General features: G+C 59.3%; 44 protein-coding genes and 2 tRNA genes (2 of these 46 cut by a window edge). 30 read left to right on the forward strand and 16 right to left on the reverse strand.

Features of this window, described 5'->3' with window-relative positions; all coding sequences use genetic code 11:
* The 5 genes in view from BJP07_RS06655 to crgA are tightly spaced (at most 52 nt apart) and all read left to right on the forward strand, a layout consistent with a single transcriptional unit that may run on beyond the window.
* Positions 1-1,308: the 3' portion of an FtsW/RodA/SpoVE family cell cycle protein gene (locus tag BJP07_RS06655; RefSeq protein ID WP_071566787.1), read on the forward strand. The gene continues 45 nt to the left of window position 1, outside the view; the window shows 1,308 of its 1,353 coding nt (coding positions 46-1,353); its start codon lies beyond the left edge, outside the window; the stop codon is at positions 1,306-1,308.
* A complete protein-coding gene (locus BJP07_RS06660; RefSeq protein WP_071566715.1) occupies positions 1,305-2,762 on the forward strand; it encodes a penicillin-binding transpeptidase domain-containing protein in 1,458 nt (485 codons plus the stop codon). The genes BJP07_RS06655 and BJP07_RS06660 overlap by 4 nt, the downstream gene beginning before the upstream one ends.
* A complete protein-coding gene (locus BJP07_RS06665) occupies positions 2,759-4,291 on the forward strand; it encodes a serine/threonine-protein kinase (RefSeq protein WP_071566716.1) in 1,533 nt (510 codons plus the stop codon). Before BJP07_RS06660 ends, BJP07_RS06665 begins: the two co-directional genes overlap by 4 nt.
* The gene (gene pknB, locus BJP07_RS06670; RefSeq protein WP_071566717.1) at positions 4,292-6,322 is read left to right on the forward strand and encodes a Stk1 family PASTA domain-containing Ser/Thr kinase; all 2,031 of its coding nucleotides are present in this window, start codon (positions 4,292-4,294) and stop codon (positions 6,320-6,322) included.
* A 52-nt stretch (positions 6,323-6,374) separates the two neighbouring features.
* Entirely contained in the window at positions 6,375-6,644 is a 270-nt protein-coding gene (crgA, locus tag BJP07_RS06675; RefSeq protein ID WP_070363346.1) for a cell division protein CrgA, read from the forward strand.
* Positions 6,645-7,094: 450 nt separating this feature from the next.
* On the opposite strand, the gene BJP07_RS11490 is transcribed toward crgA, so the two are convergent.
* The gene (locus tag BJP07_RS11490) at positions 7,095-7,223 is read right to left on the reverse strand and encodes a hypothetical protein (RefSeq protein WP_255365938.1); all 129 of its coding nucleotides are present in this window, start codon (positions 7,221-7,223) and stop codon (positions 7,095-7,097) included.
* Positions 7,224-7,890: 667 nt separating this feature from the next.
* Here BJP07_RS11490 and BJP07_RS11220 point away from each other — a divergent pair.
* The gene (locus BJP07_RS11220) at positions 7,891-8,064 is read left to right on the forward strand and encodes a hypothetical protein (protein WP_177222536.1); all 174 of its coding nucleotides are present in this window, start codon (positions 7,891-7,893) and stop codon (positions 8,062-8,064) included.
* Between the two features lie 40 nt (positions 8,065-8,104).
* Here BJP07_RS11220 and BJP07_RS11225 read toward each other — a convergent pair whose 3' ends face one another.
* Positions 8,105-8,500, reverse strand: a complete 396-nt coding sequence (locus BJP07_RS11225) for an endonuclease domain-containing protein (RefSeq protein WP_071566719.1) — start codon at positions 8,498-8,500, stop codon at positions 8,105-8,107.
* Between the two features lie 295 nt (positions 8,501-8,795).
* Here BJP07_RS11225 and BJP07_RS06690 point away from each other — a divergent pair, with 295 nt between their 5' ends.
* Entirely contained in the window at positions 8,796-10,199 is a 1,404-nt protein-coding gene (locus BJP07_RS06690) for a hypothetical protein (protein WP_071566720.1), read from the forward strand.
* Positions 10,200-10,487: 288 nt separating this feature from the next.
* On the opposite strand, the gene BJP07_RS06695 is transcribed toward BJP07_RS06690, so the two are convergent.
* Positions 10,488-11,144: a rhomboid family intramembrane serine protease gene (locus BJP07_RS06695; RefSeq protein ID WP_071566721.1), complete on the reverse strand. Its 657-nt coding sequence runs from the start codon at positions 11,142-11,144 to the stop codon at positions 10,488-10,490.
* 295 nt (positions 11,145-11,439) lie between these two features.
* Positions 11,440-12,672, reverse strand: coding sequence for an MFS transporter (locus tag BJP07_RS06700; protein WP_071566722.1), 1,233 nt, complete (start codon positions 12,670-12,672; stop codon positions 11,440-11,442).
* A gap of 515 nt (positions 12,673-13,187) precedes the next feature.
* Between BJP07_RS06700 and BJP07_RS06705 the strand changes: the two genes are divergently transcribed.
* From BJP07_RS06705 to BJP07_RS06770, 14 genes are all read left to right on the forward strand, one after another.
* Positions 13,188-13,484 carry a hypothetical protein gene (locus BJP07_RS06705; RefSeq protein ID WP_071566788.1) on the forward strand — a complete coding sequence of 99 codons (297 nt, stop codon included), beginning with the start codon at positions 13,188-13,190 and terminating at the stop codon, positions 13,482-13,484.
* A gap of 348 nt (positions 13,485-13,832) precedes the next feature.
* A complete protein-coding gene (locus BJP07_RS06710) occupies positions 13,833-14,192 on the forward strand; it encodes a helix-turn-helix domain-containing protein (protein WP_071566723.1) in 360 nt (119 codons plus the stop codon).
* Between the two features lie 430 nt (positions 14,193-14,622).
* Complete coding sequence (locus tag BJP07_RS06715; RefSeq protein ID WP_071566724.1) at positions 14,623-16,011, forward strand: ATP/GTP-binding protein; 1,389 nt, start codon at positions 14,623-14,625, stop codon at positions 16,009-16,011.
* Complete coding sequence (locus BJP07_RS06720) at positions 15,998-16,585, forward strand: RloB family protein (protein ID WP_177222537.1); 588 nt, start codon at positions 15,998-16,000, stop codon at positions 16,583-16,585. The genes BJP07_RS06715 and BJP07_RS06720 overlap by 14 nt, the downstream gene beginning before the upstream one ends.
* A 45-nt stretch (positions 16,586-16,630) precedes the next feature.
* Positions 16,631-18,145, forward strand: coding sequence for a class I SAM-dependent DNA methyltransferase (locus BJP07_RS06725; RefSeq protein WP_071566726.1), 1,515 nt, complete (start codon positions 16,631-16,633; stop codon positions 18,143-18,145).
* On the forward strand, positions 18,146-19,309 hold the full coding sequence (locus BJP07_RS06730) for a restriction endonuclease subunit S (protein ID WP_071566727.1): 1,164 nt from the start codon (positions 18,146-18,148) through the stop codon (positions 19,307-19,309). It abuts the gene before it with no gap.
* A gap of 962 nt (positions 19,310-20,271) precedes the next feature.
* The gene (locus BJP07_RS06735) at positions 20,272-22,005 is read left to right on the forward strand and encodes an RNA-binding domain-containing protein (RefSeq protein ID WP_071566728.1); all 1,734 of its coding nucleotides are present in this window, start codon (positions 20,272-20,274) and stop codon (positions 22,003-22,005) included.
* Positions 22,006-22,273: 268 nt separating this feature from the next.
* Positions 22,274-25,660: a DEAD/DEAH box helicase family protein gene (locus BJP07_RS06740; protein WP_083584139.1), complete on the forward strand. Its 3,387-nt coding sequence runs from the start codon at positions 22,274-22,276 to the stop codon at positions 25,658-25,660.
* Between the two features lie 171 nt (positions 25,661-25,831).
* Positions 25,832-27,109, forward strand: a complete 1,278-nt coding sequence (locus tag BJP07_RS06745; protein WP_071566729.1) for a citrate transporter — start codon at positions 25,832-25,834, stop codon at positions 27,107-27,109.
* A gap of 1 nt (position 27,110) precedes the next feature.
* Positions 27,111-28,130 (forward strand): asparaginase, encoded by a 1,020-nt coding sequence (locus tag BJP07_RS06750; protein WP_071566730.1) that lies wholly within the window; start codon positions 27,111-27,113, stop codon positions 28,128-28,130.
* 87 nt (positions 28,131-28,217) lie between these two features.
* A complete protein-coding gene (locus tag BJP07_RS06755; protein ID WP_071566731.1) occupies positions 28,218-28,877 on the forward strand; it encodes a GntR family transcriptional regulator in 660 nt (219 codons plus the stop codon).
* A gap of 33 nt (positions 28,878-28,910) precedes the next feature.
* Entirely contained in the window at positions 28,911-30,365 is a 1,455-nt protein-coding gene (locus BJP07_RS06760; protein WP_071566732.1) for a DUF5129 domain-containing protein, read from the forward strand.
* 387 nt (positions 30,366-30,752) lie between these two features.
* On the forward strand, positions 30,753-31,298 hold the full coding sequence (locus BJP07_RS06765) for a hypothetical protein (protein ID WP_143109693.1): 546 nt from the start codon (positions 30,753-30,755) through the stop codon (positions 31,296-31,298).
* Entirely contained in the window at positions 31,291-31,473 is a 183-nt protein-coding gene (locus tag BJP07_RS06770; protein ID WP_071566734.1) for a hypothetical protein, read from the forward strand. The genes BJP07_RS06765 and BJP07_RS06770 overlap by 8 nt, the downstream gene beginning before the upstream one ends.
* 445 nt (positions 31,474-31,918) lie before the next feature.
* Here BJP07_RS06770 and BJP07_RS06775 read toward each other — a convergent pair whose 3' ends face one another.
* Entirely contained in the window at positions 31,919-32,440 is a 522-nt protein-coding gene (locus BJP07_RS06775; protein ID WP_071566735.1) for a peptidylprolyl isomerase, read from the reverse strand.
* 124 nt (positions 32,441-32,564) lie between these two features.
* Between BJP07_RS06775 and BJP07_RS06780 the strand changes: the two genes are divergently transcribed.
* Positions 32,565-33,134: a hypothetical protein gene (locus BJP07_RS06780; RefSeq protein ID WP_071566736.1), complete on the forward strand. Its 570-nt coding sequence runs from the start codon at positions 32,565-32,567 to the stop codon at positions 33,132-33,134.
* 3 nt (positions 33,135-33,137) lie between these two features.
* On the opposite strand, the gene BJP07_RS06785 is transcribed toward BJP07_RS06780, so the two are convergent.
* Positions 33,138-33,704: a TetR/AcrR family transcriptional regulator gene (locus BJP07_RS06785; RefSeq protein WP_071566737.1), complete on the reverse strand. Its 567-nt coding sequence runs from the start codon at positions 33,702-33,704 to the stop codon at positions 33,138-33,140.
* 88 nt (positions 33,705-33,792) lie between these two features.
* Between BJP07_RS06785 and BJP07_RS06790 the strand changes: the two genes are divergently transcribed.
* From BJP07_RS06790 to BJP07_RS06800, 3 genes are all read left to right on the forward strand, one after another.
* The gene (locus tag BJP07_RS06790) at positions 33,793-34,404 is read left to right on the forward strand and encodes a hypothetical protein (protein ID WP_071566738.1); all 612 of its coding nucleotides are present in this window, start codon (positions 33,793-33,795) and stop codon (positions 34,402-34,404) included.
* Positions 34,401-36,494 (forward strand): YhgE/Pip domain-containing protein, encoded by a 2,094-nt coding sequence (locus tag BJP07_RS06795; RefSeq protein WP_071566739.1) that lies wholly within the window; start codon positions 34,401-34,403, stop codon positions 36,492-36,494. Before BJP07_RS06790 ends, BJP07_RS06795 begins: the two co-directional genes overlap by 4 nt.
* Positions 36,495-36,894: 400 nt before the next feature.
* A complete protein-coding gene (locus tag BJP07_RS06800; protein ID WP_071566740.1) occupies positions 36,895-37,317 on the forward strand; it encodes a hypothetical protein in 423 nt (140 codons plus the stop codon).
* 101 nt (positions 37,318-37,418) lie between these two features.
* Here the strand turns inward: BJP07_RS06800 and BJP07_RS06805 are convergent, their stop codons facing one another.
* The 7 genes from BJP07_RS06805 to gyrA form a co-directional block, all read right to left on the reverse strand.
* Entirely contained in the window at positions 37,419-41,987 is a 4,569-nt protein-coding gene (locus tag BJP07_RS06805; protein WP_143109694.1) for a hypothetical protein, read from the reverse strand.
* 86 nt (positions 41,988-42,073) lie between these two features.
* The gene (locus BJP07_RS11050) at positions 42,074-42,268 is read right to left on the reverse strand and encodes a hypothetical protein (protein WP_143109695.1); all 195 of its coding nucleotides are present in this window, start codon (positions 42,266-42,268) and stop codon (positions 42,074-42,076) included.
* Positions 42,269-42,363: 95 nt separating this feature from the next.
* Positions 42,364-46,761, reverse strand: a complete 4,398-nt coding sequence (locus BJP07_RS06810) for a hypothetical protein (RefSeq protein WP_071566742.1) — start codon at positions 46,759-46,761, stop codon at positions 42,364-42,366.
* Between the two features lie 364 nt (positions 46,762-47,125).
* Positions 47,126-47,198: transfer RNA gene (locus tag BJP07_RS06815), tRNA-Ala, on the reverse strand.
* Positions 47,199-47,209: 11 nt separating this feature from the next.
* A tRNA-Ile gene (locus BJP07_RS06820) sits at positions 47,210-47,283 on the reverse strand.
* Between the two features lie 97 nt (positions 47,284-47,380).
* Positions 47,381-47,725 (reverse strand): DUF3566 domain-containing protein, encoded by a 345-nt coding sequence (locus BJP07_RS06825; protein ID WP_071566743.1) that lies wholly within the window; start codon positions 47,723-47,725, stop codon positions 47,381-47,383.
* 3 nt (positions 47,726-47,728) lie between these two features.
* A complete protein-coding gene (gene gyrA / locus BJP07_RS06830) occupies positions 47,729-50,293 on the reverse strand; it encodes a DNA gyrase subunit A (RefSeq protein ID WP_071566744.1) in 2,565 nt (854 codons plus the stop codon).
* 96 nt (positions 50,294-50,389) lie between these two features.
* On the opposite strand from gyrA, the gene BJP07_RS06835 reads away from it, so the two are divergent.
* The 5 genes from BJP07_RS06835 (at position 50,390) to BJP07_RS06855 (ending at position 54,635) form a co-directional block, all read left to right on the forward strand.
* Entirely contained in the window at positions 50,390-50,605 is a 216-nt protein-coding gene (locus BJP07_RS06835) for a CopG family transcriptional regulator (protein ID WP_070363370.1), read from the forward strand.
* A complete protein-coding gene (locus BJP07_RS06840) occupies positions 50,598-50,867 on the forward strand; it encodes a TetR family transcriptional regulator (protein ID WP_071566745.1) in 270 nt (89 codons plus the stop codon). Before BJP07_RS06835 ends, BJP07_RS06840 begins: the two co-directional genes overlap by 8 nt.
* A gap of 67 nt (positions 50,868-50,934) precedes the next feature.
* Complete coding sequence (locus tag BJP07_RS06845; protein ID WP_071566746.1) at positions 50,935-53,607, forward strand: Rib/alpha-like domain-containing protein; 2,673 nt, start codon at positions 50,935-50,937, stop codon at positions 53,605-53,607.
* Positions 53,608-53,640: 33 nt separating this feature from the next.
* Complete coding sequence (locus tag BJP07_RS06850; protein ID WP_071566747.1) at positions 53,641-54,027, forward strand: hypothetical protein; 387 nt, start codon at positions 53,641-53,643, stop codon at positions 54,025-54,027.
* A 158-nt stretch (positions 54,028-54,185) separates the two neighbouring features.
* Positions 54,186-54,635 (forward strand): hypothetical protein, encoded by a 450-nt coding sequence (locus tag BJP07_RS06855; protein ID WP_071566748.1) that lies wholly within the window; start codon positions 54,186-54,188, stop codon positions 54,633-54,635.
* On the opposite strand, the gene gyrB is transcribed toward BJP07_RS06855, so the two are convergent.
* The 3 genes from gyrB to recF form a co-directional block, all read right to left on the reverse strand.
* Positions 54,632-56,677: a DNA topoisomerase (ATP-hydrolyzing) subunit B gene (gyrB, locus tag BJP07_RS06860; protein ID WP_071566749.1), complete on the reverse strand. Its 2,046-nt coding sequence runs from the start codon at positions 56,675-56,677 to the stop codon at positions 54,632-54,634. The genes BJP07_RS06855 and gyrB overlap by 4 nt on opposite strands.
* A 77-nt stretch (positions 56,678-56,754) precedes the next feature.
* Positions 56,755-57,354 (reverse strand): DciA family protein, encoded by a 600-nt coding sequence (locus BJP07_RS06865; RefSeq protein ID WP_070478308.1) that lies wholly within the window; start codon positions 57,352-57,354, stop codon positions 56,755-56,757.
* On the reverse strand, positions 57,341-57,671 hold the 3' portion of the coding sequence (gene recF / locus BJP07_RS06870) for a DNA replication/repair protein RecF (RefSeq protein ID WP_071566750.1). The gene runs 848 nt beyond the window's last position; 331 of the gene's 1,179 nt are visible here — the last part of the coding sequence; its start codon lies off the right edge, out of view — the gene reads right to left on this strand; its stop codon occupies positions 57,341-57,343. Before recF ends, BJP07_RS06865 begins: the two co-directional genes overlap by 14 nt.

The raw sequence follows: 57,671 nt of genomic DNA on the forward strand, positions 1-57,671 counted from the left end.
TGTTCGGCTGGGCTGCTGCTGTTGATGCTGTTCGGCCTGGAGCTGAGCCAGGGCCGCGCCATGTCGACGGAGATGTTCTACCTGGTTGGCGGTTTTGTGGGCGTGTACGCCATCGCCCACGTGGCGATTTCGCTTGCGGCCCCGCACGCGGACCAGCTGTTGCTGCCGGTGGTATCGCTGCTGAACGCGATTGGCCTGGTGGTGATTTACCGCCTGGACCTGGCGGAACGCGCCGGCTATGCGCCGTTGGCGGAGCGGCAGGTGATGTGGTCCCTGGTGGGTGTGGTGCTGATGGTGTGCACGCTGATAATTGTGCGCGACCATAAGGCGCTGGCCCGCTACTCCTACCTGCTGGGCCTACTGGGCCTGGTGCTGCTTGCGTTGCCGCTGGTGTGGCCGCAACCGCCCGGGTTCGCGGATGCGCGGATCTGGATCTGGCTGGGCCCGTTCTCGATTCAGCCGGGTGAGTTCTCGAAGATTTTGCTGCTGGTGTTCTTTGCCCAGCTGCTGGCGCAGAAGCGTGCCCTGTTCACGGTGGCGGGCAAGACGCTGCTGGGGATGAGCTTCCCACGCCTGCGCGACCTGGCGCCGATCCTGGCGGTGTGGGCGTTCGCGATTGCGATCATGGCGGTGTCGAACGACTTCGGCCCGGCCCTGCTGCTCTTCGCTACGGTGCTGGGCATGGTGTACTTCGCCACCGGACGGACGTCCTGGCTGGTGATCGGCGCGGGGCTGGTGGCCATCGGCGGGTACGCGGTGTACCAGGTCAGTGAGAAGATCCAGGACCGCGTCGCGAACTTCATGGACCCGCTGGCCAACTTTGACACCACGGGCTACCAGCCGTCGCAGGCGCTGTTCGGCCTGTCGTGGGGCGGGCTGACGGGCACCGGGTTGGGCTACGGCCACCCGGAGATGGTGCCGGTGGCGCACTCGGATTACATCCTGGCGGCGATCGGTGAGGAGCTCGGGTTCGTGGGCGTGGCGAGCGTGCTGTGCCTGTTCGCCATCTTCATCACCCGCGGCTACTCGGCGGCGCTGCAGGTCAGTGACACGTTCGGCAAGTTGTTGGCCGCAGGCTTAGCGACGACCATCGCTATCCAAATTTTCGTGGTCGCGGGAGGTATTTCCGCGATGCTGCCAATGACCGGCCTGACCACGCCGTTTCTGTCCGCTGGTGGCTCGTCGATAATGGCGAACTACGTGCTGCTGGCGTTGCTACTGCGGATCTCGAACGCGGCGAATAAACCGGCGGAATTTGATACTTCGGCGATGGGTGCGCAGGCACCGGAGGCGGTGAGCGCACGATGAACAAGTCCATCCGTTTAGGCGCGGGCATTGCCCTGCTGCTGATTGTGGCGCTGCTGGTGAACTTCACCGTGGTGCAAGGTTTCCGCGAGGAGAAGTATGCGCAGAGCCCGCTGAACTCGCGCACCGTGGTGGAGCTGCGCCAGATCAACCGCGGCCAGATCAGTGCCGGCGGGCAGGTGTTGGCTGAGTCCCACCCGCTCGAGGACGGCTCCTACCAGCGCGCCTACCCGAACATGCCGTGGTCCTTTGCGCCGGTGTTGGGGTACGTGTCCGACCAGTTCGGCACCTCGCAGATTGAGGCCGGCTACAACGGGCAGCTGACCGGGGCGGGCTCCGGGAAGTCCTCACGCTTCCTGCGCACCGGCCTAGAGCAGGACGTGGTGGGCAACTCGGTTGAGCTGAGCATCGACCCGCACCTGCAGGCTCTGGCCTACGAGCAGCTTTCGAACCGGAACTACGAGGGCGCTATCGTGGCGCTGCGCCCATCCAGCGGCCAGGTGCTGGCGATGGCGTCGACGCCGTCGTACGACCCGAACGCGATCTCTCACCCGGACACCGCCGAAGGCGCCTGGGCCGAGGTGAACAACAACCCCGGCAAGCCGCTGCTCAACCACGCGACGCAGGACCAGCTGCCGCCGGGCTCGATCTTCAAGATCGTCACCACCGCGGCCGGGTTGCGCAACGGCTACACGCCGGAAAGTCCGCTGACCGGCGCGCCGTCGATCACGCTGCCGGGCACGAACGTGCCCCTGACTAACTACGCGGGCCAGGCCTGCGCCGGGGGTGGCCAGGTGCCGCTGCGCACCGCCTTCGCGCTGTCCTGCAACACGGCGTTCGTGCAGATGGGCATGGCCGTCGGCGCCGACGCGCTGCGTGAGGCCGCCCGCGGATTCGGCATTGGCGAGCAGTACGACCTCGGCATGCCCACCGCGGCCGGCTCGCTCGGCGACCTGCCCGGCGACGCCGAGCTTGGCCAGTCCGCAATTGGGCAACGCGACGTCACCATGACCGCCCTGCAGGCCGCCGTGATGGCCGGCACCGTCGCCAACGAGGGCCGCCGCATGGCGCCCTACGTGGTCAACCGGGTGCTCAGCCCGGACCTGCGGGAGATCGAGACGGCGAAACCCCACATGCTTTCGGACTCCATCACCCCCGAGGAAGCCAACACCATTAAGGACCTCATGTTCGGCTCCGAACGCGACACCTGGGGCTACGACGGCAACGGCTTCGCATCCAAAACCGGCACCGCCGAACACGCCGAAGGCGCAGCACCCCATACCTGGTACGTCGCCTTTGATCCGGTGAAAGATGTAGCGGTGGGGGTCGTCGTCAAGCATGGTGGCGGCATGGGCACCGGGGCGACCGGCGGGCAAGTCTCCGCACCACTCGGGCGCGCGGTGCTCTACGCGGCACCCGCAGCGCCAGCTGATGAGGAAGGAACCAACGCGCGATGAACTACGAAAACAAAGAAGAACTACAAAAGCTCATCGGGCCCGACTACCAGCTGCAATGGATCATCGGGCACGGCGGCATGTCCACCGTCTGGCTTGCCGACGACGTCCGCCACGAACGCGAAGTAGCCCTCAAAGTGCTGCGGCCGGAATTCACCGCCAACCAGGAGTTCCTCACCCGCTTCCGCAACGAAGCCAACTCCGCGGAGGGGATCAACTCCCCCAACGTGGTCGCCACGTATGACTACCGCGAAATCGACACCGAGGGCGGATTCCCCATGTGCTTCATCGCCATGGAATACATCCGCGGCGAATCCCTCGCCGACCTCATCGCGCGCGAAGGCCAACTCAAAGAAGACATGGCCCTTGACGTGCTCGAACAGGCCGCGCACGGCCTCGCCGTCATCCACCGCATGGGGCTGGTGCACCGCGACATCAAGCCTGGCAACCTCATGATCACCCAAAACGGGCAGATCAAGATTACGGACTTCGGCATCGCGAAGGCGGCCGCGGCCGTGCCGCTGACACGCACCGGGATGGTCGTGGGCACCGCCCAATACGTCTCCCCCGAGCAAGCCCAAGGCAAGAAAGTCACGGCGGCCTCCGACGTGTACTCGCTCGGCGTGGTCGGCTACGAAATGCTCGCAGGGAAACGCCCGTTCACCGGGGACTCCTCCGTCTCCGTGGCGCTCGCGCACGTCTCCGCCGAGCCGCCCGCGCTGCCCATCAGCGTGAGCGCCCCAGCACGCGAGCTCATCGAGCTGGCGCTACGCAAAGACCCCACCCAGCGCTTCCGGGACGGCAACGAAATGCAGCTGGCCGTCGAGCAGGTCCGCCAGGGGCGCCGCCCGGCGCGCCCGGGAGGCGACACGGCCGTCATCGCCGTCGAACCCTCCCCGACCGCGTCCACCCAAATGCTTGCCGACATGTCCCGCCCCACCACCGTGCGGCCCGCCGCGCCACGGCGTCGACCCACCCCGCCACCGGCACCGGCACGCGCCGCCATGCCCGCCCCCGCCCAACCGGCACCGGCACCAGCTCCCGCTGGCGCTGGTCAGCGGCGCGGCAACACCGGCTACTGGGTCGGCATCGTGCTCGGTGTGATCGCGCTCGCCGCCATCGGCGGCGTGGCCTGGGCGTTCAACAACGGCGTCCTCGGCGGCAGCACACCAAGCAGCACCGCCCCACGCCAAAGCGTGGTCACCCAAACCACCACCGTGGAAACCGAGCCCACCTACGAAGCGCCCGCCGAGGAACCAACCACGCACGCGCCCGACACGCCCACTGAGCACAGCAGGCCCAGCAGCGCCCCGGCAACGCTCACCATCGAAGACGAAACGCCAACGCAACCGACCCAGCGGCAGACCCACACCCGGCCTTCCGCGCCGGCGCAGCAGCCGACGGAGGGGACGTCGATAAATAATGAGGCGCCCACGACGCAGGCCCCCAGCCCCCAGCCGGGCGGTGGGGAAAATGGCTTGGGTGAACTAGACTTATCAAATCTGCCTAACATCCTCGGAGGGAACGCGTAAATGACAACGATCGCCAACCGCTACGAACTCGGCGCCGTCATCGGCACCGGGGGCATGAGCGACGTCTACGCAGCCACCGACACGGTGCTGGGGCGCGACGTCGCCGTCAAAATGCTCAAAATTGACATGGCGCGCGACGAAAACTTCCGCGAACGCTTCCGCAAAGAAGCCCAAAACTCGGCGCGGCTCAACCACACCAACATCGTCGCCGTCTACGACACAGGCACCCAAGAAGTCTCAGGTGTCGACGTCCCCTTCATCGTCATGGAACGCGTCACCGGGCAAAACCTGCGAGACCTCGTACGCGCTGAAGGCCCACTGAGCCCCCAAAAAGCGGCGGCGTTCCTCCTGCCCGTCACCCACGCCCTGCAAGCCAGCCACGACGCCGGCATCATCCACCGCGACATCAAACCGGCCAACATCATGATCACCAACACCGGTGAAGTGAAAGTGATGGACTTCGGCATCGCCCGCGCGCTGGACGACTCCACCTCCGCCATGACGCAAACCTCCGCAGTCATCGGCACCGCACAGTACCTCTCCCCCGAGCAGGCACGCGGCAAAGCTGCCGACGCCCGCTCCGACATCTACGCCCTCGGCTGCGTCATGTACGAAGCCGTCACCGGCAAACCACCATTCGAAGGCGAATCGCCCTTCGCCGTCGCCTACCAGCACGTCCAAGAAGACCCCATCCCACCAAGCGAACGCGTCAGCGGCGACAACGCGCTCACCCCAAACGAAGCCGTCAACCTGGACAGCGTCATCCTCACCGCCATGGCGAAACACCCGGCGGACCGCTACCAAACCGCCACCGAAATGGGCGAAGACCTCGCCCTGCTCAAACGCGGCGCCGTAACCAACGCCGCCCGCAGCCACCTCGCCGCCCCCGCCGGCGACCACGCCGAGGATGCCACCATGGTCTCCGAAACGGTCCAAGGCAACGCGCCACGCCGCGCGCCGCGCCCCGACCGGCCCGTCGGGCAGCTGCCGGAGAAAGCAGCCGCCGGTGCGGTCGGCGCTGGGGCTGGCGCCGGGGCGGCCGGGCGCTACGCCGCCCACCGTCGCGAACACGAAACCACCACCCCTACCTGGATGAAGTGGCTCGCAATCGGGCTCGGCGCCGCCATCATCGGCGCCTCCGGCTGGCTCGCCTACTCCTACTTCTCCCCCAACAACAGCGAGACCAACAAGACCTCCCAGATGGTCATCATCCCAGACCTCGCCAACAAACCACGCGCGGAAGCCGTCGCCGAACTCGAAAACCTGGGCTTCCAGGTCGCCGTCTCCGACGAACCCAGCCCCGACGTCAAGCGCGGCAACGTCATCGACACCAACCCGATCGCCGGCTCCGAACTCCAACGAGGCACGCTCGTCACCGTCACCGTGTCTTCCGGACGCGAGCTTACCGACGTCCCCGACGTCACCAACATGGACGCCCAAGAAGCCGCAAAGGTCCTCGAAGACGCAGACCTGGAGCTGAATGCGGAGCTGCGTCGAGAAGCGAGCGAGGACGTGCCGAAGGGCGAGATCATCAGCCAGCACCCAGCCGCCGGCACCCAGATCTCCAAGGGGTCCAAGGTGACCGTCACCGTGTCCGAAGGCCCCGAAATGGTCCAGGTGCCGTCCCTGACCGGCGTCAACGTGAACCAGGCGTCCGCCACACTCGGCTCCATGGGGCTGCAAGTCACCGTGAACAAGGTCGACTCCGAACGCCCAGATGGCGAAGTCATCGCCGTCGCCGGCCAAAACACCGAGGTAGCCAAGGGCACCACCGTCGAAGTGCGCGTCTCCAACGGCATGCTCATGACCATGCCGAACATCACCCGCATGAAACCAGCCGACGCCGACAAAACCCTTCGCGACGTCGGCTGGAGCGGACGCCTCGTCGAAGGACCAACCGTCCCGACCGGTGCCCTCGTCGACAATGGGCTCATCGGCCACCAAGAAGTCGCCGCCGGCGACACCGTCCGCCGCGACGCCGCCATCGGCTACAACCTCTGGCAGTTCAACGCCGAACGCCTGCTAAGGTAAAAACCCTGATTGCTGGAATAGCCACCGCACTTGCTTGAAAAGGACTGACACAATGCCAAAGGCAAAAATCACCAAGGACCACCGCCCCGTATCCACCCCGACCGGCGTGTCCCGCACCCCGGTCAAAATCAACACCGGCGGCACCCCGATCTGGTACAAGACCATCATGTTCGGCCTGATGCTGCTCGGCCTCGGCTGGATCATCTTCTACTACATCGCCGGCGACCAGCTGACGTTCCTCGCGGAGCTCGGCCCGTGGAACTACGGCATCGGCTTCGCAGGCATGATCCTCGGCCTGCTCATGACCATGGGGTGGCGTTAGCCGTAGGTGTTTTTCGTAGATGGTAGTAACAGGAATGTAGTAATCCCCATCTTGGGCGCGCGGATGGGAGACGGTCGTGAGCTGTTTTCACGCGTTCGACTCGTTCAAGATAGCGCAGAGTACACCAAGGCAAATCCCCGTCTCTCGCCCGCAAGGAAATAGCTCTTGCGGTCAGGGTAATTTCTCTGGACATCATTTACGGTCCCAATTTCTGTCCTCAAGACAGAGACATCGCTTTTTCCGACTTTCCTCTAAAGCAGGATTAGCAAAGCGACTAGTCACTTACCGCTGAGGAATTAGCTCTTGACCTACTCTATGAAGACTTTCTGTTTCCCTTGAAAAGGCTTAGCAATGCCTAAAGTATGTGGACAACCACTTTCTGGAGTATCGTCAATCAAGTTCTGTAGAAAGCTGTCGAAATCGACCTATCTCATCTCACCTTTCATACGGTTACGGCGGCGTATGCCAGTGGTCCGCGTCTGGCGTACTCGATGCGGGGAATGGCGTTGTCAACGCCCAGACTGCATGTGCATGCCCGTTGTGGTTGTGCTGGTTCTCCAGCATGTCGATATCAACCATTAAAAGTGTTGCTCACGTGAGGTGCGATAGATGCCCTAAAACAGTTCGCCAAAACTATTGAACACAATTTGAACAGTATGTAACTTCAGAAGCGAGCCACCACCCCGAAGAGATTGGCAACACTATGAGAACTCAGTCAAAAACACTGGCGACACTAGTTTCTATAGCTATCCTTTTTGCTGGTCAGGGACTAGCCTCCGCTGCAGAAAAGGACGAACCTACGGCCCTTCAAGCGCTTCAAGAACAAACCGTTGCAGAGGGATCAAGCTTTTGAAGAACTGATCAACTCGGATGTTCCCCGAACTGTAAATAAAGACTCCACCGTAACTTTCGACCTCGAGCACATGGATCTGACGTTAAGAGATCCACATGCCATCACCCCCTATGTGAGTGGAGGGAGAGAAAACGGGGGCTTCTGGGTAGAGTTCACCCCTCTCGAGCAGGACATGATCATCAGCGGATCTGGATTTCTACTAGGGGCCGCCATCTGCGCCATTCCCGGTGTCGGGTGGGCTGCCTGCACCATCATTGAAGCCGTCATCACCGCGGCTACAGTAGTCCTCAGCCACCACAAGAGATGCAATAATCGCATAAAAATCCACTACACGTGGAACGGACGGGTTCGTAGCAGCGAGTGTACTTAACGGCCAAGTTCGTAGGAGGATAAATGAACAAGCATAAAGTATCTCCCAATGCGATCGTCATTGCACTATTTGGGCTAGCAATTTCAGGTTATGTTGCCATCACGAACAAGTCGATCCTCGGGTTTTTCATCCTCATACTGCTCACCATAGTTGCAGTAGTACTGGTCAATCGCGTCAAAAACAGTCATCAGAAATAACCAGTGAGTAAAATCGTCAGCCGGACGCCAACCCATGTCTTCAGCTTAGCGTAACGTGTTGCCAGCAGATGAGAGCACGGGTCCGCTCCAACTCAATCCTGGCGAGAATCTCGCCCATGCGGTGGAAGACGTCCAAGAAGCCGTACCGTAAGACGGTGTATCCCTGGTTGGTCAGCTCGCGTTCGCGCTTGCGCTCCTGCAGGAGGCTGCGGTGAGGGTTTGCGGCGTGCTTGACGTGGCCGTCGAGTTCGAGGATGACGGAGTCGTCGAAAAGGAAGTCGACGCGGTAGCGCGGTACGAGGGCCTGGAACTGCCATCCGGTGATGCCGCGCACGAGAAACTCTGCGCGTACCAGGGATTCCATGGGGGAATCGGAGTTGTAGGCTGCGGCACGCGCGGCGTCGCGGGCCACGCCGCAATTGCGGCCGCGGCCCATGCGGTCGATTGCTAACAGATGGAAAGCAGCCAGTCCATAGCGATGAGACTTTTCTGAAAACCGTGGTAGCGGGCAATATCGATGGCGGTGCTGATGGGGGTGGGCAGGCGGAATGTATTGCGTCCGGTTAAGACGCGCTGAAGGCCGCGCAGGTTCCCCACAGGTGTTCTGTAGCGGGGCTACATCGGGGGTGGATTGTTGAACAATCCGCGGGTTGAAGGTGTACATATAGAAACAAGGCCCGTAAGGGCTTGACCAGCTACTTTACTATTGTCACCTTATGAAAGGTATAGTCATGCGGTTTATTCGTTCCATGACGGGCGTTGTAGCGGCCTTGGCATTAGCTGCCGGTACGCTGACCCCAGCCACGGCTCAGACGCTTGAGGAGTCCTACCCAGAGACCCCGGCGACCAATGATGCGCTGCCGATCATCCACACCTACCGTGGGTCGGACCACCTGAAGGCGAACATCCTCAACCCGCGCCCGGTGTGCAACTCGACTGAGGACTACCGGACCGTCGTGTACAAGGTGAAGGACAACTTCCTGCCTGTCGGCACGATTTCGACGACCAACTTGACCAAGAACACCATCCCGCTGACGCAGGATTTGGCGCGCACGCAGACGATTTCGGCGTCGGTCAACGGGTCGAAGACTGAGACGATCAACATTGGCGGTTCAGGCTCGAAGGATGGCCTGCAGGGCAACATTGGCTACTCGCTGGCGAAGATGCTGGGCTGGTCGGTGTCGGGAAGCTTGAGCTGGAACGTGGGCCAGAAGATCGGCCCGTACGAGGTTCCGGCGGGCAACACCGGTGAGGCGACGTACGGTTTCCGCACGGTCACCATGACGGGCACGCAGCAGCGTTGCCGCCCGAACGGCACGTGGGCGTCGCCGACGGCGTGGGTTGCCAACATGCCGATCAAGAATGAGGTGCGAGTCAAGAACTACTCCACCCCTGCAGGTTCGTGGGCTCCGAACCGCGGCGCGCAGGTCACTGACACGGTGGAGAACCCGAACCCTGCGTACAACGAGGATGTTCAGAAGATCACCGAGGGTGAGAATCTTGACGACGTCACCACCATCGACGACAACGATGAATCCAATGTGACCAACGTGGAGATCGACGGCGAGTCCGCCGCGGTCATCACCGATGAGGAGTCGGATGAGGCGACGTCGGAGGAGAACACTGAGGTCGAAGAGGTCGTCGATAATGCGGAGGCGCCTGCGCTCGACCTGGTGCCATACTTCACGACGAGCTCATGGAAGGCATCCGGTTTTGCCGGGTCCGTGGCGCTGCGTGTGAAGAACGTGGGCACCGAGCGTTACTGGGCTGAGTTCCCGGCGCTGACCTTCCGCGTTGAGGTGCGTACCGAGTCCGGCCCGAAGGGCGTCGACCGCCTGATCACGACCTACGGCGCGAACGGCACCCACGTCCGTGATCTGGGCTACAACTTCAAGAAGGGCGCGCGCATCTTCGAGGTGACGCTGTCCAACCCGGTCAACGCTGGCGATGACATGCTGCTTGGCGCGTTCAGCTTCGGCGACGGCAAGACCAAGGAAGGCCGCCTGCACAACTACATGACGGTCACCCAGACCAGCCGCCTGGCTGGCGACGTTTCCCAGTGGAACGACCAGAACGTCGACTCCCGCGACGTGACCGTGTCCGACTTCGGCCGCTGGCTGAAGGGCACGTTCTAGCGAGCATTTTGTGTAATTCGTAGTGCCGAGTTATCCACAGGTTGTGGATGGTTCTGTGGAGAGGACCGTTATCCACACCTGTGGATAACTCTGTGCACAACTTATTCGCACAACGAACGCCTGGCGCAATGAGCTGCAATAATGCCCATTCGCCAGGCGTTTTTTCTTGTGAATCGCTGACATGTTCTAGCGATGTTCTACGAATTACACGGTTGTATTTATCCACAATGTGGACAACCCTGTGGAGTTCGCCACCGGTGAATAACTCTGGGGATAACGTGTGAAAAACTACGCCACACCAATCACAACTGCCACAGCAACCACAGCAGCCACCACCGCAACAGCTGACGCAAGCCAGCGGACACGCTTCTTCACAGACGTCACCGGCCAGCCCGCCAACAGGCCCACCACCAAACCACCCACATGCCCCCACAAGCTGATGCCCGGGGAGAGCACCGAATACGCAAGGTTCGCGCCGACCAGCGCCAACGGCGCCCGCACGTTCACCTTGTGGCGCATCGACAAGGCAAGCAGCACACCCATCAGCATGTAGAGAGCGCCGGAGGCGCCGGCTGTCGGTACGTCGTAATTCCACTCCAACACGGAAGCCGAAGAGCCCAGCACACCCGCCGCATACAGCAGCGCGTACGGGCCGGTGCCCAAACGGCGCTCCAGCTGCGGGCCCAGCAACGCCAACGTGATCATGTTCACGGCCACGTGGGAGATATCCACATGCAAAAAGCCGGCCAGGAGGGTGCGGAAGGTGGCGGAGGGGGCGTCGATAAATGGGCCGAAGAGCACCATGTTCTCGGCGAGGCTGGAGCCCCACACCACGTTGCTGATCGAGTGCGACTGGAGCGCCGTAATCACGAACACGCCCAAGCAGACGAACGTGATGAATGCGGTAGCGGGCGCGCCGCGGAAAAGAGAACGAACGAATTGCATAGGGCCACGGTACGGGGTGGCCTGGGGGTATCGCGAAATTGTGTGAAATATGTGCCCGTATCTGATTTTTCGCATCTGGGCACATATTTGTGGATATTTCAGGATAAGCAGCAAACTGAGCGGCCCGAGAATAGTTCCCCGCCACTCGCAGGGATTGGGAACGATCTTTGTAGACATGCGTCGCCAGCTGGGGAAACGCATGTGCTGGTCGACGGGAACGGGCCTGAAACGCCAAATAGTTCCCGGGTCGTGGGAACTATTTCGGAGGTGAACCCGACACCAGTGCCAGCAACGCCTACCAGGTCGGGCCAGGCAGGTGAGCTCGCCAGCCGAGGACCACGTTGATCAGGCAGCACAGGGCGAGGACGGTGCCGATCACAAACAGGGTGGTAAAGCCCACGACGGAGGCGGCCGCGCTGAAGACCATCGGGATGAAGAAGCCGGTGTAGGACACGGAGTAGTACACGGCGGTCAGGCCGGCGAGTTCGTCGGCGTTGGCGATGCGTTGGACCTCGGAAAGTCCGGCGACCAGCGCCAGGCCGTAGCCGGCGCCCATCGTGGCGGCGGCCGCAACGCCGATCGGCAGCGAGAGGGACCGAGACGCCTCGGCGGCGAGGACGCAACCGACGGTGATCACGGCCATCGCGACGGCGGAGGCGCGGGCCGACCTACTCGTGTCGATAACACGGCCGAACATCTGGATGCCGACGCCGCACCCGAGGGTCACGACCGTCATGAAGCCGGAGAACGCGATGGGCATGTCGTGCGCCGAGCTGGACAGCAGCTGCGGCAGCAGGGCGTACGCGGCGCCGGCGCAGCCGAACACCCACGGCGCAACCGGCACGACGATGCGCACGAAACGGCGGTGCGCGGCGGATGGGATGTGCAGCATCTCCAGCATGTCACGAACCCGCAGCTCAAGGAAGGTTTCCTTCACCGTGCCCCGGCGCGGTGGCCGCGTTTCCGGGGTGTCGAGTAGCCAGTAGGCACTGCCGAGCGTGAGCAGGATGTGCAGCACGTACGCGGTGTGCGTGGGCCACGGGCCCCACTGCGCCAGCACCGAAGCGAGCGCGGCACCGATCAGGAAGCCGACGGTCAGGCACATCGACGCCTTGCGCGGCCCCGATGCCGGGTCCCCACCCGACTTCACAATCAACTCCGAAACCCACGTGGAGCCCACCGCCATCACGATGCCGAGCGCCAGCCCGCAGAGGACTCGGCCGGCGGCGATCACGAGCGGCTCGTTCGGGGCAATGGACAGCAGGAAGGAGCCCACGAGCGAAAGCGGGGCGGCCGGCAGCATGGTGGGGCGTCGTCCAATGTGGTCGGATAGCGGGCCGCTGATCAGCAGCGCAGGGATGATGCCAAGCACGTAGGCGGCCAGCAGCCCATTGACGGTGACCTGCGAAAAGTGCGAGGTTTCGCGGTACATCACGAGCAGCGGGGTGAACTCGTTGCCTCCCCACGCGACAGCAACCATGCTGCCTGCGACGGGAAACCATGCGCGCGGATGAAATTGTTGAGTCATAATTAGTTTTTCACATTGTCCGATTGGTAGCACGAATATAGTGCTCCTTGGATGAGGTATGACCAAATCGCACCTCACCAGAGGTCCAACTTTTCGACGACGGCTCCGCCCCTCAATCTTCTGAAAGTCTGGAAAAGCAGAACTTAGATGCCGCTCGATACGCATCTATCTGATAGAAATCGTGGTTTTTAAAAGATAGCTGCACCGCGGGTGGCTGTTATCAGGTGAGCCCGGGAACCATTTCAAGCCGACGCATGTGCGAACTGGGGAAATGCGTTTGACGGGTGATGGTTTCGAGGCTCAGCCGTGAAAAAGTTCCCCGCTTCAACGTGAGCTGCACCAAATTCCCTCACACGCGCTCGCCGACCCGGGCTTTTACAAATCGGGCTGCTCGGAAAACGGGAATTTGGTGCACCCTCCAAAGGCGCCTCCACGAAAAGCCCTGGTCAGAAATTAGTTGTATGTTTCTTGGGTCGCTCCTGTGCCACACGAACCGCTACCGCTACTTTGGGGTCATGATTGAAAAGAAGTTGACCACGCTCATTTTCGGAAACCTCGTATTGGAATCAACTCTCACAGCATGTTACGTGCGCGTGTATTCAGATGATAAGCGATCTTTTTCTATGAGCACGAACCCTCCAGTTGAGTTGAAAGTACCTCTTGATGAGCTGAGAAAGAACACCTCAAGAGAGCAAAAGGAAGCAATCGCTACCCACATTTTCGACGAGACCAGACACTTGCTGGACGCAGACTATCCAGGAGGTGCTGATGCTGCGGCTCAGGAATTATTTGAATGGTTGTGTGAGAGTTAGAAGATCAGTCTCATTGGATAGTCCAGTTCCCCGACCGTGGTCAAGCGGACCCAAGCACGGTGATCGAGTAATTCACGTGCCTTCTCACTATGCGCCAGCCCACCGACACGCTCAGTGCGAAACCAGAACACTCTCCCAAATGTTTCCAGGTGTCTGCGGGGCGAACAACCATTTCGTTTTCACTGTCCGCGGCACCCCATCTACCAGTAACTTTCCCGGCATGACGGCATCAAGGTGTCCGCGGCGCGGACGTTTGGCAGCAGATCATTGCCACGTACCTAATGCCGAACGCTGACATAAGTGACAATCACACTGCTAAAGTGCGAAAACTGTGGTTTTTCCTCAACTATGAGTTGGGAAGAAGCCAAACTGCGGGAAACGCTTAGGCAGGTACGCGCGTTCGGCGACGACGAATCACTCTGCGCCTTCGCCAACATGCCGCAAACTGGCACGATCATTCTGGGGGTAGATCAACGCAAGAATTTTGCGGTGACAGGCGTCGATAATCCAGCGCAGATGATTGAGAAAGTGACATCGCTGAATAGAAACGCTGTGACTCCCGCGCCCCAACTCGACTTTTCGATCATCACGATCGACGGCAAACACGTTGTAATAGTTGAAGTCACACCCCTCTTTCCCACTCAGAAACCCTACCTCCGCCAGGGTGACGGGGACTTTCAGCCGAGCAACTGGAAGGCCCCACGCTGACGAAGGCGGCCGTCAATAAGCGGTTGTACGAAATCGCCCGCTACCTCCACATGCCCGGCGGAAGCCGTGTCATCGAGGACGAACGCGGTGGCATCCGCGAAGCGATCACCGGCGTCCAATTCACCGTACTGTTCCCACGAGGCTCCCGCTTTACCGCGGAACACGATGCCTGGCTCGAAAACATAGGATCCAAAACCGGGCTCACCCCGACCAAGGAAGATCTACTGGTCAACCTCCAGCCAAGTGCGATACGGACTGGCGCCACTGCTTCGCGAGGGAATCGTCACCATGGAAGGTGGTCAAGGCGACCGGGCGACGGCGTACCGGATTGTGCAGCTGGTCCTTGAATAGAACCGCCTTGTTTTCACTAGGGAGTCGTTCTGGGGAAATTTTTTCCCGTAATGAGCTTTTCTCACCTACACTTACTTCCATGAGACTGCTTGGCTTTATTGCGGAAAACCACCGTAGCTTCCGTGATGAGTTCGCGCTGGAAATGACGCGTAACTCCTGGCACACTGCGATTCCCCGTCAAGGCGAGAGTTGGGCCGATGCGTGCCTACCGGTTGCAGCCATATTTGGGCCCAACGCATCAGGAAAGACAGCAGTGCTCGACGCGATGCGCTACACGCTGGAGGCAATCCGATACTCTGCAAGTAGATGGCTTCAATATCCGAAAAATCCTCGATCCCCGTTCAAGCTAGATGAGGAATCTGTACACTCCCCAAGTTTCTTTGCACTCGATTTCACGTTAACTGGTGGCATTGGCGGCCCTGAGCTGGCGGCCCGAGAAATTCGATACCACTACGAATTCTCTATTTCCACGAAGCGCATTGAACACGAGCTGCTGCTCGGATACTTCTCCTCCCGCCCAACAAGGCTTCTGGAAAGAGACGCCGAGCAGGGTGTCACCAGCTGGCATAAGTATCTGGGACCACGTATAACTCCAGCACCGCGAGAACTTGTGCTCTCCCGTGGCTACGTTGCAGGTCACGAGAAACTACAGCCGTTTGTAGGACGCATTATCGCTGGCGTCGAATTCTACGACATCAGCGATAATGCCCGGCGGAAACGCCTCGACCGGATTGCGGCGGATATCGCCGACGAACGAATTCCGTTGAACGTACTCACCACACTTGCGGCAGTAGCCGATATCGGAATCACGCGAATTGATGTAGATATACATGAACGAGAGCTACCGCCGAAAATACGCAAGATTCTCGAGCGAGCTGCGGCACATGGTAACAAGACGCCCAGGAAAGCCCTACTAGGCGAAAGTCTGAGCGATCCCAACTTCGTAGACAGAACACTACGGTTTTATCACCATGGCAATGAATCTACCGACGCCGGTTTTCTCATGCACGATGAATCATCCGGAACGTTGGCGTGGCTCGCCATGGCCGTTCCCATCTTGGAAGCGCTCCGCGACGGCACAGTTTTTTGTGTCGACGAGCTAGATACCAGTCTCCACCCCAGCCTCGCCGAAGCAATCGTCGCGTTGTTCCAAGATCAAGATACAAACCCACGCGGGGCCCAATTAATCTTCACGTCACATGACGTATCCCTGCTCCAGCCTCAGTCTTCTGCGATCCTGACCAAAGAGCAAGTCTGGTTCACTGAAAAAGATAGGTCTGGTGCAAGTACGCTCTATAACTTGCAGGACTTCCGCGATTTGAAACCAGCATCAAATCTTGCAAAGCAATACCTGGAAGGCCGATTCGGCGCGCTACCGTATCTCCTACCAGGTTTAATGCAAAGTGCTGTTGAAGAACTATCACATCCACAACGGGGGCAAGGACATGGGGAACGTGGCAGCGCGTAGAGGAAAACCCAGAAAACCCAAGAGCAGGGCAAAGCGGAAGCTGAAGAGTCGGCTCCTGATTGTTGTCGAAGGCGACAAAGGAAAATCTGAGCAAGTCTATTTCCAAAGGCTTGCACAAATTCTTCGTTCCAACAACGTGGTCACGAAGGTTGTACCCGGCAAGGGAGAACCCCTGCGAGTTCTCGAAACATGCCGAGACCATTTGGAGACCGACAACTATGATCGCGCCTTTCTAGTCGTCGATTGTGATCAACACACCACCCTGAGTAGGGTCTTTCAGCTCGCACAAGAGAGCAATATCACAGTCGCAGTAACGAACCCTCAATTTGAGCAGTGGCTGTATTGGCACCTCCACGACGGTGGGGGCAATCCGAAGAAAGTAACCGATATGCTCCACAAGGAAAGCTATCTCACAGGCCGCAATGCGAAAGAACTCGGGGTAACGTTCCCGGTCGAGCGATACCCTGCGGCAACGGCGCGCGCAGAACGCTCTTGGACCGAAATGCGCCCCAATGCAATAGGCCCACACCCGTCATCTTCAATCCCGTATCTTATCGAAGCGATGCAAAAGTAATTGACGCTGTTCTCTCCTGTCCCGCCTGGTTGTTAGAATGACGCCATGATTACAGGCGCACTAAAATCCCAGGTAGACCGCATCTGGGACGCTTTTTGGTCCGGTGGTATCTCCAACCCAATCACGGTCATCGAACAATTCACCTACCTGCTATTCATGCGCCAACTCGACGACCGCCAAGCACAAGCCGAATTCCTCGCCAACACACTCGGCACCCAACCAGATGACACCCAAATATTTTACGACGCCACCCACAACCACCTACGCTTTACCAAGCTGTTAGCCATCGACTCCCCAGAGGCACGCTTTAGCGCGTTTCGTGAAGGGTTCGACTACATCAAACAACTCGGCGCCGCGCGCGACAGCGGGTTTGTCACACACATGAAAGACGCCGCGTTTTTAATCCCGAACCCGGCAACACTGACCACAGTGGCGACGATGATCGCAAAACTAGAATTCTCCAACAAAGACTTAACCGGCGACTTGTACGAATACATGTTGTCGAAACTGGCCACCGCCGGCACGAACGGACAATTTAGAACACCCAGCCACATCATTGAACTGATCGTGGCATTAACCGAACCGAAAATTACCGAGCGGCTTATCGACCCAGCCTGCGGTACCGCAGGCTTCCTCGCCGCCACCAGCGAATACCTGCGCGACGACTTCAAAAACACCACCAAGCACCAACGCGAAGACTACCTTGCTCACGGCCTGACCGGGTTCGACTTCGACTCCACCATGGTGCGCATCGCCGCAATGAACATGGTCATGCACGGCTTTGCCGACCCGAACATCTCCTACCTCGACTCCCTGCAAGAACTTACCCCCAACCAACTCGAAGCCTACGACGTGCTCCTGGCCAACCCACCGTTTGCCGGCTCGATTAACCAGGACATTTTGGACCCGAAGCTCGCGTCAATCAAGACGAAGAAGACAGAGCTACTCTTCATCGCACGGTTTTTAACCTTGCTCAAGCTCGGCGGCAGAGCAGCCGTGGTCGTGCCCGAAGGTGTACTCTTCGGCTCAACACGCGCGCATACAACCCTGCGCAAAGAACTGGTGGACAATCAGAAAATCGACGGCATCATCAAACTACCCTCCGGCGCGTTCAAACCATACACCGGTGTGTCGACCGCGATCGTGTGCTTTACCCGTACTGACTCGCCGGGCCAAAACGAGCACATCTGGTTCTACGACATCACCGCCGACGGGCGTTCCCTCGACGACAAACGCACCCCACTCATCGCCGAGGAACTGCTCGGCCCCTGGCCGAAGAGACCACTTGATAACGACCAGCTGCGCTTGAATAACCTTCCCGACGTCGTGGCGCGCTTCCGCAACCAGGCCGCCGAACAAGACCGCGCGCGTACCGAAGCATCTTTTACCGTGCCTGTCGACGAGATCCGCGAGGCGGACTACGACTTGTCGATGAACCGGTATAAAGAAATCGTTTTCGACGCGGAAGAAACCCGCGCCCCGCAGGACATCCTTGCTGATATTGAGGCCCTCGACGCGCAGATCGCCGAGGCGATGAGCACGCTGAAGGGGCTGATCTAGATGGGGTGGGAGATGGTGAAGCTAGGGGATGTTTGTGAAATTGTTGTCGGCAAAACACCGGCCCGTAAGCAGCAGAAGTATTGGGGTGGTTCCCACCCTTGGCTTTCAATTAGCGACATGTCCGGCCAAGGCAAATTAATTTCACATACCAAGGAACAAATCACCGATGCAGCCGTAGAGGAAGTAAAACCACCACTTCTACCAGCGGGAACAGTTGTGATGTCATTCAAGCTCACCATCGGTAGTGTCGGCATCCTGCAACGACCAATGCATACGAACGAAGCGATCGCTGGGCTCATCCCCTACAACCCGGCCCTGATCGATAATGATTTCCTCGCATCGGCAGCAAGTACCAGTGCCATCCGCGCTAAAACAAATTCAGCCGTGATGGGTAAAACGCTCAATAAGAAAATGCTGTCCCAGCTCCAAATCCCTCTTCCTTCTTTGGAGGAGCAGCAGCGCATCGCGAAGATTCTGGACACGGTGGAAGAGGCTCGAACGCAACAACACGCTCTCATCTCTGAGCTGAACTCACTCGAAATAGCAGTTTGCGATGGGATCTTTAGCGCTGCTACTGAAAAAATACGGCTCGAGGAAATTGCAGACCTTCAAGGTGGACTGACCCTCAACAAGCGCCGGAAGGATAATCCAATTGAAGTGAACTACCTTCGCGTTGGCAACGTCCAACGAAGGTCTCTTGAGCTTTCAGTTGTTAAGACAATTCGCTGCAAAGAAAACGAAGTACATAGGTGTGAACTGCGAAAAGGCGACGTGTTGCTTGTTGAAGCCAACGCGAACCCATACGAAGTAGGCCGCGCAGCTCAAGTCCCAGAATTTGATACCCCAACTGTGTACCAAAACCATCTTTTTAGAGCACGCCCTAAAAATGATGTACACCCTGATTATCTAGAACAGGCAATTAACAGCATGTCTGTGCGTCGACAATTAGTCGCGCTTGCACGTACAACGTCAGGGTTGAATGGGTTTTCGATTTCACAGGCTCGGCGCCTGCAAGTCCCTTGGCTTAGCCAACGGATGCAAACCGAGCTAGCGGATCGCGTTTCAGGCATCCGCCAGGCGCGCGTCCTTCAAGAGGAGAAAGCACACAGAATAAATGAGCTCTACGCTTGCCTGTCCTCGCGTGCGTTCGCGGGAGAGCTTTAGAACTGGGTGATAGCGAACTCACTACGGCAGTCCGCGAGGTGGACAGCGGTCGGTATTCAATTGTCCGCGGGGTGGACAATAGTGTTGGTGCTCGAGGTGTCTGCGGGGCGGAAAACCATCTCGCTGCCACTGTCCGCGGCACCATCACGTCCAGCGAGTTTTGTCGGCGACAACCCGTCGAGGTGTCCGCCGCGCGGATAGGCATTCACTACTCACCCGGAAACCCAGGCACGGTGTCAAAGGAAAACGTGGTGGGACAGAGCGGCGTCGATAAGAATGCTGCCGTTGATCTCACTGTCCGCGGCACTACAACTACCAGCGGCTTTCCTGGTGTGGACTCATCTAGGTGTCCGCCGCGTGGACAACCAACAACCACACTGACAGATTGCCAACGTTGAATACGCCATCGGGTTTTGACGCAAAGCTCCGCGGAGCAAACAACAGGGTCGGTGCTCAAAGTGTCCGCCAGGCGGACAGGGTGTCGCGGGGTTCCGCCACGCGTACGACTGTTACGACCACGCTGACTTTCCGTCGCGCGGACAAACAGATCGCCAGCGGTGAATGCGGTGTCGGGCTGTCGCAAAGTTCCGCACGGCGGACACCCCGGAAGACCTCCGCCTCCAAGTCGGACTGTCCACGGGGCGGACACTGGAGTCGGTATTCACTTGTCCGCCGCTGCTCCCGCCGTCCGTGGCACCATGGCAACCAATAGTTTTTCCCGGCGTGAACCCATCAAAGTGTCCGCCTCGCGGACGATTGGCAGCGAATCCTTGCCGCGCGCCTAACGTTCACAAAGTGTAAAACCACACTGCTAAAGTGCAAATCCAAAGTGTAAAAGTGTAAAACTTTCCACAATGAAGGTGACAATTCAAGGACTAGACTACTAAACATGCTGGTTACAAAAGTATGAAACTTCAAAAGCCATACTGTTAAAGTGCAAAAATTATGGTATCTTCCCAACTATGAGTTGGGAAGAGGCCAAACTGCAGGAAACACTCAGCCAGGTACGCACGTTCGGCGACGATACCGCACTCGTAGAGTGCAAAACAGCAGGTGGTGGCGTTCCTGAAACGCTCAGTGAATCACTCTGCGCCTTCGCCAACATGCCGCAAACTGGCACGATCATTCTGGGGGTAGATCAACGCAAAAATTTCGCGGTGACAGGCGTCGATAATCCGGCGCACATGGTTGAGGCAGTGACATCCCTCAATAGAAACTCTGTGAAACCCGCGCCCCAGCTGGACTTTTCGACGATCACGATCGACGGCAAACACGTTGTAATAGTTGAAGTCACACCCCTTTCCCCCACGCAGAAACCCGCAATGTACCGCGGCAAGCCCTACCTCCGCCAGGGCGACGGTGACTACGTGATGAACCCCAACGATCTCCGCATGCTCGCAATCAGCGCACTGACCGAAAGTGATCAACGCGAATACGACTACGAAATTCTCTCAGGAACTGATGTAGACGCGCTGGATCAAGAAGTTTTGCAAAAGTACTTGGCAACAACTCGCGCAGAGCGATCCCGCATGAGCACTATCGACGACGACGCCCGCCTCCTTCAAATCACAAATGTGACAGATGCCGACGGCAACCTACGGCTCGCGGGACTGTACGGTCTAGGCTATCTGCCACAAAGCACTGAACCGGCCCTCGGAGCCACCGCGGCCGTACGGCTCAGCCGCGGGACGGACGGCCAACGTACCCGAAATCTGAAAGAGATAGAAGGCCCAATCCCCGTCATGCTTCGGGATGCAATGGAGTGGATCCGGCAAAACACCTCAACAACCAGCAAATACAACGACAATGGCGACCTGGTGGACATGCCAGAGTTTCCGCCTTCGGCAATACGCGAAGTGCTGGCGAACGCGTTGGTCCACCGCGATCTTGGCCCATCGATAGATGTGGGCAAGAAGGTGGAGATCAGAATCGAGCCGAATAAGCTCGTTATCAGTAACCCGGGTGGTCTACGGGGACTTTCAGTCGAGCAACTTGAAGGGCCCACGCTGACGAAGGCGGCCGTCAATAAGCGGTTGTACGAAATCGCCCGCTACCTGCGTATGCCCGACGGAAGCCGTGTCATCGAGGGCGAGGGCGGAGGCATCCGCGAAGCAATCACCGCCTGCCGCGAATCACGCGTTGCGACGCCACGCTTCATCAACACCGGAGTCCAATTCACCGTACTGTTCCCACGCGGCTCCCGCTTCACCGCAGAACGCGATGCCTGGCTCGAAGACATAGGAGCCAAAACTCGGCTCACCCCGACCGAGGAAGACCTACTGGTCAACCTTCGGATACACGGCTCCATCACGATGGCAGCCCTACAGCAACTGTATTCTCCGCTCAGCAAGACAGCATGCGCAAAAATGGTGCACAAGCTCGAACAGTCTGATCTCGTCTCCGTCGATGAAGACGAGGTCAGACTCGCCGAACCCCCGAAGGCTCCGGAGCCTACGAAGACATCTGCGGCTATCGACCTTCGAGCCCTGGGCAAGAACGTACCCCGGATCTACCAGGCACTCTCCGCGGCAGGTAGCGGTCTCACCGTGAACGTACTGACAGCCAAAACCGGACTTTCCGCAGGCCAAGTGCGCTACGGACTCGCGCCACTGCTTCGCGAGGGCATCGTCACCATGGAAGGTGGCCAAGGCGACCGGGCGACGGTGTACCGAATTGTGCGCAGGCAAGGTATATAAAATCATCGCGTTTCACATGAAACGGATGCGATGTTGATGTCCGTGAGAGGTATTTCACCGAGGAACTGCGCACCAAAATCCTGCAAATTGAAAACCCAATTTCCATCGCCGCAGGCCACAAAAGGGCTAGTACTCCTGAACGGCGGAATCTGGTGCTGCTCTCCCGGCGTCACCCGCAGCTACCGCACTACAACCCGCCGCCAGCCACAACCCAACGGTATAGAATAACGCGCAGGCGAACGAGCACACCGGGAAGAAAGGCGATCAGGTGAGCATCACTCCACGTCCGTCCAACTTTGGCTTCGTTGGGCAGGTATGGCCCCAGCTCATCATTGAGTGTCGCAATGCGGAGGATGCCGCGCTAACAAACCCGCGCGCCTCGATGTTCCAATCCCGCTTCGTGTTGGAGCAGGTCATTGGGCATATCGCGGCGCTGAATGGGTTGGAGAAGCAGTCCAACATCTTCGATACGCTGACGAACCCGGACTTTTCACGGCTACTGCCGGAGACGGTGCGTTCCAAGATGCACATTCTGCGCAAGGCCGGCAACACGGCGGTGCATAGCGACGCCCACATCACCAGTGACGAGGCGCTGCAGACGTTGAAGCACCTGTATGACGTGATGGTGTTCGCAACCACGCACTTCTCGGGGAAGGCGATTCGGGGGATTGCGCCGTTTGACGTCGAGATCTTGAAGCAGGCGCCGCGGCAGGCGGCGTTGAACCAGCGGCAGATGATGGTGCTGGCGGCGAAGGAGAAATCCGCGCGGGAGCAGGCTGACCTGTACAAACTGCAGCTGGATGAGGCGCAACAGCGGGAGTTGGAAAAGGCTGCGGGGTATGAGGAGGAGATCGCGAAGCTGCGGGAGCAGATCCGCGAGCAGCAGGAGAAGCTGACGCCTCCGGCTCCGCAGTTGGCGGTGGATGAGGCGCAGACGCGCCGCGACATCATCACCCCGATGTTAGAGGAGGCCGGGTTTGTGCGCGGCCGCACGCTCATCGAGGAGTACCCGGTGGCGGGCATGAAGGTGGACTATGTGTTGCTGGATGCACAGGGTGTGCCCATCGCCGTTGTGGAGGCGAAGAAAGCCAGCCGCAATATTAACGACGGCCGCCAGCAGGCCGCGATCTACGCCGACGCCATCGGGGAGGCGACCGGGCGCGTGCCGCTCATTTTCTACACCACCGGGTATGCGGTGCGCTTTTGGGATCACGACGCCAACCTGCCGGGCGGTGTCGGCTACGAAACCCGCACTATTGAGTCCTACCCAACAGTGCGTGCGATGGAGGCGCTCATCGCCCGGCGCGACAAACGCCAACCCCTCAGTGCGCACAGCGCCACCATCACCGAGATCGCCGGCAGGCCGTACCAGCTGGAGATGATCCAGTCGGTCGCGGAAGCATTCGGCAAAGGTAAGCGCCGCGCACTGTTGGTCATGGCGACGGGGACGGGCAAGACGCGCGTCTCCATCGCCACGGTGTCCATGCTGTTGGAGGCCGGCTGGATCCGCAACGTACTCTTCCTCGCTGACCGGAAAGCCCTGGTCACGCAGGCGCACGCGGCGTTCAACGAGCACCTCGCCGAGGCCGTGCCCGTCAACCTGACCACCAACCCCGCCGGCGAGGGCCAGGTGTACGTGAACACCTACCAGACGATGATCGGCATGATCGGCGAAGGCCAGCGCTTCAACTCCTTCGACTTCGACCTCATCATCGTCGATGAGGCCCACCGGTCGATCTACCAGCGCTACGAGCGCATCTTCGACTACCTGGACGCCCTCGTCGTCGGGCTGACTGCCACCCCGCGCAGCAACCTCTCCCACGACACCTACACCTTCTTCGGCTGCGAGCCCGACACCCCGACCGGCTACTACAGCCTGCACCGCGCCATCGAGGAAGGCAACCTGGTGCCCTACGAGGTGTTCTCCGGCAGCACCGCCTTCATGCGCCGCGGCATCTCCTACGGGGAACTCACCCCCGAAGAGCAGCTGGAGTGGGAGAACGCCGAATGGGGTGTCGACGAACACGGCGACCCACTCGCCGCACCCCAGGAGGTCAACGCCGCCGAAATCAACGCAAAGCTGCTCAACCGGGACACGATCCGAAAGGTGTTGCGGCAGGTCATCAGCAAGGGGTTGAAGGTTGACGGCGCGGACCGCCTGGGCAAAACCATCATCTTCGCCCGCAACCAGGCCCACGCAGGCCTCATCGCCGACGAGTACCGGGCCATCTTCCCGACCACCGCCACCCGCGCCGAGGTGATCACCCACGGCGTGTACAACGCGGAAGCACTCATCGCCGAGTTCAAGCAGCCCGACTCCGGCCTGGACATCGCCATCAGTGTGGACATGCTCGACACCGGCATCGACGTCCCCGAGGTGGTCAACCTGGTGTTCTTCAAACCCGTCTACTCCCCCACCAAGTTCTGGCAGATGGTCGGCCGCGGGACCCGCCTGCGCCCTGACCTGTTCGGCCCCGCCGTGGACAAAACGTGTTTCTACATCTTCGACTACTGCGACAACGTGCGCCAATTCAGCGGCACCACCAACACCACGGAAGGCTCGAACCAGATCTCACTGTCGCAGCGCAGCTTCACCACCCGCGCGCGCCTACTGCTGACGGCCACGGAAGAGGTGCGAGGGGACGTCGCAAAGCATCTTTCGGACGCCGTGCGCAGCGTGCCCCACCGCAGCATCCTCGTGCCCACCGAAGCACGCGCCTACCTCGAACTATTTAGCGACGCCACCCCCTGGCTCACCGCCGACGCCGACACCCACCAACAAGCCGTCACCGCGCTCGCGCCCCTGCCCTTCGCCGCGACCGGCGACAAAGAACAAGCCCGGCGCTTCGACTACCTCATCTACCAGCTCGAACTCGGACTGTTCGAAGAGCGTGGCGACTGGGACGTGCTCGCAGAGAAAGTCGTCGGCATCGCCGAGGCGCTGCTGCAGAAAACCAACATCCCCACCGTTGCCAACAACGCGGCGCTCCTCGAAGCGCTCGCCGGCCCGCAGTGGTGGGACGGAGTGACCTACAAGGAACTCGAACTGGTCCGCAAAACCGTGCGCGGGCTCACCGTCTTCCTCGACAAAGCGCAACGCGTCGTAGTGATCACCGATTTCGAAGACGAACTCGGCGAACTCGAACACAGCACGCTCCAGGCTACCGGCGGCACCCAACGCGAAAGCTCCGTCGTCGAAGAAGAACTCCGCCGCGCACTCGAAGGCAACACCACCAGCCTGGCGCTGCGCAAACTCCGCAACGCGCAACAACTCAGCACACACGACCTCGACGAGCTGCGCGAGCTGCTACTCAACGCCCACGTCGACGGCGCCGCCGAACTCGCCGACACCCACCAAGCCAAACTTGGCCTCTTCCTGCGCGAACTCGTCGGGATGGACGCCTCCGCTGTTGAATCGCACTTCAAAGAACTACTGCACTCCACCGACCTGAACTCCGTACAACGCGCGTTCCTCAACACCGTGGTCAGCGAAGTGACCCGCAACGGCGTCGTCGAAGCACACGAACTCACCCAGCCGCCCTTCGACGAAAACGGCTCCATCATGGACATCTTCCACGAAAACGTCGCCGTTGTCCTGCAACTGCGCGACAGCCTCGAGCAGCTCAACAACACCGCCATGCCGAGCGCCGGGTAGGTTCCGCCGGGTTCATCCCTTTGTTCCCTCTTGATCAACGTACTTTTTCCCCATACACGCAGCCACCAAAATCAGTGACTAAACACACATTCAGACGTATCTATGACCAATACGGGATTATATACAATATATATTGTAAAAAGATGACGCTTCTTATGGAAGGAGAAAGGCATGGCCACGTTAGCTCAACTACTGATGGCAGCAACCCTGATATTAATGCTGTTAGGCAGGACACCCCTATATACGACAGCCGTCATTGGCTCAACCCTTGCAGCACTCGTATTTGGTATCCCAGTTCTGGCCGAAGATGGCGCTACATCGCTCAAAGAACTCGTACTCGGCGGGTTAAACCCCGTGATCGCCGACATGGCTGGCGTACTTTTATTCATCGGTGTAATGGAATATGCCGGATATCTGAACATCCTCGTAAATGCGATCATTCGCGTTGGTAACCGGCTCGGAGGCGGCCCCGGTGTAGCTGTAGCTGGCGGTTTCGGAGCCGGTGTAATTGGCGGATTCACTGGATTCACTCAGCCTGCCATTACCGCTGTTGTCACTGGTCCCGCCTCCGTTAAGTTGGGGGTCAACCCAAGCCAATCTGCTGGAACCCATGCTCACGCCGGCCACTTAGGAAACTTCGCTGGTTTCACACACCCGACGCTCCTCGCAGTGATGGCACTCGTGGGTATCAAATTCGGTGCCATCAATCTCATTGGTCTTGTTACTGCCAGCACAATTTTTGCGGTCTCGTTCATCCGAATGAGGGCATCGCTCAAGGCTACGGAAAGCGACGCAAAATCAGCTGGGTTAGACGCGCTCGAAGGCTTCGCACGAAAAGAAGGAGAACCGAGCGTTTGGTTCGTCCTCCTACCATTCGTCCTGCTAGTTATCGGTTTTTCACTTGGCTACCCGGTATTCCTCGTTGGTTTCGCAGTAAGCATCTTGGTAATGCTGCTCGCTCGTCTCAATCCCATGGAAGCCGAAGCCTCCATGTTAGAGTCTGTGAAACGCGTCGCCGTTCCTTTGATTGCAACTGTCTCATTTCTCTTCATGTCCGGGGTCATTAAGGCAGTTGGCATTACAGAACTTCTGGCAGACTGGTTCTCTCCTGCTTTAAACGCAGCGCCGATTCTAACCGTAGCGATCATCTCAGCAATTGCAGGTCTCCTGACTCAGTCCAATAGTGCATCTGCAGCGATTATTCTTCCATTCGTTGGCCTGGCTATGGAAACTGGCGATGTCAATGCGCTGGCGCTCGCCGCAGCAGCTTGCGGACCAACCGCTGTAATGCAGTACTTCCTCACAGGTGGTCCAGTTGCAGCTTTGGCCACAACAGTCCCCGTGGTTCCAGGATCAGACCTCAAAGAAGCCAACAAGTTCCAACGACCAAGCCAATTGGCCGGTCTGGCCGTAGTCATTCTCATCGCTGTGCTGATTGGAGGCTTTTAACATGTCGACGAAGGCAAATGCAACGCTACCCAGAGTTGGAGTTGGCGCACTCGGCGGAACAATCGCCATGGCTGAAGTACATAGCGAAGTGAAAGGAGCACAGCCGGCATTCGGAGCAGAACAACTCATTTCAGCGATTCCCGCGATCAAGAACCACGCATTAATAGACGCTGAGACTATTGCAAATGTCGCTTCCCCCTCTGTAACTATTGAGCACATCCTGGAAGCGAAACGCTTCGCGGAAGGATGCGTGGAGGAAGGCGCTGCAGGTGTCGTGCTTACACACGGTACAGACACACTCGAAGAGACAGCCTTTCTGCTCGACCTTCTTTGGGCTCATAGCCAACCACTTATCGTCACCGGCGCAATGCGAACAGCTACGGCGGTAAGCGCAGATGGGCCTGCAAACTTGTACAACTCAATCTTGGCCGCCGCTGACCCTACTTTGCGGGACTTTGGAGTGTGTGTATGTCTTGACGACGCAATCTTCCAAGCAAAATCTGTAACCAAGACAGACGCAAACACGACATGGACGTTTCAAAGCCCTAGTTGGGGACCAATTGCACGGATCCTCGAAGAAAACATTAGGACTGTCCATCAACCACGACCGAACAGGCAGACCTTCGTTCTTCCAGAGCGCCCAGAGCCAATCGACATCCCCATACTCGAAATTGGAATCGACACCAACCCAGCGTATCTCTCCCTACTGGCAGCCGCCTCACCCCAGGGAATCGTACTATCATGTCCAGGGATGGGACACATACCTGAGCGCATGATCCCCGCACTCGAGCAAGTACTTCAACAAGGTATTCCGGTCGTTGTCGCAACTAGGAGCCCCGGTGGGAGTACAGGAACGCACACCTACAGTTATCCAGGCGCTGAAGTAGATCTGATCGATAGAGGCGCAATCTTGGCTGGTTTCATTTCTGCAAGGAAAGCTCGTTTACTCTTGTGGGCGGCACTTCAATCAGGAACAACCAATGCCAAACTAGCGGCGCTGTTCAAAGCCATCGATGTTTAACTTCCCCGATACATATTTCAGATAGCATTCAAGTGGCTAAAATTTATTCTTGATTCTAGCCACTTGCTGCTTAAAATAAGGAAGTCGATGGGTAAATCTGAATTTTTACTAGACAATCAGACGCAGGCCGGCGCTGCGTATGAGAAGCTAAAGGCACTCATTATGAGCGGCCAGTTACCAGCAGGTGAACGTCTGAAACAGGTTGAACTCTCGAAAGAACTCGGGATTTCTGTTACCCCAGTTAGGGAAGCACTTCGTCGCCTTGCGCAAGAGGGACTCATCGACAGTACTCCACATAAAGGTGCTCAGGTTGCCCTGTTATCACTCGATGCACTCAATGAGATCTACGAAATGCGTCGACTCATCGAACCATTATCAGTCAAACGCGCATTCGCGAAAATCACTAAGAATACCGCGAACGAAGCTCGTGAAATCTGCGAGCAGATGAGCCAGCTTGGTCCTGCGCAAACAGCAGAGTTTATCGACCTCAACGCGCGGTTCCATGCCCTGCTTCTCGAAGACGACGGTTCTTGGACTTTCCGCGTTGCCAGTCTATTGCAATCAGCTGCAGCTCCCTACGTAGCAATGTCAATTTTTGAGCATCCCGACCAGATGCCCGAATCGAATAACGAGCATTACCAACTCGTCTCGGCTTTCGAAACCGGGGATGTACAACGTGCAGTCGACATCACCAAGCAACATTTATCGACAACGCGAGTGCTCGCTGAACGTTATCTTCAGCGTTAACACGCACTTTGTAACTTCTATAAAATCAGGCGCATGAGCAAATGGGCACAAATCCTCGGCGTTGGCGCGGCGGCACTGCTGATCGGCGGTGGCATCGGCGCAGGCACCTACGCCACCATCGACGAGCCCGACCCCGCACATTACGCCATCGCCACCACCGCCGAGCCCGCCGATCTCATCCTCACCAACCCCGACGGGCTGTTGACCCCCGCCGATGAGGCCCAGCTTGAAAGCAACCTACAGCGCATCACCTATCCGGAGGTCGTGCGCACCATCCACATCCTCGCGTTCAACAACGCCGAGAACACACGCGAGAACATCAACGACACCATCGAGGAATACTTCCGCGCCCACTACCCCGACGACATCCTGGACAAACACGGCTTCCGCGACGGCACCCTCGTCCTCGCCGTGGACATGGCGCACCGTCACCACGCAATCTACGCCGCCGACGACGTCGACGCGGTCCTCGGGCTGGACAGCGAATCCCGCACCCCCTCAGTAATCGACGCCATGGTCCCCGGGCTGCAAAGCAACAACGTCCCCGCCGCCCTCTTCGCCGGCGCGAGCCTAGCCATGGACACCAACCGGCTGCAGCAAGAGCGATACCAATCCGCCGTCGACGACCGGATCGGGTCCGGTATCGGCGCAGGCGCAGTGTCCGGGTCGTTGGCCGGCGTCATTGGCGCCGCTGGCGTTGCACGGCGCAACCGGCGCCGCCGCTTGGTGGAGCAGGCACGGGAGGACTACGCGTTAGTGACCAAAGAATACGCCGACCTCGCCGGACGCCTCGACGGCATCAACGTCCGCGCCAATTCGCTGACCAGCGCATTTGCGGATGCGGAGCTGCGTCGTCAATGGGGCGAAGTCCGCGACCGCTTCCTCAAACTCCACGACACCGTCTCCGGCGCAGGCGGCATCGGCAGCATCAACATCAACGACAACACCCAGGCATACCGCGCCCGCAAACAACTCGCCGACGCCGCCGAAACCCTCACCCACACCAGCCACGCCGAGGACAACATTAACCGCCTCTTCAACATCGAACAAGGCGACGCCACCACCCGCCGCACCGACCTCGCCCGCCTCAGCGACGACATCACCCAGGCACGCCTCAGCATTGACGACGCCCGCCTCCGCCAAGAACTCACTTCCCTAGAAGAACGCGTGCGGGACCTGGACCGGGAACCCACCAGCCCCACCTTCCTCGACGACTACCTCCGCCTCCTCGCCGACTACCGACTCACCCTCGACGCCATCAAAACCAGAGAGTTCAGCGACGTCAAAGAACGCCACGAACTCAGCGCCCCAACCATCTACGACAAGGACTACTGGTACCCCACCTACGTCCCATTCGTTGCCATGCAGTCCTGGCACAACACCAACGTCGCCGCCGCGGAATCAGCCGCTGCCTCTTCCTCTTCGGGCAGCGTGAACACCACGTTCAGCTCGGGGTTCTCCGCCGCAGGTGGGTCCGGCAGCTTCTAGGGGTTGGTGCTGGGGAAATGCAAGTTGTAAGTGGTGGTTTCGGGGCTCAGCCGTGAAAAAGTTCCCCACTTCAACGGCGGACTGCACCAAATTCCCTCACAGACCCCTCAGCGACCTGGCCTTTTGCGAACCGCTCTGCTGAAAAAACGGGGATTTGGTGCACACCCCCTCGCAAAAACACAGCCACGCCAATTTATGCAATACTCTGTATTGCAGACCTCCACCGCACATGCGGAATATGGGGGTCTAGCTGTTTTTCAGGACTGTTGGCCCTCTCCGCCCCAATCTCACCTCTAAACAGGTCCGGAACAGATCTTGAAATCGTGTGAATGTAAGGCACGTAGAAACCACGTGAGCAGGAGGAATCCGAGTGATAGCCTTATTCTCGTGCGAAAAATGAACATTAATTTCAGGGCTGAATGGAATAACACGCAAGTCATTGCCGCTCTGCTCGTTGCTTTCGTGTCGTTCCTTGCCATGGTGCACTGGGGGTTGGTGGTATTTTGGGAAAAGCCCTGGCAGGAATCTCTTGCCGCAATATTTGCATATCGAGGGGCAATACCCGCTGCTGCCGCCGCAGTACTCACGCTAGGTATCGCCACCAAGTCTCTGTCGCAGAAATCAAATGCCGATGACCGCTCTGCGTACTATGAACGTGTTCAGTGGGCGATCGATATGACACTTGCAGAAAATCCCGCACAGCAGAATGCAGGTTGGCATTTTCTGACGCCCATGCTGGAGTCAGGGTTGAAATCCTCGGAGGATATCGGTTTTACTCGCGCTATTCTTGAATATGACAAGAACTTTAACCCGAAGAATTCAATTTCTTCGCAGGATACCGCTTCGAAGAGCAAGGTTTCAGACCTAGAACTTTTGTTACTATTATCCGTACTAGGTCATGACAAGGATGGGAAGGAGCCTGCTGATGACTAATCAGGCAATGGCAGAGCGGAAGTATCCACTGACCGAGTCCCATAAGCGAATGATCGAGCAATTGCCAATCACGCAAGCGAAAGCTAGTCGCGATTTGCAAGAGTACGCCAAGAAACTCGAAGCGCGTCAAAACCGGCCCTTGTGGCAGCGAATTCTGGGTATTTATCCGATGTAGATTCGTTGTTGCCCAAGAAACATGACCCATAAGCCAAAAGGGCTATGCGACCAGGAAACACAGCCAGCGGCGGGCTGACCAACCCTCACCGACAGTTTAAGTTGATGTCGCGCTCCGACACCGACTTAGGAGTCAGAAGACTGTCTTGATCGTCAAATCGACGCGCTGGGCTTTTGTGAATCGTGCTGCTCGAAAGCGGGAATTTGGTGTCTGGACGTTTTGCCTACGCACCAAATTCCTTGATTCCCCCTGGGCCGCTCGGAGTTTTCCCAGGTCACGATTCGAGGGAGAGGGAATTTGGTGCAACAGGCCCCGGCAAAACGCCTGGTCAGCAATAGGCAGGACGTTATGAGGTGCGTCTTTTGTCACTCACAGCACTCAGCACCCAAAACAAGCCAAAGGCCCCGCCGAAAAAGGCGGGGCCCAAGGGGCAAGCAGTCAGTGACTACTCCACGGTGACGGAGTTGATCACAACGTCCTCGACAGGGCGGTCCATACGGCCGGTCGCGACCTTCGAAAGCTCGTCGACGACCTTGCGGGATTCCTCATCGGTGACCTCGCCGAAGATGGTGTGGCGGTTGTTCAGCCACGGGGTCTCGGCGACGGTGATGAAGAACTGGGAGCCGTTCGTGCCTGGGCCGGCGTTGGCCATGGCCAGCAGGTATGGGCGGTCGAACTGCAGCTCTGGGTGGAACTCATCGGCGAACTGGAAGCCTGGGCCGCCGGTGCCGGTGCCGGTTGGGTCGCCGCCCTGGATCATGAAGTCGGGGATGATGCGGTGGAAGATGGCGCCGTCGTAGAAGGGGCCTTCGGTGGTGCCGGAGGCGTTCTTGGTGGAGTAGTCGAGGGTGCCCTTCGCCAGGCCGGTGATGGTGTCGACGGTGTGTGGGGCGTGGTTACCAAACAGGTCGACTTTGATGTCGCCGTGGTTGGTGTGGAACGTCATTGTCTGCGTCTTTTGAGTCATGGTGTACAGCGTACACGACCCTCCACGCCCCTCGTCTGGTGCTTATCCGAGACACCCGGAGTAGAGGCACATGTCGGTGCCTCCCGCTAGGGTGGTTGAGAGAGAACACAACGAAGGAGCACACATGAACCTCACCACTGCACGACTCGCACTGCGCGGCATCAGCGGCGCCTGGAACTACTTCCGCGAACTCAACAGCAAGCAGCAGCGCGACGTCTACGAAGCCCTCACCGAAGCCATCAAGGACGACAACATCGACGGCCTCCACGACCTCGCCGACGTCCCACAGCTTGAGGGGATCTACGACGCCGCACGCCAGCAGGCAGGCAAAGTCACCCGAGCCAGCCACGCGCGTATCGACGCCCGCCGCGCCCTCCACGCCGCGACCGCCCCTGACCGCAAGGCTCGTCAGATCGCGCTGAAGAAGGAAGCGCGCAAGCGCAGCACCGGCTCGAAGGTCCTGCTCGCCTCCCTGGGTGCGGGCGCGCTCGCGGCCGGCGGCTGGGCACTGTGGGAGTTCTACCTGCGCGAAAAGCTCGAGGAGCGCAACCACGAGCCGAAGCACGCGCTGCGCGAGGACTCGGCTGAGGGTACTGCAGGCACCGCCACGCTGGTGTACTCCACCGACTCCGCCGACGACCAGTTCGGCACCCTCGACGCACTCGACGGCGACCAGCGCCGCGCTACGAAGTAGCCGCTAGTTGGCGTCCACCCGCCACGCCAGCAGCAGGTGATTGACCAGGCGGGTCTTCACGTCTGGGAAGAGGTCGCGCAGGTTCGCGCTCATCGGGCGGGTCACCACGATGAGCTCGGCCGCGATCTCGGAGGGGGTCAGCGCTGGGTCCACAAGGCCGTGGGGTGCGGCGAGGTCCAGCAGCTCTTGGACGTGCGCGAAGAACTCATCGCGGCGCTGCCCCACCGTGGGCTCTAGCGCGTGCGGCGGCTCGTCCGCCAGGGCCGCCACCAGCATGCCGATCCCGGAGTCCACGCACGCCCAGATAAAGGCGCGCCACTGCTCCTCCGGCGCGGCCTCAAACTTGGCCAGCGTGTCCTCCAGCTTCGCGTCGAGCACGTCAATGAACTCAAGGGCGCACGCCTGGCGGAGGTCGGCGCGCGTCGGAAAATGCCTGTACAGCGTGGCAATGCCCACGCCTGCGTGCTCCGCGATCTCCCCGAGCGTGACCTCCGAGTTTGGGCGGGTTCGGAAGTTCTCCACTGCTGCCCGGATCAGCTGTTCGCGCTTCTGCCTCGCATCGGCCCGCATGGTGCTTCCTTTCCGCTTGACATTAACTGATAGTCAATCCTACGCTTAGTACCATTCTGCAACGAAAATCAACCAAAGTAGGTGTTCAATGGACTGCATCCTACGAGCCGTCGACGTCGTCGTGCGCCCAGGGAACAACCCGGTCAACCTCGAGGTTGGCGAAGGGTTCACGCTGGTCACCTCGCCGCGCGAGTCCGGCGCGTCCACGCTGAGCATGGCGCTCGCCGGACGCTACGAACCGCACAGCGGCACCATCGAACTTTTCGACGAGCCCACCACCGCCCGCCAGCGCTTCTCCGAGATCGCCCTGGCCGGCATCCCGCTTATCGACTCCGTCGAGCGCTCCGTTCCCACAAAGGAAATCATCCGGGAGCAAATCTCCTGGGAGCTGCCGTTCTACCGACGCATCCCGCGTGACCTGCTCGGCCACGAACTCGTCGAACCCTGGCTGGAACCACTGCAATTCGACCTGGACGAGGACAAGCTGAAGCTCGGCATCGGCGACCTCGGCATCGTCGACCGGATGCGGCTGCGTGTGCTGCTCGCGCTCATCGCGCGGCCTGACGCGCCGCTCATCATCGTCGACGACCCCGACCAGCTGCGCAACTTCGAACTGCGCAAAGAATTCATCGACAACCTGCGTGACGTCGCAGAACTCAAACCAGTGCTGGTCAACAGCGTGAACAAGGAGGAGCTATGATCGCAGGGCTGCACATCGGCAGCAACTTCCGGAAGTTCGGTCACGGCAAACTGCCGCCGCTCGCCATCATCGCCATCACGCTCATCCCGCTGCTCTTCGGCGGGCTGTTCGTCTGGTCTTACTACGACCCGCTGGGCAACCTGCACAAGATGCCCGTCGCCCTAGTCAACTCGGACGAAGGTGAGCACGGCCTCACCGTCGTCGAAGAGCTCATGGAGGAGCAACCCATGGACTTCCGCCTCGTCAGCGCGGAGGAAGCCCAACGCGGGGTCGCCGACGGCACCTACTACCTCGGCGTAGAGATCCCCAGCGACTTCTCCGAAGCCGCCGAATCCGTCAAGTCCGACAACCCTCACCAGGCGAAACTCAACATCTCCCTCAACGAGACCAACGGGTTCATCCCCACCATGCTCGGCAACCAGGTGACCATGATCATGAGTTCCGTCATCTCGGAGAGCGTGAGTAAAGAGGTGGTCAACCAGCTCTTCGTCGGCTTCAACACCATCCACGACGGCATGGTGCAGGCCGCCGACGGCGCCGGCCAACTCGACGACGGCGCCAACAAAGCCAAAGACGGCAGCGGCAAGCTCAAGGACGGCGCCGGCAAGCTCGACGGTGGCGTCGGGGAGCTCGACAGCGGCGTCAAGAAGCTCGCAGACGGCGCGCAGCAGCTCGACTCCGGCATCGGCGAACTCCAGCAGGGCGCCAACACCCTCAACGAGAAGCTCGGCGAGGCATCCCAAGGCGCCAACAAGCTTGCCGACGGCCTCTCCGCCCTCCAAGACGGCACCAACCAGCTGGGCGCCGGCGCCGCCGCCATCGCCGGCGGCGTAGGCAAGCTGACCTCCATCACGGACCAGCTTAACGTGGCCCAGAACACCTTCAACAGCATCAACGCCACCCTGGACCAGGCCATCCGCCAACTCGACGCCACCCCCGTCCCCGGCGCCTCCGACCTGGCCAACCAGGCCCGCGGCCTGAAAGCTCAGCTCAACGGAGACCAGTTCGTCGCCATGAACCCGCAGATGATCAACGACCTGACCAAACTGCGCAACGGCGCCCACGAACTGTCCACACAGCTCAACGACCCCACCGCCAAATACCGCGCCGGCATGGACCAAGCCGCCGCCGGCGCGCAGACACTAGCCCAGGGGCTGCGTATGCTGCACGACGGCTCCGGCACGCTGGTTGTGGGCGTCGGCAAGCTGAAAGACGGCTCCTCCCGCCTCGTCGTGGGAGCCAACGCCGCAGCCGACGGCACCTCCAAACTCGCCGGCGGCTCCAACCAGCTCGTCGTCGGCCTCAACGAGCTGAACGACGGCCTCGTCACCCTCAGCGACGGCACCGGCGAACTCAGCCTCAAACTCAACGAAGGTGCCGACAAAGCCCCGACCTGGGAAGGCGAACGCCTCGAGAAAGCCACCGACGCCGCCGGCAACCCCGTCGTCCACAACAACACCGGCGACGAACTCACCTTCTTCGGTAAGGGCCTCTCCCCCTTCTTCCTCTCGCTCTCCCTGTGGATCGGCGGCCTGGTGCTCTACATGATCCTCGCGCCGTTCTCACGCCGCGTCATCGACTCCGGCACCAACCCCTTCCGCATGCTCGGCCACACCCTGCTGCCCTCCTTTATCGTCGGCTTCGTGCAAGCTGTGCTGCTGTGGCTCGTACAGGTCGTCGCGATCGGCGTCGAACCGAAGCACCCATTGGGGCTGTTTGGCGTGCTGTGGTTCGGCTCCTGGGTGTTCATGTCGATCATCCTGGCCATCAACATGGTCTTCGGCCCCGCCACAGGCAGACTCGTCACCATGGCGCTCATGTCCCTACAGCTCGTGGCATCCAACGGCCTCTACCCGCCCGAAGTGCAGCCAGGGTTCATCCAGTGGGTCCACGACTGGGACCCAATGCGCTTCACCGTGGACATGATCCGCGTCGCCTTCTTCGGCACCCATGCCGAAGACCCGCGCCTTCTGCGCGCGATCATTGTGCTGTCCCTCCTGGCCGTCGCCTCCTGGCTGATCGGCGCGTGGGGCATGTGGAAGCGCCGCATCCTCAACGACAAGGACATCCACCCAGAGCTCGCCCTGTAGGGGCTCTTGCTTCTTGGCGGGGCGCTGTTGGCGCACCAAATTCCTGTTTTTCTAGGTGCGGTTTTGTGTTCTCCCAGGTCGCAGATTGCCCGCGATGGAATTTGGTGTCGAGTTTCCTGGTGGGGACACCAAATTCCTGCTTTCGGGAAGGTGACTCGGCATTTCCCCAGGTCGCCGGCCCTTCGTGAAGGAATGTGGTGTCACCAGGATTGCGCGAGTGATAAAAGGCGCAACCAACTTTTCACGACCTGGGTTTTTGCCTCAATTTGTCGGAAGCCTGTTTGAAGTTCACGAGTGTGGTGCGCTCCCCTACTGCGAGTGTGTTCTTCGACTGGTAGACTCGCCCCATTGTTGATACGTCAACACGTTTGGTGATTCACTACTAACGAAGGAGAACACTATGTCTACATCTGCGAAGCTTGCATCCGTTGCCCTGCGCGTACCGACGGGGCTTTTCATTTTGAACTCTGCCCTGGGAAAGTTCGGCCTCAACCGCGAGGCCGCTGAGGGTCTCCAGGGGATGGCGGCTAGCGGCATCCCTGCACTGAGCAAGCTGGATCCGGAGCAGTTCGGAAAGGGTCTCGCTGTCTCTGAGGCCGCGGTTGCTGGCGCGCTGCTTGCCCCCTTTGTGAGCAACCGCCTTGCCGGTGTGGCCCTTGGCTCCTTTGGAGCAGGCTTGTTGACGATGTATTTCAACAACGACGCCATGACTGAAGACGACGGCATCCGCCCTTCCCACGATGGTCTTTCCTTGGCGAAGGATTCCTGGCTCGTTTCGATGGGCGCGGCGTTGATGGCGCTGCCGAAGAAGCGTAAGAAGTAGCCGTTTAGGTTTTCTTGCAAGAAAAACCCGGCCCGCGCACCGTGTTGGTGTGCGGGCCGGGTTTTGTTATGCCCTGGCCTCAGCCTGAGGCGGAGTCAACGTTAGTTGTTCCCCGCTGGCTTGGTTTTCTCGGAAGGCTTTGCTTCCTCGGCTATCTGGTTGCCCTTCTTGGAAGAACCATCAATCAGGGTCTGGTTGCCGGTTGCCTTGCCCAGCTGGTAGGAGGAGGTTGCCTCGTCCACACCACAGCTACGCAGGACAAGGTCCGCGATGAGCAGACCGGCGGTGATGGCACCAAGGGCGCCACCAGCAAGACCAAGCATCTGTGGGTTCGCGACCTGGAACGCACCCTGCAGACCAGCGGCGGTCTCTGCGCGGTCGCGGTCGTAGATACCCAGGCCACGCTGGATGTCATCATTTGCACGCTTGATCGCGGCGTTGACCTGTGCGTTGAGGTGCTCCAAACCTGGTACGCGCACCTGGGACAGGATCGCCAGCGGAACCATCAGCAGCAGTGGCGATGCCATGCCGACCAGGCCAGCGATGCACTTCGGGTCCTTGAAGTTAGCATTCGAGGAACCGGACTGATCAACGGTGATCTTGACATCAGTCCTGGTATTGAGCGGGGTCGACTGCAGTGCGTTGCCCTCGACGAGGATGTCGAGCCAGTATTCACCATCTACCTTCGGAGGAAGGATCCACTTACCGTTCTCAAACCGCGGCTTCTCAAAGTTACCGTTCTTATCTTCAGTGCGCTCCTTGTTCTTGATATTGAACTGAAGCTTGCTGAAATCGAACTTAGACTTCGACTCAGGGTTCACCTCGATGATGTACTCGCCCTTTTCGTTGCGAGTGACCTTAAACAGGCCCTTTGGATCTGCGATGTTGGCGCCTGCAGAAGTAGACCAACCCTGTGGCAGGACAGAGACATTGTACTTGGTCACCAGATCGCCACTCGGGTTACGCTCCTCGACAACGATGGTCTGGTGCGCGGCCGCCGGTTTCGGCGTGACTACGAACTTGCCGTCCTTTGCGCTGCTGGAGACAAGGTCAGCACCCTTGGAAACAACGAAGGTGTTCTTCGGGTCAGCAGGTGCGAACTCTACGTCCTGACCAACCAGCGCACCGGTGTTGATTTCCTTGTACTTGCGCTCCTTACCCGGCTTGATGTTCAAGGTGTAGCGAGCCACAACGTTGCCATTGGGGTCAATTTCTTGAACAACGCCAGACTTACCGGCAGTGCCAGCCTTCGGCTTCGCCACCCACTCCGTAAGCTTCTGGCCCTCGCTGTTTACAGAGCCGCTATCAACTGTCTTGGTTTCGAAGTTCTCAGCACCGCTCGCCCACACGATGGTGTTCGGGTTGATCTCAAGTGCTCGGAACTCAGAGGTCTCCGGCAGGTCAAGGGTACGTGCGCCCTTACCGTCGCCAGCGCCGACGGTAAACACATAGTTCGCGTAGACACCACGGTCGTCAGCAACCTGGAATGTGAAGGTCTTGCCTACCGCGCTTTCCTTCGGCTTGACTGCGAAAGCGCTGCCCTGCTCAGACACCTCGAAGAATTCGCTCATCTTCGTTGTGATATCCGTGAGGTTGCTCTTGCCTTCAGCAGTTGCACCGGTCGAATCGGCCGAAGCTATTGAGCCATCGAGGAGTTTGAAGATCTTATCGCCTTCGTAACGAGCAAGCTTGGCCACACCGTCAGTGGTGATGGTGCGCTCAATAGTTTTGTTCGTATCGCGGCCAGGCTTCAGGTTGAACGTGTAGCGCTCGAAAATGTAGCCGTCCTTCGTACGGTTCTCGACGACGACCTCTCCGTCCGCGTTACGCAGCGGCTTCAGTTCCATCGTGGAACCGTCCTCTGGCTTGGACTGCAGCAGCTCTCCACCTTTGACCAGCTTCAGGTTGGTTCCCTGGATAGCCATGTCGTTATCGGTGGTGATGTCGTGCTTGAGTTCCTTGACCTCACCCGGCTTGACCTTTACGACCCACTCAGTGACGACAAGTTCAACGTACGGCTTGTTGCCGTTGTTCGGATCATGCTTGATCTTGTCGCCGACCATGTCAGGGTACGCGAGCTCCGCGTTACCGTGGTCCTTCGGCTGGTTCTGGTCGTCGATGCTGTACCAGCGAATGGTTTCTTGCACGCGAACAATGCCTTCAGCACCAGGTTTGAAGCGGAAGCGCATGTCGGTGATGTCGCCGTTCGCGTTCTTCTTCTCTTCACCCGCAGAGATGATCAAATCCTCGCCCTTGACGACGCGAAGGTTGTTGTTCTTCTCATCACCGGTACGGATCGTCATCAGTGAACGATCAATTACATCGCGAGAGCGGGTCTCCTTATCCAAGGAGTCTGCATTGCGTGCTGGGTTGATCTGGATGTTCCATACACCACGCAGCTCGCCCTTCTCGTCGTGTACCTGCACGACGACCTTGCTGACATCGCTTGCGTTCGCAGCAGCCTCAGTTGGCTTGATGACCCACTTGCCGTTCTCCTCGGTCAGCGTCGCATAGTCCGTGCCGTTGCCCACAATTTTGGCGGTGAGCTTATCCTGCTTGTCGATCTCAACCTTGCCGTCGTGGTTAATGATGACGTCGCGGATGTCTGGTCCAGCATTCGGGTCCTTCTTCACAATGAAGGTGAACTCGTACTTGCGACCATTCTCATCGACGAACGTGACGTGTGCTTCACCCTCGGAGCCCTCGTTCGGGACAATCTTCCAATTGTCGCCGTCCTTCACGATTTCCTTGATCACCTTATTTTGATCGGAAGTGATCTCGTACTTGGTGCCGCCACGGCGCTCAACGTAGCCGACCGAGGTGTCAGCGATCTCGCGTGTGACCTTGTAGGTGGAGTTGAAGTTCTCGATCGTGATGATGTTTTCCTTCTCAACACCATCCTTCGAGGTCACCTTCACATGCACTTCGCCCTGAACGTTCTTGTCCTTCGGCGTGACAACGATGTTACCGGCACCGTCGTCCTCAACCTTGGCGATGTCACCGCCCTTGAGAACCTCGAACTTGTCGCCCTTCTCGATCTTGATGAGCTTGGTGCGATCAGAGCCACCCTGATTGATGTTGTAGAAGTAGTTGTTGACAATCTTGTTGAGGTGCTCAATCTCGCCCGTACGGTCGTTGATCTGCAGCTCGTAGATGTACTCGTTGCCGTTTTCATCGGTAACAACAATCTCAACAACACCGGACCCCTTGAAGCCATCCTTTGGCTTAATGATCAGGTTGTTGTTCTTATCGCGGTCCACAATGACCAGGTCGCCACCACGAGTGATGCGCCAGGAGTAGCCCTGCTTCTTCAAATCGCCCATGTCAAGGATCTTCTTCTCATCCTTGTGACGAATGTCGATCGTGTTGTGGATCTCGTGAACTTCCTTGACGATCTGGGTCTCGTATTCCCGGATAATCTCCTTCACGTTCACGTTCGTGGAGGTCGTCGTGGTCGTCGACTGCGCGGTGGTCGTCTCAGTAACGTCAGACGGTACGACCTCAACTGTCGTTGGGACGGTCGTGTACTCAGTCAACGTCGTAGGAGTGGTGTGCTCCTTGACCGTGGTGACCACTGGCGACTCAGTAACGGTCGTGGTGGTCTTTACTTCCTTACCAGGAATTGTGGACGTAGTGACATACGGTTCTGGCGTCGTAGTCCTCGTGGTGGTGAACGGATCACCATTCTTGCGAACCGTTGTCACGTACGTCGATGGCTCCGGTGTCACCGTCTTCGTAATCGTGCTCGGCGGCAGCGTGGTCGTCGTCTCGCTGGTGATCGGTGGGACCTTCTCCCAACGGGTCACCGTCGTCCCCGGTACCTGCGTCACCGTGGTAACAGTGCTCTTTGGCAGGGTCACGGTGGTGTTCGTGTACTTCGGCGTCGATGGCTTTGGCGGCTTCGGCTTCTCCAGGCCAGGCTGGGACGGAATAATCAGTCGCTGCGTGGTGTATTGACGCGTATAGCTCAACGACAAGTTATAGTTGTTCGGCACTAGAACGACGAGGAACTGCTCGTCACTGACCTTCTTCCGAATCTCTGCGATTGCAGCTTCATCGGTGGTGATGTAGTAGGTCGACGCTGAATGCTGCCGCGTGCCCGGAATCCGCTCGACCTTAAACCCTGTCAGCTGGGTGAACATTTTGGCCTGGTCAGGCTTGTGGTAAATACCCTCACGAACCAGCTTCAACGAATCAGGGTTATTCGAAAGAAGCGCCTGCATCCACGTCATCTTCTGCTTGACGCCGGCGAAATTGCCTTCACGCTGATCCTTCAGGACTGCTTGCATCAGGTTGATGGCGCCTTTTTCGACGTCCTTGTTAATACCTTCGCCAACACCGAAGTGGCCGGATTTACCGGTCAGCTTTCGGTAGGAGTACCCAGACGGATTGTCCCAGGGGTTTCCAATTCCCCAGTCAATGCACCAACCCGGACCATACTGCGTTGCCAGCAAGTCAGTATCTTTATCAATATCCCTTGGGTACTTCTTAGCCCAAAGTGCTTGCTCCTGCTTCACTTGCTGGAGCGTCGCAGGATCAAGTTGTTCGTATTGGCTAGTCACCGCGAGATCTGCGCTCGCGTTTGGTGCAGCAACATGGACGGTACCGACGGCCATAACGCCTGTAACCAGGCCCGCCATGATTCGCTTCTTAAGATGTGCGTTTTGCAACGGCTCAATCCTTAAAAATCGTAGGAGATATTCGAAGCAGCCTGAAGACCATCTGAACACGGATCCACAAACTGACAGACATTTATTCAATCACAAAAATCTCCCTGAAAGTAGTCCACAACGCCCCCACCACCACAAAACCACACAAACACCCATGAAAACCCCACCAAACACACAATAAAATCCCCCTGACCAGCACCTTCATAAAAGCTGGCAAAGTATGCAACAAAAACGTGATCTATCACACGCAAAACAACACCGCCACCAAACAGGGGGGCCACGGTCACCTGGTTTACCTCGTGAAATCCCGACCGCGACAAGCTACGAATGCAAAAAGACCCCTCCCCGTGCGGGAAGAGGTCTTTGCTAGAAGCGGTTACTGCTTAGGTGCCTCCGGGGCTGGCGTCTCGGTGGTCGGGACCTGGGTAGCGGTCCTCACCGCATCCCCCTTCTTGGAAGACCCGTAGATCAACGTGTCGTTACCCGTAGCCTTACCAATCTGGTAGGACGAGGTCTTATCTCCCTGGCCACAGGAACGAAGCACTGCATCCACGATCAGCAGACCAGCAGTGATCGTTCCAAGCGCACCGGCCGCCAGGCCAACCAATTCAGGGTTCACCACACTGAACGCATTCTGGACGCCTGCGGCGCGCTCTGCACGGTCACGGTCGTAGATGCCCAGACCACGCTGGATGCGATCGTTTGCCTCACGCACAGCGGCGTTTAGCTTGCCCTGGATGCCCTCCAGGCCCGGCACACGGACCTGAGAGAGGATACCTAGCGGAATCAGCAGCAACAGCGGCGAAGCGATGCCCACCAGCGATGCAATGCACTTACCGTCAGAAGACCCAGCAGCGTTCTGCTTGATCGAGATATTCACAGAGTAATCAGACGCAACACCGTCAGTGATGACCTTGAATTGAAGGTGCGTAGTACCAGGCGTGATGCCACCCTTGCCCGGTTTAATCGTGATTGAGCCGTCCTTGTCATTCGGCACAGTCATGTCCGGGTCGACAGGCTTGCAGTTATTCGGGCCCTCGCAGACCTTGATGCTGCCTCGGTCGATAGAACCACCCTTCGGAGGAACGATACGCCAGGACCCATCTGGGTTCGGGCTGACGTCGGAGTTACCAGGCTTGACAATGACGTTGCCCTCAGAGGTGGCCGGAACATCGACGTCGATGATGCGGACCGGGTTACCGTTGCTGTCGACTTCCTCAATCTGTACGCGGCCGGACTTGCCAGGACGTGGCTTCAATGTGAAGCTGCCAGGCGTGGTCGGGATCTCCTCGATGATGTCCTCGCCTCGCAGAACGCGGAAGGTGTTCTTGCCCTCACCTGGTGTGATCTTGTCCGTCAGCTTCGGCTGGTAGATACGACGCTCTTCGACGAACTTCAGCGCACCACTATCCTCAGTGATAGTGATGTTGTGCTGCTTGACAACCTTTCCGTTGTTGTCCTTTTCAACAACTACGACCTTGCCACCCTTCGACCCTTCCTTCATGCGGAGAGTGAAGTTGTTCTCGGAGTCCTTGACAATCTCAACGTGCTCCTGGCCCTCAACAACCTCGTACTTGTGGTTGTTGACGATCGTGACGTCGAAGGTGCCTTTCTCCGTGATCGTGTAGGAACGTTCGATCTTACCGGAGGAGCTGGAGCCGCCCTTGCCCTTCGTGATGTTCAGGATGAACCTCTGGTAGACGTTGCCATCCTTGTCAGTGACCTCAACGACAACCTTGCCCTCAGCGCCGTCCTTCGGTGTGAGAGTCCACTCGTCGCCCTTGTTGGACAGGTCGGCGAGGTTGCCACCCTCAACGATATTCATGGTGTCGCCTGGGTTGACGTTCGAGGTGAACTTGTCATCGGACGTGATCTCGAAGGAGGTCACGTTTGGTTCGTTCGGCGTCACGTTGTAGATGAAGCGCTTGATCGGCAGGCCACGCGAGTTCTGAATCTCGATGGCAACCTTGCCGGAAACGGCCTTCTTCAACGTCAGCGTCTGGTCGCCCTGTGGGTTGACCTTTCCATCCAGAAGATCCGCGCCAGCGATGACGACGAACTCCTGGTTCTTATTGACGCCAGGAAGGGTCAGTGACGAGCCTGCTGGAAGGTCGCGCTGAGTCTCATCAACCTTGGCCTGGGTGACCTTGATGACGTGCTCGATAAGCTCGTGGCCGCCTGCGGACTTCTCCACGACGCGGAACTCACCGACGAAGTCGGAGTTCGGCATGAGGTAGAACTTGTTCGGGTCGTTCTCGTCCTTGACCCAGCTGAAGTTATCCGTGCCATCAGGGAACGTGAACTCGTTACTGCCAAGACCCTTCGTGAGGACCAAGGTGCGGCGGTTCGAAATCTCGGTCTCGACGGTCTTCTTCTCAGGCTTCGCTTCCTGTGGGGTGACCACGATGGTGTAGACGGCAACCAGCTGGCCGTTGGAGTCCTTGACGTGTGCAACGATCAGGCCTTCGCCATTCGGCTCGAGGGTCCATTTGCCGTCGCCTTGCAGCTGCGCGTCGTCGATAAGCTCCTTGCCGCGAACGATCTGGAGTGTGTCGCCCTTTTCGCCCTCAAGCTCAACCTTGTCGCCAACGGTAATGATCTCCGTCTTGGAATCAACGAGGACGTTGCGTCCGTCGCGGATCTCCAGGGTGAAGATGAAGGTCTCGCCCTTGTCGTTCTTCACGCGGACGACAACCGTGCCGTTCTTTTCAGCCGCCTCAGCCTTCGGGGTGAGGAGCCACTGGTCACCCTTCTTCTCCAGCGTCTGGACGAATTCCTTGCCCTTGAGGATCTCAGGCTCCCCGACGATGTTGTCAACCTCGATCTTGTACGAGGAGACGTTACCGATCACACGGGACTGGTTGTATTTGTTCGGCTTGGTGTCAACGTTGAATTGGTAGTTCTCTTCGTTACCGGTCGGCTTACCGTCCTTGTCCACCTCGAAGACCTTGATCTTCACTGTTCCGGTGATGACGCCATCCTTGACGTTAACGCGCAGTGTGTCGCCATCCTCGGTGGTTGTCACCAAATCTTTGCCCTCGGTGACCTCGTACTTCCAGCCCTTCGGAATGTTGATGGACTGGTCAAGGCCCGTGACGGACACGTTGAAGAAGTGATTGTTCACGCGAACAGTCTTCTCAGTGGTCTTCTGGGAGTCTTTGTTCACCACGTGAATCGTGTACTCGTAGCGGTTGCCGTCACCGTCGGAGATGACGATGCGAACATCGCCTTCACCCTGCTTCTTCGGGGTGATAACAAGGCGGTTGTTTTCCTTCTTGACGTCAACCAGACCGTTGGAGTCGTCGACAAACTCAATCTTCCAGTTGCCCGACTTGTTCGGCTCGATAACCTTGGACTCGCTCTTGTTCGAGAAGTCGTACACGTAGTTGTACTTGTAGAAGTGGCGCTCAACCGTGGTGGTCTTGCGGGTCTCGGAAACACGGGTGACAGTCGTGTCAACGACCTTCGTTTCGGTCGCCGGCGCAGCCGTGACGGTCTTCGTCTCAGTCTTCGGGGCCAGCGTCTTCGTCGCGGTGACGTAAGTTGGCTCAGTCACGGTAACCTTTGGACGCACCTTGTCAGTCTCGGTGATCGTCGGACGAAGCGTCTTGGTCTCGGTGACGGTAACAGCAGGCTGCTGCTTCTCAAAAATGTACGTTTCGCGTGGCGCCGTCTCGGTCACGGTCACGGTGCTCTTCGGAGCCTGTTCGAACTCGGTGACGGTAACAGCAGGTTGCTGCGCACGCTCGGTCACGGTGACCGGATCCGGCGTTTCGGTCTTCTCCTTAATGTGAAGTTCCCGATATTTGTTGGTCACGGTGACCGTCGGGCGTTCAGTAATGGTCTCGAATTCAGTACCAGCGCTCTCGTACACGGTGTGCGTCACGGTCGGAACGCCGGACTCAGTCACCGTAGAGGTAACGCCAGGGCCTTCAGTTACAGTCACCGTCGTCGTGACGGTGCCGCCCCCGTTGTTGCCACCCGGGCGTGGGTAAAAGCCATCCAAACCAGGCTGGGTCGGAGGAATCAGACGCTGGAAGGTTGCCTCACGGCCATCCTGGTAGATGTTGTAATCCTTCGGCAGCAAGACGGTAACGTACTCGCCGTCACGAACTGTGCTGGCAACACGGCTAAACGCAGCCTCATCCTTAATCAGCGCGTAGCTTGGCTGGTACTCGTTGTTACCACCGAAGACACCACTAATGCGGAAACCGGTCCACTGAGTGAATTCCTGGTTGGTCACGGTCACGCCGTTCTGCGCCTGTCCGTTCACAATGTGGGAACGCTGACCATCCAGGACGCTCTTGTTGTTGGAAAGCAACGCCTGCAGCGCAACGTTTTTCTTTTTCACATCGTCGAAGTTCCGGCTGTACCAGGAGGTCAGCATCGACTTCGTCAGCGAAATCGCAGCCTTCTCAATGTCCGGGTGAATGCCAAGGCTGCCGTTGAAGCCGTTGAATCCGTACAGGCCAGACATACCGTCCAACTTGCGCAGTTCATAACCCCGGGTATCCAGGTTTGGCTGTGGCTTCTCAAGATCAATGCACCAGCCTGGGCCCATCGGGGTGACCTGCATCCAGGTCGCCAGCATGGCCTTGTAGTCTTCCTGACGGGTGAGCATCTTGATTTGCTCAGTATTAAAGCGCAGTGCCTCTGCGTACTTGTCATTCGGCAGCGAAGAGTACGTACGCGTAATGCGCTCGTCTGCACTTGCGTCCGGGGCGACGACAACAGCGCCACCTGCAATCATTGCGCCCGTAACCAGGCCCGCCATGATTCGCTTCTTAAGATGTGCGTTTTGCAACGGCTCAATCCTTAAAAATCGTAGGAGATATTCGAAGCAGCCTGAAGACCATCTGAACACGGATCCACAAACTGACAGACATTTATTCAATCACAAAAATCTCCCTGAAAGTAGTCCACAACGCCCCCACCACCACAAAACCACACAAACACCCATGAAAACCCCACCAAACACACAATAAAATCCCCCTGACCAGCACCTTCATAAAAGCTGGCAAAGTATGCAACAAAAACGTGATCTATCACACGCAAAATAACACCGCCACCAAACAGGGGGTGTGACCTTTGCATACGAAAAAACCCTGGCCTCCGAACCGAAGACCAGGGTTTACCTGTGGAGCATAGGAGAATCGAACTCCTGACATCCTGCTTGCAAAGCAGGTGCTCTACCAACTGAGCTAATGCCCCTTTCGTTCCTGTGGGCCTAGCAAGAATCGAACTTGCGACCTCATCGTTATCAGCGATGCGCTCTAACCGACTGAGCTATAGGCCCTGGGAACGAGAAGTAAGATTACCTACCACTATAACCTTTGACAAATCGCCAGTACAGGCGGCATTTTTACGCTGTTATAGCGGTAGGTATCGCACGGCTATCGCGCCCTGTTGGACATCACTAGGGTGACACCGCCAACCAGGTCCGCAATTGCGTTGTAGAGCAACGCCGTCAGCGGGGCCATCACCGCGACGAACACCACGCCGATGAGCCCGAAAAGGCCGGCCGCGGACATGACCAGGGTGGCGTCGATAACTTGGTCGCCGCCGACGCCGCTGACCAGCGAGTTCACGGAGTCGATGACCCCTGTCTGCGCGAGGCCGTAGTAGACGATGGCCGCGCCCAGCATCCACGCGACGAAGCCGACGAGGGCGAGGATTGTCGCCACCTTAAACACGGAGGCGACACCCACGCGCCGCACCACTATCTTGCGGGCGGCCATGATTTACTCCCCATCCTTCGGCGAGGCGGAGATGGACGAGGAAGTCTGTTCCTTGGCTTCCTCAATCGTCTTCTCGCCCTTGGCAACCGCGGTAGCTTCCTCTTCGCCCTGCTCCTCGACGTTCTTGTCGATAGCCAGCAGCTCGACGTCATCCGCAAGGTCGACGAGACGGACGCCCATCGTGGCGCGAGAGGAAGGACGGATCTGGTTGACCTCAGTGCGGATCACGCCGCCTGCGGAGGTGATGGCGAAGATCTGGTCTTCCTCATCGACTGCGAGGGCGCCGATCAGCTTGCCGCGCTTCGGGGTGTACTTGAAGGTCATCACGCCCATGCCGCCGCGGCCCTGGGTGTTGTACTCCTCGATCGCGGTGCGCTTGCCGTAACCGCCAGCTGTGGCGACGAGCAGGTACTCGCCGTCCTGGGCCACGGTCATCGCGAGCAGCTTGTCGTCGCCGCGGAAGCGCATGCCCTTCACGCCGGCGGTCGCGCGGCCCATTGGGCGCAGCTGGTCGTCGTCAGCGGTGAAACGGATGGACTGACCCTGCTCAGAGACGAGCAACAGGTCGTCTTCCTCGCCGGCCAGTGCGGCGCCGATCAGGGCGTCGCCCTCGTTGAGGTTGATCGCGATGAGGCCCGCGGAACGTGCCGACTCGTAGTCGGTCAGGCGGGACTTCTTCACGCGACCATCGCGGGTGGCCAGGACCAGGTACGGGGCGTCCTCGTAGGACTGGATCTGGATAACCTGCGCAATGCGCTCCTCCGGCTGGAACTCCAGCAGGTTCGCCACGTGCTGACCGCGGGCAGTACGGCCCGCCTCCGGCAGCTCGTAGGCCTTGAGGCGGTACACGCGTCCGAAGTTGGTGAAGAAGAGGATCCAATCGTGGGTGGAGCAGATGAAGAAGTGCTTCACCACGTCGTCCTGCTTCAGTTCCGCGCCGCGGACACCCTTGCCGCCACGCTTCTGCGCCTTGTAGGCATCCACCTTCGTGCGCTTGGCATAACCGGTGGAGGTGATGGTGACCACGACGTTCTCGCGCGCGATGAGGTCTTCCTCGGTCACATCGCCGGTCGCGGCAACAATCTGAGTGCGGCGCTCGTCGCCATACTTTTCGACGATCTCACGCAACTCGTTGCCAACGATCTCCCGCTGGCGTTCCGGGCGGGCCAAGATGTCCTTGTAGTCGGCAATCTTGCGCTCGATCTCGGCCAGGTCGTCGATGATCTTCTGGCGCTCCAGCGCTGCCAGGCGGCGCAGCTGCATTGCCAGGATTTCGTTTGCCTGAATCTCGTCGACGTCGAGAAGCTTGATCAGGCCCTGGCGGGCGTCGTCAACCGTTGGCGAGCGACGGATCAGGGCGATGACCTCGTCCAACGCATCGAGGGCCTTGACCAAGCCGCGCAGGATGTGGGCGCGCTTCTCGGCCTCATCCAAGCGGAACTTGGTGCGGCGAACAATGACGTCGATCTGGTGCTTGACGTAGTAGCGCAGCATCTGGTCGAGGCGCAGCGTGCGCGGCACGCCGTCCACGATGGAGAGCATGTTCGCGGAGAAGTTCGTCTCCAGCTGCGAGTGCTTGTACAGGTTATTGAGTACCACTCGAGGAACCGCGTCACGCTTGAGCCTGACCACGATACGCATACCGATGCGGTCCGAGGACTCATCATCAATGTCGGCGATGCCCACCATCTTGCCCGCGGCGACCTGCTCCGCAATGTTGTGGATGAAGTTATCCCGGTTGACCTGGTACGGCAGCTCCGTAATCGTGATGACCTGGCGGTTGCCGATCTCCTCGATCTCGGTGACACCACGCATGCGGATGGAACCGCGGCCGGTGGTGTAGGCGTCCTTGATGCCCTGATCGCCGACGATGAGGCCGGCCGTCGGAAAGTCCGGGCCCTTCACTCGCTCCATCACCGCGTCGAGCGCCGCCTGCTCATCCGCGTCGTGATTGTCGAGCATCCAGTAGATGGCCTCCGCCAACTCGTTCAAGTTGTGCGGCGGAATGTTCGTGGCCATACCGACGGCGATACCGTTCGAGCCGTTCATCAGCAGGTTCGGCACACGCGACGGCAGCACGTCCGGCTCGCGGGTCTTGCCGTCGTAGTTCGGGGAGAACTCCACGGCGTCCTCGCGGATGTCGCGGACCATCTCCATCGCCAGCGGCGTCATCTTGCACTCGGTGTAACGCATGGCCGCGGGGCCGTCGTTACCCGGGGAACCGAAGTTACCCTGACCGTCTACCAGCGGGTAGCGCATCGACCACGGCTGGGCCATGCGCACCAGCGTGTCGTAAATGGCGCTATCGCCGTGCGGGTGGAAGTTACCCATCGTGTCAGCGACAGGCTTGGCACTCTTCACGTACGAGCGTTCGGGGCGGTACCCGTGGTCGTACATCGCGTAAATGATGCGGCGGTGCACCGGCTTCATGCCGTCGTGCACGTCCGGGAGGGCACGACCCACGATCACGCTCATCGCGTAATCGATGTAGCTCGTCTGCATCTCCTCGTTGATGTCAATGGGCTGGATGGCGTCGGAACCGCCGCCACCTAGAGTGTCATCACTCATAGGTCACCTTTCTTCAAACATTGGTTCCTACCGATTCTAGCGCCTTGTGCGCCGAAGCACTCCTGCGCCGTGGTATCACTCTGATACCATCACGGCATGGCCATGACGCTACGACTCAGCACAGACGAAGACACGGCCCTCATCATGCTCGCCTCCGCGTGGGGCTGCTCCAAACAAGAGGCCGCCCGCCGCGCCATCGTCACCGCCGCCTCCCGCCTTCTTGACGACGCCACCATTACCAACCTCGCCCGCACCACCCTGCAGGAATACGCCCACACCGAACGCCGCATCCGGCAGGCCCGCGATGCGTAACTTGAGCAACGAGCAGCTGTTGGCCATCGCCGACGAATGCGCGCATATATATAAGGTGCGAATACGTTCCTTCGCCGCACTGTGCGCCTGCGCCGCCGTCCCCGGCGCCCGCCTCCACGGCGTGTCCGTCTACGACACCTCACACGCCGCCGCCCGCGGACTCGCTGACACCATCCGCATGCTGCAGCCCCTCACCGGAGCCAACGATGCCTTCGCCGACGTCGCCGAAACCACCTATTTGCGGTGGGTCGAGGAAGCGTAACTCCGTACTTTCTCCTACACTGGCAACTATTTACACGGACCATTGGAAAACACTAGGCGGAGGAACAATGAACGCTACGAAGTACACCGCAGTATTAGCAACCACCGCAGCACTGATCGGCGCCGGCCTGGCCGCACCGCAACTGCGCGCGGAAGAGAATACTGCAACCACTGCGTCTCAGGCGCAGGAAACGCGCGAATGGCGCAACGTTGAAATCACCGCAGGCGGCACCATCACCGTTAAGCCGAGCGTCCCACTCCCAGAAGGCGCCAAAGCCGTCGGCCCGACCAGCATTGACGGCTGGAAGCTGAATACCGACGAAAAGACCGGTGCCGTTACCATCGAGGCCGCACCGAAGCTGCGCCCCGGCCAGGGTCTGCGCTACCGCGTCGTCGTCCTCTTCGCCGACAAGACCACCGCCACCTACGACTCCGAAATTACCGTCGTCCCAGGCGGCAACAACAACGCCAACACCTCCACCATCGAGTACAAAGACTCGCTCGTCCAGCCGAAGCAGAGCGTTACCGTGACCCCCACGGGCACGTTCCCGCAGGGCACGAAGTTCTATCTCAACAGCGACAAAATTGAGAAGTGGGACGTCAGCGTCGAGGAGGCAACCGGCGCCGTCACCGTCAAGGTCGGCGACATCGGCTTTGGTTCCTGGCTCTCCGTCCCAGTTCGCGCCGAGTTTCCCGACGGCTCCTCCGACGTCAAGCACGCCAAAGTAACCGTCGCCGACGAGCACGGCAACACCACCCCGTCCTCCGACCGCCTCGCCGCGAAGTACACCCCGGCCTACCCCACCACGGAAATCGCGGGCAACGAGACAGCCACCGTCAAGCAGACCGCTGAACTGCCGGAAGGCACCACATTCAAGATCATCGGCGAATCCAAGTACTGGGACCTCTCCATCGACGCCAAAGGCACCATCACCGCGAAGCCAAAGCAGCCGCTCGCTGCCGGTGCAGTTGTGAATGTGCCTGTCATCGTCACCTACTCCGACGACTCCCAAGACTTCGTACAAGCCAAGGTCGAAGTGACGAAGGACCCCGTGTGGCAGTCCAGCAAGGCCACCGTAGACTACCCGGTGACCACCTCCCCCGCTGATGAGACCGCCACCATCACTCCTGCACTCAAAGATGTGCCGGAGGGCACCAAGTTCGCCATGAACGCAACGCCACCAACCGGCTGGGAGGTCGGCATCAATCCTTCTACCGGTGTGGTGACCGTTCACGCCCCAGAGGGCACCCGCGCAGGCACCCAGATCAACGTGCCCATCCGCGTCGACTTCCCCGACGGCTCCCGCGCCATCAGCAACGCCGTCATCCTCTTCGAGGCGCCGACCAACCCAGAGGCGAAGAAGTTCACGGTCACCTACAAGGACGTGACCATCAAGGCCGGCGAGAACCGCGTGGCCAAACCAACCGAGTCTTTGCCGACCGGTGCGACCGTCAGGGGTCCGGAAAACCAGAGCGTCAACGGTGTGAAGGTCAACACCGATAAGGACGGCGCCGTCACCATTGAAGCACCAGGCTACGCCCGCAACTTCGAATTCACGGTCCCTATCGTGATCCTCTTCCGCGACGGCTCCACACAAGAAACGAAATTCAACGTCACAGTGAAGGCGAAGGAGACGACTGCGCCGAAGACGTCGGAGACCAAGCCTTCAACCAAGCCGACCACCTCCGCGGCGGAACCGTCCGCGCCGCGGACAAGCGAGCCCACGACGTCCGCCCCGCGGACAAGCGAGGAAGCGTCAAGCGAGCAGCCGACCACGACCAAGCCGACCACCTCCGCGGCGGAACCGTCCGCCCCGCGGACAACCGACCCGACAACGACCGCCCCACGGACAAGCGAAGAGGCGTCGACAAGTGAGGCGGCTCCGACGACCTCAGCGAAGCCTTCGAAGCCACAGGCTGAGACGACCAAGCTTGAGTACGCGCGCACGGCGGTGCACGCGGGCGAAACGGTGACGCTGAAGCCGTCGGGCGAATTCCCCGCGGGGACGAAGTTCAATGGGCCGAGCGGGTCGCAGTCTGGCTGGAGTGCAAGCACGAACAGCGCGACGGGCGAGATTCGCGTGTCCGCCCCGGCGAACGCGACCGCAGGTACCACGGTGGAGTTCCCTGTCACCGTGACGTTCCCGGACAACTCGAAGCAGCTCCACCACGTGGTTGTGTACGTCGAGCGCACGACCACGGCGCCAAGCGCCAGCGAGCAGCCGACGAGCACAGCGCCGACGAGCACGACGACGCCAGCGAAGCCGAAGGAATCGCAGGCGGACAAGACGGACGTCGACTTTGAGCACCCGAAGGTGAACGCTGGCGACACGATCGTGCAGCGCCCGAGCGGCAACGTTCCGGCCGGCACGAAGTTCACGGGCCCGAACGGCACCTACGAGGGCTGGAAGCTCGCCACCGACCCACGCACGGGTGAGGTCACTATCACGCCTCCAGCAGCCGCGAAGCCAGGTGCCTCCATCGACTACACCGTCACGGCGACGTTCCCTGACTGGTCGACGAAGGAGTACAAGCTGAAGGCCACGGTTGCGGACGACGGTAAGGGTGGTGAGACCGGATCGAGTAGCGATGGGTCCAGCAGCTCCTCCTCGAAGGAGGAAGGCTCCAGCACGGGCGCGACCATCGGCATCGTGGTCGGTGTGCTCGCGCTGCTCGGCCTGCTGGCCGGTGCGGCGAACTACTTGCTGCCGTACGTCGACATCAACGCGCTGCTTCGCTAACACCGTTCGCGCGGGGACGATATTCTAAGCATTATGAAGAAAATTAGTGCTATCGTCCTCGCCGGCGGGGTCGCGGCGTCGCTGATCGTCGCGCCGCAAGCAACCACCGCCCCATCGGGATCCTCGGGGTCCTCTCAAAAGACGCCGGTGATCACGCCGACCGTCACCCCACCAAAGCAGCCACCGCTCGGCAGTGCGTACACGGGATCGGCGCCGGTCTCGCTGACGATGGCGGCGCTGCTCACCCTGCTGGTCGGCCAAGTAATTGTCGACGCCGTCCCCCCACTGCGCGCAGCCGTCGACGACCTCGCGCGTCAGGCAGGGCTCTCGGGTGTAATGGGATCCTCGCAGGGTAATCGTATTTTCGACTTCTCCAAGATCGACCTCAACGAGTTGCAGAAGATACTGCCCAAGGTCTAAACCCCACCCCAAATATGTAACCACTGTGACTCATGATAAATTTGTCTCTGTTGTGGTTACAGAGTCCTGTGTGACTGCTGTGGCGGAAGAGCCGCAACGCTCAACGTAACAATGCGACCTGCCGGGGGGCAGGTCGCATTTGTCATACAATCAACGGCATGGAAACACCACAAGGACTCAACGCGCTCCTCCACAACGGGCGCCGCCCAGGCATTGTCGACGCGCTCGCCGGAGTCGTCGACCAGACCGTCGCAGACCAAAGCGGACTCACCGGCATGGCGCTGCGCTCCGCAGTCGCAGGCGTAAAGAAAGTCGACGCCCGCATCCTGCACAAAGGCATCAACACCGTCCTCCCCCAGCTGCTCGAGCAGCTCAACCCCCGCTGGGAAGACTACAAAAACAGCGACCACGCCGCCTTCGGCGAATACCTCGCACAACACGAAGACGACGTGGTCGCAGAACTCGTCTCACTCGGCGACAACCTCCGCGACTCCATGCCAGCAGGCGTACAGAAGATCTACGCCACGTTCCGCAGCAAGGCCGCCAAAATTGTGGGGCCTGCGCTGCCGCGGATCGGAGAGGTCGTCGAAAAGCAGATGGAAGGCTAGACGTCCAGGAAACGGACGTCCTTCGCCTTGCGGGTGATGAACGAGCGGCGAGCCGCGACATCATCACCCATCAGGATGCTGAACAGCTCATCAGCGCGCTGAGCGTCCTCCACATCAACACGACGCAAAATACGGTGATCTCGGTCAAGCGTGGTCTCCCACAGCTCGCTCGGGTTCATCTCACCCAGACCCTTGTAACGCTGGATGCCGTCATCCGTGTTGATCTTGCGGCCGGCCTCCAGGCCCTCCGCGAGCAGCTGGTCGCGCTCCGCATCAGAGAACGCGTAGCCCGGCTCACCCTTGCCCCACTTCAGCTTGTAGAGCGGCGGGTTCGCCAAGTAGACGTGGCCCTCCTCGATGAGCTCCGGCATGAAGCGGAACAGCAGCGTCAGCAGCAGCGTCGCGATGTGCTGGCCGTCGACGTCAGCATCCGCCATCAGCACAATCTTGTGGTAGCGCAGCTTCGAAATATCGAACTCTTCGTGAATACCCGTACCCAGCGCGGTAATAATCGCCTGGACCTCCGCGTTCTTCAACACGCGGTCCATGCGGGCCTTCTCCACGTTCAGGATCTTGCCGCGCAGCGGAAGAATCGCCTGGTACATCGAGTCGCGGCCCTGCTTGGCCGAACCACCTGCTGAGTCACCCTCAACAATGAACAGCTCAGACAGCTTCGGGTCCTTCGAACGGCAATCCGCCAACTTACCCGGCAAGCCACCCAGATCCGTCGCCGACTTGCGACGCACCAAGTCACGCGCCTTCCGCGCCGCTTGACGCGCCTGCGAAGACGCAACCGCCTTCGAAATAATGGCCTTCGCCTCCGCCGGGTTCGCATCAAACCAGTCCGACAGATTCTCGTTCACGGCGCGCTGCACGAAGCCCTTCACCTCGGTATTACCGAGCTTCGTCTTCGTCTGGCCCTCAAACTGCGGGTCCGCCACGCGGACAGACACCACGGCTGCAAGACCCTCACGGCAGTCATCGCCAGTGAGGTTCGGCTCCTTGTCCTTCAGCAGCTTATGGTCACGCGCGTAACGGTTCATCAGCGTGGTCAACGCCGCACGGAAACCCTCCTCGTGCGTACCGCCCTCATGGGTATTAATGGTGTTCGCGAAGGTGTGCACAGACTCCTTAAACGAGCTGTTCCACTGCATCGCCACCTCAGCCTCAAGGCCATCGCCCTTTTGGTCGAAGCCCACGATCGTCGGGTGGATCGCCGTCTTCGACTTATTCAGATGGTTGACGTAATCGATCAGGCCATCCGGGTAGTGGTAGGTGACCTTCTTCTCACGCTTCTTCTTCGGGGCAGCGGCCGCATCGCCTTCGGTGGCGGCGTCGTCAAACGAATCCGAACCAACCGCGGCGGCCGTGTCGCCCTCCTCCGCGATCGCCTCAAGCTCAAGCTCCTGCTCAGAGACGCGCTCGTCCTTCAACGTGATGGTCAGGCCCTTATTCAGGAACGCCATCTCCTGCAAACGACGCGAAATGGTCTCCCACTTGAAATCCGTGGTCTCGAAAATCTCCGGGTCCGGCCAAAAACGAATCGCCGTCCCAGTACCGCGGGCGTTACCGCCCTCCTCCAGAAGCTCCGGCTGCGCGTTCACAAAACGCTGGTACCAGTGCTTGCCCTCGCGCTTAATGTCCGCCTCAACACGCGTGGACAGGGCGTTCACCACGGAAATACCCACACCGTGCAAACCACCCGACACCGCATACGACTCCGAGTCGAACTTACCGCCCGCGTGCAGCTGCGTCATCACGACCTGCACCGTCGGCGCACCAGACGGGTGCATCTCCACCGGAATACCACGACCATTATCGACGACCTCTACGCCGCCATCCGCGAGCAGAGTCACATCGACGCGATCGGCATAGCCCGCCATCGCCTCATCGACCGAGTTATCCACGACCTCCCACACCAAATGGTGCAGGCCACGCTCACCGGTCGACCCAATGTACATACCTGGGCGTTTCCGGACGGCCTCGAGGCCCTCGAGGATAGTAATCGACGACGCGTCATAATGAGGTTGTTGATCAGCCACTGGAAAAGACGCTCCTCCTGAAAAATGTCATTAACCCGTCCTATCTTACACGTAAAACAGGACACCAAACCCCACGACTACCCGTATGTGTCCCTCGGTCCCCGCCCCTTCACGTGCAGCGGACCATAGCGCCAACTCTTCACCCGCGGACCATAAATGTGCAGCTTCCGAATCACATCCGGGCCCACCTTCTCCGCGATCGCGCGCAGCACCGTCGACTGCATATACTTCAGCTGCGTCGCCCACGCCGTCGTCGTACACGTGATGAAGACCTCGCCATCCTTAATCATCTCCACCTTCGTATGCTCCGCAATCGTGGCGCCGACCAGGCCCTCCCAATTGCCCATCACCCAGCCATACGCCATATTCTCCGTCCAATCGCGCTTCCGGATCTCCTTCCCCAGCAGCGACGAAAACGACTTCACCTTGTAACTCCGCGGCAACGCCCGGCCATCCTTGCCCGTCGGCCGCCCACGCTCCAGCCACGGCCGGCGCTCCTCCTGCTCAAAATGCAGCCCCGGCACCGTAATGTCCTTCACCGGACGGCCCTTGCCCTGACTGCGGCGCGGCACCACACTCGCACCTTGCTTCGACAAATCCGGCAGCCTCCCACCACGCCGCTTCGCCGTGCGCCGCAGCTGGTCAAACGTCGTGCCCACCAAGTCACGCTCGCTCAATGTGGGACACCCCCTCCTCCATCCGCACGTGATACCGCGCCGTCACCGCCCCATCCAAGTTCCCCGGCAAATCATCACCGACCGCCGCCGTAATCAACACCTGCTCCGCCGACTCCGCCACATGCACCAACCGCTCCCGGCGCTTCGCGTCCAACTCCGCAAACACATCATCCAGAATCAGCACCGGATCCGTGCCCTCACCAGCCAACAAGCGGTACTCCGCCAAGTGCAAACTCAGCGCAAAGGACCACGTCTCCCCATGCGACGCATAGCCTTTCGCCGGCTGCTGACCCAACATCAACACCACATCATCCCGA

Origin of the sequence: Corynebacterium sp. NML130628 (assembly GCF_001875665.1) — a bacterium.
Taxonomy (GTDB): domain Bacteria; phylum Actinomycetota; class Actinomycetes; order Mycobacteriales; family Mycobacteriaceae; genus Corynebacterium.

What these genes read in the sequence shown, in the direction of transcription:
- BJP07_RS06660 (WP_071566715.1), top strand. Translation starts at nt 1,305, where the DNA reads ATGAACAAGTCCATCCGTTTAGGCGCGGGCATTGCCCTGCTGCTGATT.
- BJP07_RS06665 (WP_071566716.1), top strand. Translation starts at nt 2,759, where the DNA reads ATGAACTACGAAAACAAAGAAGAACTACAAAAGCTCATCGGGCCCGAC.
- pknB (WP_071566717.1), top strand. Translation starts at nt 4,292, where the DNA reads ATGACAACGATCGCCAACCGCTACGAACTCGGCGCCGTCATCGGCACC.
- crgA (WP_070363346.1), top strand. Translation starts at nt 6,375, where the DNA reads ATGCCAAAGGCAAAAATCACCAAGGACCACCGCCCCGTATCCACCCCG.
- BJP07_RS11490 (WP_255365938.1), bottom strand. Translation starts at nt 7,223, where the DNA reads ATGGTTGATATCGACATGCTGGAGAACCAGCACAACCACAACGGGCAT.
- BJP07_RS11220 (WP_177222536.1), top strand. Translation starts at nt 7,891, where the DNA reads ATGAACAAGCATAAAGTATCTCCCAATGCGATCGTCATTGCACTATTT.
- BJP07_RS11225 (WP_071566719.1), bottom strand. Translation starts at nt 8,500, where the DNA reads ATGGGCCGCGGCCGCAATTGCGGCGTGGCCCGCGACGCCGCGCGTGCC.
- BJP07_RS06690 (WP_071566720.1), top strand. Translation starts at nt 8,796, where the DNA reads ATGCGGTTTATTCGTTCCATGACGGGCGTTGTAGCGGCCTTGGCATTA.
- BJP07_RS06695 (WP_071566721.1), bottom strand. Translation starts at nt 11,144, where the DNA reads ATGCAATTCGTTCGTTCTCTTTTCCGCGGCGCGCCCGCTACCGCATTC.
- BJP07_RS06700 (WP_071566722.1), bottom strand. Translation starts at nt 12,672, where the DNA reads ATGACTCAACAATTTCATCCGCGCGCATGGTTTCCCGTCGCAGGCAGC.
- BJP07_RS06705 (WP_071566788.1), top strand. Translation starts at nt 13,188, where the DNA reads ATGATTGAAAAGAAGTTGACCACGCTCATTTTCGGAAACCTCGTATTG.
- BJP07_RS06710 (WP_071566723.1), top strand. Translation starts at nt 13,833, where the DNA reads ATGAGTTGGGAAGAAGCCAAACTGCGGGAAACGCTTAGGCAGGTACGC.
- BJP07_RS06715 (WP_071566724.1), top strand. Translation starts at nt 14,623, where the DNA reads ATGAGACTGCTTGGCTTTATTGCGGAAAACCACCGTAGCTTCCGTGAT.
- BJP07_RS06725 (WP_071566726.1), top strand. Translation starts at nt 16,631, where the DNA reads ATGATTACAGGCGCACTAAAATCCCAGGTAGACCGCATCTGGGACGCT.
- BJP07_RS06730 (WP_071566727.1), top strand. Translation starts at nt 18,146, where the DNA reads ATGGGGTGGGAGATGGTGAAGCTAGGGGATGTTTGTGAAATTGTTGTC.
- BJP07_RS06735 (WP_071566728.1), top strand. Translation starts at nt 20,272, where the DNA reads ATGAGTTGGGAAGAGGCCAAACTGCAGGAAACACTCAGCCAGGTACGC.
- BJP07_RS06745 (WP_071566729.1), top strand. Translation starts at nt 25,832, where the DNA reads ATGGCCACGTTAGCTCAACTACTGATGGCAGCAACCCTGATATTAATG.
- BJP07_RS06750 (WP_071566730.1), top strand. Translation starts at nt 27,111, where the DNA reads ATGTCGACGAAGGCAAATGCAACGCTACCCAGAGTTGGAGTTGGCGCA.
- BJP07_RS06755 (WP_071566731.1), top strand. Translation starts at nt 28,218, where the DNA reads ATGGGTAAATCTGAATTTTTACTAGACAATCAGACGCAGGCCGGCGCT.
- BJP07_RS06760 (WP_071566732.1), top strand. Translation starts at nt 28,911, where the DNA reads ATGAGCAAATGGGCACAAATCCTCGGCGTTGGCGCGGCGGCACTGCTG.
- BJP07_RS06770 (WP_071566734.1), top strand. Translation starts at nt 31,291, where the DNA reads ATGACTAATCAGGCAATGGCAGAGCGGAAGTATCCACTGACCGAGTCC.
- BJP07_RS06775 (WP_071566735.1), bottom strand. Translation starts at nt 32,440, where the DNA reads ATGACTCAAAAGACGCAGACAATGACGTTCCACACCAACCACGGCGAC.
- BJP07_RS06780 (WP_071566736.1), top strand. Translation starts at nt 32,565, where the DNA reads ATGAACCTCACCACTGCACGACTCGCACTGCGCGGCATCAGCGGCGCC.
- BJP07_RS06785 (WP_071566737.1), bottom strand. Translation starts at nt 33,704, where the DNA reads ATGCGGGCCGATGCGAGGCAGAAGCGCGAACAGCTGATCCGGGCAGCA.
- BJP07_RS06790 (WP_071566738.1), top strand. Translation starts at nt 33,793, where the DNA reads ATGGACTGCATCCTACGAGCCGTCGACGTCGTCGTGCGCCCAGGGAAC.
- BJP07_RS06795 (WP_071566739.1), top strand. Translation starts at nt 34,401, where the DNA reads ATGATCGCAGGGCTGCACATCGGCAGCAACTTCCGGAAGTTCGGTCAC.
- BJP07_RS06800 (WP_071566740.1), top strand. Translation starts at nt 36,895, where the DNA reads ATGTCTACATCTGCGAAGCTTGCATCCGTTGCCCTGCGCGTACCGACG.
- BJP07_RS06810 (WP_071566742.1), bottom strand. Translation starts at nt 46,761, where the DNA reads ATGGCGGGCCTGGTTACGGGCGCAATGATTGCAGGTGGCGCTGTTGTC.
- BJP07_RS06825 (WP_071566743.1), bottom strand. Translation starts at nt 47,725, where the DNA reads ATGGCCGCCCGCAAGATAGTGGTGCGGCGCGTGGGTGTCGCCTCCGTG.
- gyrA (WP_071566744.1), bottom strand. Translation starts at nt 50,293, where the DNA reads ATGAGTGATGACACTCTAGGTGGCGGCGGTTCCGACGCCATCCAGCCC.
- BJP07_RS06835 (WP_070363370.1), top strand. Translation starts at nt 50,390, where the DNA reads ATGGCCATGACGCTACGACTCAGCACAGACGAAGACACGGCCCTCATC.
- BJP07_RS06840 (WP_071566745.1), top strand. Translation starts at nt 50,598, where the DNA reads ATGCGTAACTTGAGCAACGAGCAGCTGTTGGCCATCGCCGACGAATGC.
- BJP07_RS06845 (WP_071566746.1), top strand. Translation starts at nt 50,935, where the DNA reads ATGAACGCTACGAAGTACACCGCAGTATTAGCAACCACCGCAGCACTG.
- BJP07_RS06850 (WP_071566747.1), top strand. Translation starts at nt 53,641, where the DNA reads ATGAAGAAAATTAGTGCTATCGTCCTCGCCGGCGGGGTCGCGGCGTCG.
- BJP07_RS06855 (WP_071566748.1), top strand. Translation starts at nt 54,186, where the DNA reads ATGGAAACACCACAAGGACTCAACGCGCTCCTCCACAACGGGCGCCGC.